Annotated in this window: 54 protein-coding genes and 1 other RNA gene (1 of these 55 running past the window's edge); 26 read left to right on the top strand and 29 right to left on the bottom strand. The window is 72.5% G+C overall.

All coding sequences use genetic code 11. The annotated features are described in order from the left end of the window. A protein-coding gene (gene npdG, locus ACWCO8_RS29810; protein WP_451034872.1) for an NADPH-dependent F420 reductase crosses the window boundary here: on the bottom strand, positions 1–97 show its 5' portion. The gene continues 602 nt to the left of window position 1, outside the view; 97 of the gene's 699 nt are visible here — the first part of the coding sequence; the start codon lies at positions 95–97; its stop codon lies off the left edge, out of view. 101 nt (positions 98–198) lie between these two features. Here npdG and ACWCO8_RS29805 point away from each other — a divergent pair, with 101 nt between their 5' ends. Beyond that, positions 199–801 carry a hypothetical protein gene (locus ACWCO8_RS29805; RefSeq protein WP_451034871.1) on the top strand — a complete coding sequence of 201 codons (603 nt, stop codon included), beginning with the start codon at positions 199–201 and terminating at the stop codon, positions 799–801. A 96-nt stretch (positions 802–897) separates the two neighbouring features. After that, positions 898–2,208: an MFS transporter gene (locus ACWCO8_RS29800; RefSeq protein ID WP_451034870.1), complete on the top strand. Its 1,311-nt coding sequence runs from the start codon at positions 898–900 to the stop codon at positions 2,206–2,208. Positions 2,209–2,229: 21 nt separating this feature from the next. Here the strand turns inward: ACWCO8_RS29800 and ACWCO8_RS29795 are convergent, their stop codons facing one another. Further along, positions 2,230–2,484: a hypothetical protein gene (locus ACWCO8_RS29795; RefSeq protein ID WP_451034869.1), complete on the bottom strand. Its 255-nt coding sequence runs from the start codon at positions 2,482–2,484 to the stop codon at positions 2,230–2,232. 58 nt (positions 2,485–2,542) lie between these two features. On the opposite strand from ACWCO8_RS29795, the gene map reads away from it, so the two are divergent. Then, on the top strand, positions 2,543–3,400 hold the full coding sequence (map, locus tag ACWCO8_RS29790) for a type I methionyl aminopeptidase (protein ID WP_451034868.1): 858 nt from the start codon (positions 2,543–2,545) through the stop codon (positions 3,398–3,400). Positions 3,401–3,514: 114 nt separating this feature from the next. Then, positions 3,515–4,165: a biliverdin-producing heme oxygenase gene (locus tag ACWCO8_RS29785; protein ID WP_362016626.1), complete on the top strand. Its 651-nt coding sequence runs from the start codon at positions 3,515–3,517 to the stop codon at positions 4,163–4,165. A gap of 9 nt (positions 4,166–4,174) precedes the next feature. On the opposite strand, the gene ACWCO8_RS29780 is transcribed toward ACWCO8_RS29785, so the two are convergent. The 4 genes from ACWCO8_RS29780 to ACWCO8_RS29765 all read right to left on the bottom strand — a co-directional run bounded on the left by ACWCO8_RS29780 (position 4,175) and on the right by ACWCO8_RS29765 (position 8,782). Beyond that, on the bottom strand, positions 4,175–4,855 hold the full coding sequence (locus tag ACWCO8_RS29780) for a PhzF family phenazine biosynthesis protein (RefSeq protein ID WP_451034867.1): 681 nt from the start codon (positions 4,853–4,855) through the stop codon (positions 4,175–4,177). Beyond that, complete coding sequence (locus ACWCO8_RS29775) at positions 4,833–5,699, bottom strand: hypothetical protein (protein ID WP_451034866.1); 867 nt, start codon at positions 5,697–5,699, stop codon at positions 4,833–4,835. The genes ACWCO8_RS29780 and ACWCO8_RS29775 overlap by 23 nt, the downstream gene beginning before the upstream one ends. A gap of 95 nt (positions 5,700–5,794) precedes the next feature. Then, a complete protein-coding gene (locus ACWCO8_RS29770) occupies positions 5,795–7,315 on the bottom strand; it encodes an HtaA domain-containing protein (RefSeq protein WP_451034865.1) in 1,521 nt (506 codons plus the stop codon). A gap of 72 nt (positions 7,316–7,387) precedes the next feature. Beyond that, complete coding sequence (locus tag ACWCO8_RS29765; protein ID WP_451034864.1) at positions 7,388–8,782, bottom strand: HtaA domain-containing protein; 1,395 nt, start codon at positions 8,780–8,782, stop codon at positions 7,388–7,390. A 131-nt stretch (positions 8,783–8,913) separates the two neighbouring features. Between ACWCO8_RS29765 and ACWCO8_RS29760 the strand changes: the two genes are divergently transcribed. The 7 genes from ACWCO8_RS29760 to ACWCO8_RS29730 all read left to right on the top strand — a co-directional run bounded on the left by ACWCO8_RS29760 (position 8,914) and on the right by ACWCO8_RS29730 (position 16,575). After that, entirely contained in the window at positions 8,914–9,915 is a 1,002-nt protein-coding gene (locus ACWCO8_RS29760; RefSeq protein WP_451035055.1) for a heme/hemin ABC transporter substrate-binding protein, read from the top strand. After that, a complete protein-coding gene (locus ACWCO8_RS29755) occupies positions 9,912–11,015 on the top strand; it encodes a FecCD family ABC transporter permease (protein ID WP_451034863.1) in 1,104 nt (367 codons plus the stop codon). The genes ACWCO8_RS29760 and ACWCO8_RS29755 overlap by 4 nt, the downstream gene beginning before the upstream one ends. Positions 11,016–11,139: 124 nt before the next feature. Next, the gene (locus ACWCO8_RS29750; RefSeq protein WP_451034862.1) at positions 11,140–12,069 is read left to right on the top strand and encodes a heme ABC transporter ATP-binding protein; all 930 of its coding nucleotides are present in this window, start codon (positions 11,140–11,142) and stop codon (positions 12,067–12,069) included. A 176-nt stretch (positions 12,070–12,245) separates the two neighbouring features. Next, positions 12,246–13,400, top strand: coding sequence for an iron uptake system protein EfeO (gene efeO, locus ACWCO8_RS29745; RefSeq protein ID WP_451034861.1), 1,155 nt, complete (start codon positions 12,246–12,248; stop codon positions 13,398–13,400). Positions 13,401–13,420: 20 nt separating this feature from the next. Further along, a complete protein-coding gene (efeB, locus tag ACWCO8_RS29740; RefSeq protein WP_451034860.1) occupies positions 13,421–14,695 on the top strand; it encodes an iron uptake transporter deferrochelatase/peroxidase subunit in 1,275 nt (424 codons plus the stop codon). Between the two features lie 16 nt (positions 14,696–14,711). After that, entirely contained in the window at positions 14,712–15,587 is an 876-nt protein-coding gene (gene efeU / locus ACWCO8_RS29735; RefSeq protein WP_451034859.1) for an iron uptake transporter permease EfeU, read from the top strand. Beyond that, on the top strand, positions 15,550–16,575 hold the full coding sequence (locus ACWCO8_RS29730) for a hypothetical protein (RefSeq protein ID WP_451034858.1): 1,026 nt from the start codon (positions 15,550–15,552) through the stop codon (positions 16,573–16,575). The genes efeU and ACWCO8_RS29730 overlap by 38 nt, the downstream gene beginning before the upstream one ends. A gap of 43 nt (positions 16,576–16,618) precedes the next feature. On the opposite strand, the gene ACWCO8_RS29725 is transcribed toward ACWCO8_RS29730, so the two are convergent. Together ACWCO8_RS29725 and ACWCO8_RS29720 are read right to left on the bottom strand one after the other, a co-directional pair. Further along, a complete protein-coding gene (locus tag ACWCO8_RS29725; RefSeq protein ID WP_451034857.1) occupies positions 16,619–17,389 on the bottom strand; it encodes a bifunctional DNA primase/polymerase in 771 nt (256 codons plus the stop codon). A 111-nt stretch (positions 17,390–17,500) separates the two neighbouring features. Beyond that, on the bottom strand, positions 17,501–18,157 hold the full coding sequence (locus ACWCO8_RS29720; RefSeq protein ID WP_451034856.1) for a TetR/AcrR family transcriptional regulator: 657 nt from the start codon (positions 18,155–18,157) through the stop codon (positions 17,501–17,503). A gap of 157 nt (positions 18,158–18,314) precedes the next feature. Between ACWCO8_RS29720 and ddaH the strand changes: the two genes are divergently transcribed. Next, complete coding sequence (gene ddaH / locus ACWCO8_RS29715; protein ID WP_362016603.1) at positions 18,315–19,139, top strand: dimethylargininase; 825 nt, start codon at positions 18,315–18,317, stop codon at positions 19,137–19,139. A gap of 31 nt (positions 19,140–19,170) precedes the next feature. Here ddaH and ACWCO8_RS29710 read toward each other — a convergent pair whose 3' ends face one another. Next, positions 19,171–20,154 (bottom strand): small ribosomal subunit Rsm22 family protein, encoded by a 984-nt coding sequence (locus ACWCO8_RS29710; RefSeq protein ID WP_451034855.1) that lies wholly within the window; start codon positions 20,152–20,154, stop codon positions 19,171–19,173. A 29-nt stretch (positions 20,155–20,183) separates the two neighbouring features. Further along, on the bottom strand, positions 20,184–21,458 hold the full coding sequence (locus tag ACWCO8_RS29705) for a Bcr/CflA family multidrug efflux MFS transporter (RefSeq protein ID WP_451034854.1): 1,275 nt from the start codon (positions 21,456–21,458) through the stop codon (positions 20,184–20,186). A gap of 113 nt (positions 21,459–21,571) precedes the next feature. On the opposite strand from ACWCO8_RS29705, the gene ACWCO8_RS29700 reads away from it, so the two are divergent. Beyond that, complete coding sequence (locus ACWCO8_RS29700) at positions 21,572–22,570, top strand: Gfo/Idh/MocA family protein (protein WP_451034853.1); 999 nt, start codon at positions 21,572–21,574, stop codon at positions 22,568–22,570. Here ACWCO8_RS29700 and ACWCO8_RS29695 read toward each other — a convergent pair. Next, positions 22,557–24,218, bottom strand: coding sequence for an alkaline phosphatase D family protein (locus tag ACWCO8_RS29695; RefSeq protein ID WP_451034852.1), 1,662 nt, complete (start codon positions 24,216–24,218; stop codon positions 22,557–22,559). The genes ACWCO8_RS29700 and ACWCO8_RS29695 overlap by 14 nt on opposite strands. Positions 24,219–24,353: 135 nt before the next feature. Here ACWCO8_RS29695 and ACWCO8_RS29690 point away from each other — a divergent pair, with 135 nt between their 5' ends. Further along, positions 24,354–25,109: an SDR family oxidoreductase gene (locus ACWCO8_RS29690; RefSeq protein ID WP_451034851.1), complete on the top strand. Its 756-nt coding sequence runs from the start codon at positions 24,354–24,356 to the stop codon at positions 25,107–25,109. 76 nt (positions 25,110–25,185) lie between these two features. Here the strand turns inward: ACWCO8_RS29690 and ACWCO8_RS29685 are convergent, their stop codons facing one another. Continuing rightward, positions 25,186–25,509, bottom strand: coding sequence for a nuclear transport factor 2 family protein (locus tag ACWCO8_RS29685; protein ID WP_451034850.1), 324 nt, complete (start codon positions 25,507–25,509; stop codon positions 25,186–25,188). Between the two features lie 111 nt (positions 25,510–25,620). Here ACWCO8_RS29685 and ACWCO8_RS29680 point away from each other — a divergent pair, with 111 nt between their 5' ends. Beyond that, positions 25,621–25,947, top strand: coding sequence for a MazG-like family protein (locus ACWCO8_RS29680; protein ID WP_362016590.1), 327 nt, complete (start codon positions 25,621–25,623; stop codon positions 25,945–25,947). Between the two features lie 96 nt (positions 25,948–26,043). Next, on the top strand, positions 26,044–26,226 hold the full coding sequence (locus ACWCO8_RS29675) for a hypothetical protein (RefSeq protein WP_451034849.1): 183 nt from the start codon (positions 26,044–26,046) through the stop codon (positions 26,224–26,226). 41 nt (positions 26,227–26,267) lie between these two features. On the opposite strand, the gene rnpB is transcribed toward ACWCO8_RS29675, so the two are convergent. Further along, positions 26,268–26,668: RNase P RNA component class A (gene rnpB / locus ACWCO8_RS29670), an RNA gene on the bottom strand. Between the two features lie 107 nt (positions 26,669–26,775). Here rnpB and ACWCO8_RS29665 point away from each other — a divergent pair. Then, positions 26,776–27,540: a MerR family transcriptional regulator gene (locus tag ACWCO8_RS29665; protein WP_451034848.1), complete on the top strand. Its 765-nt coding sequence runs from the start codon at positions 26,776–26,778 to the stop codon at positions 27,538–27,540. Further along, entirely contained in the window at positions 27,537–28,346 is an 810-nt protein-coding gene (locus ACWCO8_RS29660) for a hypothetical protein (RefSeq protein WP_451034847.1), read from the top strand. The genes ACWCO8_RS29665 and ACWCO8_RS29660 overlap by 4 nt, the downstream gene beginning before the upstream one ends. 26 nt (positions 28,347–28,372) lie before the next feature. Here ACWCO8_RS29660 and ACWCO8_RS29655 read toward each other — a convergent pair whose 3' ends face one another. Then, positions 28,373–29,821, bottom strand: coding sequence for an RNB domain-containing ribonuclease (locus tag ACWCO8_RS29655; protein WP_451034846.1), 1,449 nt, complete (start codon positions 29,819–29,821; stop codon positions 28,373–28,375). Positions 29,822–29,918: 97 nt separating this feature from the next. On the opposite strand from ACWCO8_RS29655, the gene yaaA reads away from it, so the two are divergent. Next, on the top strand, positions 29,919–30,683 hold the full coding sequence (gene yaaA, locus ACWCO8_RS29650; protein ID WP_451034845.1) for a peroxide stress protein YaaA: 765 nt from the start codon (positions 29,919–29,921) through the stop codon (positions 30,681–30,683). Between the two features lie 96 nt (positions 30,684–30,779). Continuing rightward, entirely contained in the window at positions 30,780–31,418 is a 639-nt protein-coding gene (locus tag ACWCO8_RS29645) for a bifunctional 4-hydroxy-2-oxoglutarate aldolase/2-dehydro-3-deoxy-phosphogluconate aldolase (protein WP_451034844.1), read from the top strand. Positions 31,419–31,425: 7 nt separating this feature from the next. Here ACWCO8_RS29645 and ACWCO8_RS29640 read toward each other — a convergent pair whose 3' ends face one another. The 5 genes from ACWCO8_RS29640 to ACWCO8_RS29620 form a co-directional block, all read right to left on the bottom strand. Next, positions 31,426–32,259, bottom strand: a complete 834-nt coding sequence (locus ACWCO8_RS29640; RefSeq protein ID WP_451034843.1) for a GNAT family N-acetyltransferase — start codon at positions 32,257–32,259, stop codon at positions 31,426–31,428. 64 nt (positions 32,260–32,323) lie between these two features. Then, positions 32,324–33,766 (bottom strand): bifunctional RNase H/acid phosphatase, encoded by a 1,443-nt coding sequence (locus tag ACWCO8_RS29635; RefSeq protein WP_451034842.1) that lies wholly within the window; start codon positions 33,764–33,766, stop codon positions 32,324–32,326. Next, positions 33,766–34,509 carry a zinc ribbon domain-containing protein gene (locus tag ACWCO8_RS29630; RefSeq protein WP_451035054.1) on the bottom strand — a complete coding sequence of 248 codons (744 nt, stop codon included), beginning with the start codon at positions 34,507–34,509 and terminating at the stop codon, positions 33,766–33,768. The genes ACWCO8_RS29635 and ACWCO8_RS29630 overlap by 1 nt, the downstream gene beginning before the upstream one ends. Beyond that, positions 34,506–35,330, bottom strand: a complete 825-nt coding sequence (locus ACWCO8_RS29625; RefSeq protein ID WP_362016573.1) for a Nif3-like dinuclear metal center hexameric protein — start codon at positions 35,328–35,330, stop codon at positions 34,506–34,508. Before ACWCO8_RS29625 ends, ACWCO8_RS29630 begins: the two co-directional genes overlap by 4 nt. Positions 35,331–35,440: 110 nt before the next feature. Beyond that, complete coding sequence (locus ACWCO8_RS29620; protein ID WP_451034841.1) at positions 35,441–36,481, bottom strand: ABC transporter substrate-binding protein; 1,041 nt, start codon at positions 36,479–36,481, stop codon at positions 35,441–35,443. 258 nt (positions 36,482–36,739) lie between these two features. Here ACWCO8_RS29620 and ACWCO8_RS29615 point away from each other — a divergent pair, with 258 nt between their 5' ends. Both ACWCO8_RS29615 and ACWCO8_RS29610 read left to right on the top strand, forming a co-directional pair. Further along, positions 36,740–37,852: a hypothetical protein gene (locus ACWCO8_RS29615; protein WP_451034840.1), complete on the top strand. Its 1,113-nt coding sequence runs from the start codon at positions 36,740–36,742 to the stop codon at positions 37,850–37,852. A gap of 47 nt (positions 37,853–37,899) precedes the next feature. Then, complete coding sequence (locus ACWCO8_RS29610) at positions 37,900–38,025, top strand: hypothetical protein (RefSeq protein WP_451034839.1); 126 nt, start codon at positions 37,900–37,902, stop codon at positions 38,023–38,025. 98 nt (positions 38,026–38,123) lie between these two features. Here the strand turns inward: ACWCO8_RS29610 and ACWCO8_RS29605 are convergent, their stop codons facing one another. Genes ACWCO8_RS29605 through ACWCO8_RS29595 form a run of 3 tightly spaced genes read right to left on the bottom strand, consistent with a single transcriptional unit; the run spans position 38,124 to position 41,048 of the window. Then, positions 38,124–39,065, bottom strand: a complete 942-nt coding sequence (locus tag ACWCO8_RS29605) for a 3-oxoacyl-ACP reductase (RefSeq protein WP_451034838.1) — start codon at positions 39,063–39,065, stop codon at positions 38,124–38,126. Positions 39,066–39,095: 30 nt separating this feature from the next. Continuing rightward, on the bottom strand, positions 39,096–40,172 hold the full coding sequence (locus ACWCO8_RS29600) for a Zn-dependent alcohol dehydrogenase (RefSeq protein WP_451034837.1): 1,077 nt from the start codon (positions 40,170–40,172) through the stop codon (positions 39,096–39,098). 21 nt (positions 40,173–40,193) lie between these two features. Continuing rightward, positions 40,194–41,048: a MaoC/PaaZ C-terminal domain-containing protein gene (locus ACWCO8_RS29595; RefSeq protein WP_451034836.1), complete on the bottom strand. Its 855-nt coding sequence runs from the start codon at positions 41,046–41,048 to the stop codon at positions 40,194–40,196. Positions 41,049–41,383: 335 nt separating this feature from the next. On the opposite strand from ACWCO8_RS29595, the gene ACWCO8_RS29590 reads away from it, so the two are divergent. The 3 genes from ACWCO8_RS29590 to ACWCO8_RS29580 all read left to right on the top strand — a co-directional run bounded on the left by ACWCO8_RS29590 (position 41,384) and on the right by ACWCO8_RS29580 (position 44,203). After that, positions 41,384–42,289 (top strand): ABC transporter ATP-binding protein, encoded by a 906-nt coding sequence (locus ACWCO8_RS29590; protein ID WP_451034835.1) that lies wholly within the window; start codon positions 41,384–41,386, stop codon positions 42,287–42,289. Beyond that, a complete protein-coding gene (locus tag ACWCO8_RS29585) occupies positions 42,289–43,005 on the top strand; it encodes an ABC transporter permease (protein WP_451035053.1) in 717 nt (238 codons plus the stop codon). Before ACWCO8_RS29590 ends, ACWCO8_RS29585 begins: the two co-directional genes overlap by 1 nt. A 64-nt stretch (positions 43,006–43,069) precedes the next feature. After that, a complete protein-coding gene (locus tag ACWCO8_RS29580; protein ID WP_451034834.1) occupies positions 43,070–44,203 on the top strand; it encodes a sensor histidine kinase in 1,134 nt (377 codons plus the stop codon). On the opposite strand, the gene ACWCO8_RS29575 is transcribed toward ACWCO8_RS29580, so the two are convergent. Further along, positions 44,200–45,684 carry an oxidoreductase gene (locus ACWCO8_RS29575; protein WP_451034833.1) on the bottom strand — a complete coding sequence of 495 codons (1,485 nt, stop codon included), beginning with the start codon at positions 45,682–45,684 and terminating at the stop codon, positions 44,200–44,202. The genes ACWCO8_RS29580 and ACWCO8_RS29575 overlap by 4 nt on opposite strands. A 101-nt stretch (positions 45,685–45,785) precedes the next feature. Between ACWCO8_RS29575 and ACWCO8_RS29570 the strand changes: the two genes are divergently transcribed. Then, complete coding sequence (locus ACWCO8_RS29570) at positions 45,786–46,427, top strand: response regulator (RefSeq protein WP_451034832.1); 642 nt, start codon at positions 45,786–45,788, stop codon at positions 46,425–46,427. Between the two features lie 20 nt (positions 46,428–46,447). Here ACWCO8_RS29570 and ACWCO8_RS29565 read toward each other — a convergent pair whose 3' ends face one another. From ACWCO8_RS29565 to ACWCO8_RS29540, 6 genes are all read right to left on the bottom strand, one after another. Continuing rightward, complete coding sequence (locus ACWCO8_RS29565; protein ID WP_451034831.1) at positions 46,448–47,887, bottom strand: MFS transporter; 1,440 nt, start codon at positions 47,885–47,887, stop codon at positions 46,448–46,450. Between the two features lie 108 nt (positions 47,888–47,995). Next, positions 47,996–49,189 carry a lipid-transfer protein gene (locus ACWCO8_RS29560; protein ID WP_451034830.1) on the bottom strand — a complete coding sequence of 398 codons (1,194 nt, stop codon included), beginning with the start codon at positions 49,187–49,189 and terminating at the stop codon, positions 47,996–47,998. Between the two features lie 46 nt (positions 49,190–49,235). Next, positions 49,236–51,401: an acyl-CoA dehydrogenase gene (locus tag ACWCO8_RS29555; RefSeq protein ID WP_451034829.1), complete on the bottom strand. Its 2,166-nt coding sequence runs from the start codon at positions 51,399–51,401 to the stop codon at positions 49,236–49,238. An 87-nt stretch (positions 51,402–51,488) separates the two neighbouring features. Beyond that, positions 51,489–51,929, bottom strand: coding sequence for a hypothetical protein (locus ACWCO8_RS29550; RefSeq protein WP_451034828.1), 441 nt, complete (start codon positions 51,927–51,929; stop codon positions 51,489–51,491). 119 nt (positions 51,930–52,048) lie between these two features. Continuing rightward, positions 52,049–53,293: a DUF7224 domain-containing protein gene (locus ACWCO8_RS29545; protein ID WP_451034827.1), complete on the bottom strand. Its 1,245-nt coding sequence runs from the start codon at positions 53,291–53,293 to the stop codon at positions 52,049–52,051. Further along, a partial coding sequence (locus ACWCO8_RS29540; protein WP_451034826.1) for an ABC transporter ATP-binding protein occupies positions 53,290–54,155 on the bottom strand: 866 nt, incomplete at its 5' end. The genes ACWCO8_RS29545 and ACWCO8_RS29540, both read right to left, overlap by 4 nt.

The raw sequence follows: 54,155 nt of genomic DNA, 5'->3' as shown, positions 1-54,155 counted from the left end.
GGTCGCCGGTGCCGCCGAGGACGCCGACGACGAGGCCGGACACGTCCGGGAGGTCCCAGGGGTCCTTGGGGGCGGGCTTGCTGTCAGTCGTAGTCATGGCCTCGACATTACTGGCCGGTCGCCCCATCCGATCCCGTACGGGTGGAACCTCGGCGACCGCCTCACGCGCGCGGCCCGGCTGCGGCAGGATGCGGCGCCATGGATGCCGTACGGGTCGCGCTGCTGCGCGAGGTGCTCGCGGGAACGGAGTGGCCGAGGGAGGCCCGCCGGTTCGCGGCGGCGCTCCGCTCCTCCGTCGTCCCGCACGGGGGCGGGCTGCTCCTGGTGGGGACGGACGGGTACGAGCCCTGGCACCTGTGCGCGCACCTCGTGGACGAGGCCGCCTGGTCGGGCCAGCCGGAGCTGGCGCCGACGCTGGTACGGCACCGGGTGCGGCCGGGCGACCCGGCGCACCTGGCCGTCGGCCTCGGGCGCCTGGAGGCGGCGCGCGGCGGGGCGACCCTGCTGCTGGTGGCGCCGGAGCGGCCCGACGCGGGGCTCCTGGAGCGGGTCCACGACGCGCGCCGGGCGGGGGCGACGGTGCTCTCGCTCGACGGCGGCGACCCGGAGGTGCACGGCCTGGCGCACGAGGCGCTGACGGTGCGGGCGGGCGCGGAGGTGGACCTGGACACGGTCCAGCACCTGGTGAGCGCGGCGGCCGGGGAGAACAGCCTGCCGCCGCCGCGCGGCCGGCGCCGCTTCCGCGACCGCCTGTCGCTCCTGGCGGACCACCTGACGTCACCGCCGCCGACGGGCTGGTGAGCCACCGCTTTGTGAACACGGAGCCCCATGTGACCTGGCCCGTCGCCCCGTAATTCGGTTGCCCGGCGCCGCGCGGCCGTCGGAGCATGGTGCCTCGTGACGTCGAAGCTCTCCGCCGTGCTGCCCGATCTCGCGCCGTGGCGCTCCTCCCGTGACTTCCGGCTGCTGTGGGTCCAGGGCCTGGTGACCGTCTTCGCGAGCTTCATGGCCCTGATCGCGCTGCCGCTGCAGATCATGGAGCTGACGGGCTCACCGTTCGCCGTCGGTCTCATGGGCGCCGTCGAACTGGTCCCGCTGGTCGTGTTCGGGCTCTACGGCGGCGCGCTCGCGGATGCCGTGGACCGGCGGAAGGTGATCGTCGCGACGGAGGCGGGGCTCGGTCTTCTCGCCCTGATCCTGCTGCTCAACTCGCTCCTGTCGGAGCCGCTGCTCTGGCCGCTCTACGTCGTCGCGGCCCTGGTCTCCGCGCTGTCCGGGCTCCAACGGCCCGCGCTCGACTCGCTCCTGGCCCGGATCGTCCCGCACGACCAGATGACGGCCGCCGCCGCGCTCAACGGGCTGCGCTGGCAAATGGGCGCCATCGCGGGCCCCGCGCTCGCGGGCCTGGTCGTGGCGTACGCGGGGCAGGCGACGGCGTACGGCGTGACCCTCGCCGGCTTCGCGCTCTCCGTCCTGCTCTGCCGCCGCCTCTCCCCCGCGCCGCCCGCGCACGACGCCGAGAAGCCCTCGCTGCGCGGCATCGCGGAGGGCGCGCGGTACGCGTGGTCGCGGCCGGTGCTCCTCGGTACGTACGCGATCGACCTGGCCGCGATGTTCTTCGCCTTCCCGAACGCGATCTTCCCGTTCCTGGCGGCGGAGCTGGACGCGGAGTGGTCGCTCGGCCTGATGTACGCGGCGGGCTCGGTCGGCTCGCTCGTCCTCGGCATGACCAGCGGCTGGACGGCGAAGATCCGCCGGCACGGGCTGCTCGTGGTGTTCGGTGCGGCGGGCTGGGGGCTCGCGATCGCGGCGGCCGGCTGGTTCGGGAACGTGTGGCTGGTGCTGCTCTGCCTGGCCTTCGCGGGCGCGGGCGACATGCTGAGCGGCCTGGGCCGTTCGACGATCTGGAACCAGACGATCCCGGAGGAGCTGCGGGGCCGCCTCGCCGGGATCGAGGTCCTCTCCTACAGCGTCGGCCCGCAGCTCGGCCAGGTCAGGGCGGGCGCCATGGCGGGCTGGACGGGCACGCGGGCGGCGGTCTGGAGCGGCGGTGTGGCCTGTGTGGCCGCGGTGGGGCTGCTCTGTCTGACGCTGCCGAAGCTGCTCACCTACGACTCCGACACGGACGAGGACGCGCGGCGCCACAAGGCGGCGCAGGAGCAGCGGGAAGCAGAGGAGAAGGCCGGGGCCGCCGGGGCCCCGGCCTGAGGGTCGGCAGGGCAGTCGCCTCTACTCGGGCGTCCCGTCCGCCTTCGGAGCGTCCGTCGAGGAGTCCTTGGAGCCGTCGTGCCACTTGGGGTCGTTCTCCCACTCCAGGTTGCGCTCGCGCGCGGTCTCCATCGCGTGGGCGGCCTCTTCCCGGCTGGCGTACGGGCCGAAGCGATTCTTCGCGGGGCAGTCGGGCCCCTCCTCGACCGTCTTGTGCTCCAGGCAGTAGTACCACTCGCCCGGCTTGCCCACCGTGCGCTTCTTGAACAGGGCCATCATCGGCTCCTTCCTCTGGGGCCATGCTGCCCCAGACGCGGTCGTTAGACTCGCTGACATGTCTGGCCAGTCGCTGCTCGTACCGGGGGAGCTCTCTCCCCACCGCTCCGTTCCGGGAGCCATCCGCCGTCCCGAGTATGTCGGGAAGCCCTCGCCCACTCCGTACACGGGGCCCGAGGTGCAGGACTCCGACACCGTCGAGCGGATGCGGATCGCCGGCCGCATCGCCGCGCAGGCGATGGCGGAGGCCGCCAAGCACATCGCTCCGGGTGTCACCACGGACGAGCTGGACCGGGTCGCGCACGAGTTCATGTGCGACCACGGGGCGTACCCCTCGACCCTCGGCTACCGCGGCTTCCCGAAGTCGCTCTGCTCCTCGGTCAACGAGGTCATCTGCCACGGGATCCCCGACTCGACCGTCCTCCAGGACGGCGACATCGTGAACCTGGACGTCACGGCGTTCATCAACGGGGTCCACGGCGACAACAACGCCACCTACCTCTGCGGCGACGTGGACGAGGAGTCCCGGCTGCTCGTCGAGCGCACCCGTGAGTCCCTGAACCGGGCGATCAAGGCCGTCAAGCCGGGCCGGCAGATCAACATCATCGGCCGGGTCATCGAGTCGTACGCCAAGCGCTTCGGCTACGGCGTCGTGCGCGACTTCACCGGACACGGCATCAACTCGTCGTTCCATTCCGGGCTGATCATCCCCCACTACGACTCCCCGCACGCCACCACGGTCATCCAGCCGGGCATGACGTTCACGATCGAGCCGATGCTGACGCTGGGCACGCACGAGTACGACATGTGGGAGGACGGCTGGACGGTCGTGACCAAGGACCGCAAGCGGACGGCTCAGTTCGAGCACACGCTGGTGGTGACGGAGACCGGGGCCGAGATTCTCACGTTGCCCTGACGTCTTCCCGGGGTAGTTTTTTACCGACAGGACGTCGGGAACCAGTTGACTTAGGTAAGCCTAAGTAGCAGTATCTCAGCAGGTTCCCGTCCCCATCGGCCTCGGAGGCACGCCTTGGACACGCCCTTCTCGACGCTCATCCGTACGGCCTCTCACGAGCAGCACACCGAGGCCGAGACGTCGACCTTCATGAGCGACCTCATGGGTGGCCGGCTCGCCGTCGAGGCGTACACGCGGTACACGGAGCAGCTCTGGTTCGTGTACCGCGCCCTGGAGGACGGTGCCGAGGCGCTGCGGAACGACCCGGTGGCCGGGCCCTTCATACAGCCGGAGCTGTTCCGCACGGCCGCCCTGGAGCAGGACCTCGCCCACCTGCGGGGCCCTGACTGGCGCGAGGGCCTCTCCCCGCTGCCCGCCACCGCCGCGTACGCCGAGCGGGTGGCCGAGTGCGCGCGCGAGTGGCCGGCCGGCTATGTGGCGCACCACTACACGCGCTACCTCGGCGACCTCTCGGGCGGCCAGATCATCCGCGACAAGGCGGAGCGCACGTGGGGCTTCGCGCGCAAGGGCGACGGCGTCCGCTTCTACGTCTTCGACGAGATCACGAACCCGGCGGCCTTCAAGCGGGGCTACCGGGAGCTGCTCGACGGGGTGAACGCGGACGACCTGGAGAAGCAGCGGATCATCGACGAGTGCAAGCGCGCGTTCGACTTCAACGGCGCGGTGTTCCGGGAGCTGGGCAGCGAGTTCCCGCTGAGCGCGTGAGTTCGGGACTCAGGCGGTGAGGGTCCGCTCCAGGCGGACCCGGCCGCCGAGTTCGATGACTCCGTCGGGGCCGGGGGCGGTCAGGATCTGCGACCCCCGGCCCTGAGTGATGTTCAGGGCCCGGCCCAGCTCCGCCGTGAGCAGCAGGGCCGCCGCGCCCGTCGCCTCGTCCTCGTCGATGCCGTCCCCGCGCCCGGGGAAGCCGCGCGCCCGGATCCGCCCGGCGGCCTCGTCCTCCCAGGCCCAGGCGTAGATCCACTCCCCCGGCTCGGGCACGGCGAGCGCGTCGACCTCGGCGGCCGAGCCGTACCGCCGCAGGGTCCGCGCCGGGGCCCACTCGGCGCGGGCCTCTATCCAGGTGAACTCCCCGTCCCCGCGCACCCACACCTCACCGGCGGGCGGCCGGACGAGCTCCAGGTCGAGCAGCCAGGCGGTCCCGACGAGCGGGTGCCCGGCGAACGGCAGCCGCACACCGGGCGTGTAGATGTCGACGTTCCCCCGCTCGGGATCGTCGACGAACACGGTCTCGCTGAACCCGAGCTCCTTGGCGAGCGCCTGCCGGGCCGCCTCGTCGGGATACGCGCGCCCGTCCCGTACGACCCCCAGCGCGTTGCCGTACCGCCCGTCGCCGGCGCAGAAGACACGCAGGACGTCGATGTCGGCGGCGCTACTCGTCACGGTCGTGTGCATGGCCGAATTCAAGCATCCAGCCGTCCCACTCGGCGGCCCCACCCGGAATCTGCCAGGCGTGCGTACGCGCTTCGCCGTACGGGGCTCCGGCGGCGGCATGCGAGAGGCCTCTCACCCAGGCCGCCCGCTGCCGCTCGGGGTCGGGGCCGGCGAACTCGCGGGTGAGCACCTTCTCGTACTCCTCGGCCACGGAACCGAGGAGTGCCGTCACCTTCTCCTCGTCCTCCGCGCGGGACAGGACGACCGTGCGCGGCGTCCCGCCCTCGGCGAGGGCCGCCACCGCCCGGTCGTGGCCGTCGAGGAGGACCCAGCCGTCGAGGGCCGTCACCGACCAGAGCAGTACGGGTGCGAGGCTGCCCTCCCTGGCCTGCCTGCGGTACGCCTTGACGCGCGGGGCGTCCGGGGCGGACAGCTTCCGCAGGGGCAGGACGCCGTTCCAGCCGTCGCCCCAGTCCAGGTGGCCGTCCGGCCATGCCGTCAGGAAGTCCTCGCCCCAGACGTACGGGGGGAACACCTCACGCGGCCCGAAGATCCATCGGCCCGCGTGCAGGGGCCCCTCGTCGGCGACGTCCAGCCGACCCGCGTACCGGCGCGTCCAGTCGGGCCGCTGTCCGGCTTCGTCGGCGCGTATCGGTGGGACGGGCGAGCGGTAGCCGGGGCGGCGGTGGACACGGATCCCGCCACGGTCCTCGTCGACGCGGGCGAGGAGGACGGGGCGGCCCGACTGGCGGAGCAGCATCCGGCGGCCTTCCGTCATCTCCCAGCGCAGGGGCGGCGGTTCGGGCGGGCCGTCGAGGCGGAACACGGCACCGGGGAGGTTCTCGCGGCGCAGGCGGGTGGGCATGGGCCGCACGCTAGTCGGGCAGGCGGCAGGGCCGCACCGCCGTTTCCGGGGGTGCGGCCCTGCCTGTGGGGGGTGGCGGTATGGGGTGCCGTCGGTCAGGACTCCGTCGTCGTGCGGCGGCGGACCGCGATGACCACGGCCGCGCCCGCGGCGGCGATGGCGCCGGCCGCGCCGAGGAGGGTGCCGGTCGGCACGTCGGAGCCGGTCGCGGCAAGGGAGCCGGAGCCGCCGACCGTACCGCCGCCGGTGGTCGAGCCACCGCCTGCGGTCGAGCCGCCTCCCGTGGTCGAGGTCCCGCCGGTCGTGGACGGCAGTGTGGCGTCCTTGTCGACGGTGAGGGCGACCGTGACCGGGTCGATCGCGGTGCCGGGCTTGTAGAAGGCCTCGCCGTTCGGGCCCGCGAACTGGGCCGCGCCGTCCTTGGTCAGCTTGGCCGGGGCGTTCTTGAGCGTGACGACACCGTTCTTCGCGGAGTAGTCCGCCTTCGACAGGTCGAGGTCGGCGAAGGTGACGTCGTTCTTCGTGCCCTTGGCGGTGGTGACGTCCACGACGACGGTGCCGGAGGAGCCCTTCGCCTTGACCTTCACGTCGCTGATCGCGAGGTCGATCGTGTGCGCCGCGCACGCGAAGCGGACGGTGCCCTTGAAGACCGCGTCGGCCTTGCGGGCCTTCGCGTCCCACGTGGCCGAGCCGAAGCCGAAGTCGTACACGGAGCCGTTGTTCGTGGCGCCGCCGGTCGTGGTGGCCTTGCCGCCGCAGGTGCCGACGACGTACGAGCGCCAGGACTCCTTCACGCCCCAGGTGAGCTTGCCGTTCAGGACCGACGGCGTGCCGGTGGTCGGCGCGGTCGTGGGCGCGGTCGTGGTGGGGGCGGTGGTCGGCGGGGCCGTGGTCTTCGTCGGGGTCGGGGTCGGGGTGGGCGTGGTCTGCGTCGGGGTGGGCGTCGGGGTCGGCTTCGTGCCGCCGGCCTTCACGGTCAGAGTGGCGGCGTCGAGCGCGTCGCCCTCCTTGTAGAAGCCCGCGAAGGCCTCCGCGCCGCCCTTGGTCAGCTTCGCCGGTATGTCCTTGAAGACCATCGCGCCGCCCGCGCCCTGACCGGGCCGCACCTTGCTCATGTCGAGCGCGGCGATCGCGACGTCGTCACGCGTGACGAACTTCCCGTCGTTGCCCTTGGTGACCACGTCGGCGGTGATCTCGCCGGTCGGCGCGGCCGTGCCCTTGGTGGAGAGCTTCACGTCCGAGAGCGTGATGTCGAGGACGCCGTGGTGGGCCTCGAAGTGGACGCTGCCCTTGAAGGAGTTGGCCGTGGCGTGCGTCCCGGTGTCGTACGTACCGGTGCCGTCGACGAAGGTGAACACCCCGTTGTCCGCGGCCTGCTTCGCGCCGCCCGCCACCGTGGTCCTGCCCGCCGCCATCGGAGAGGCGAGGTACTTGCGGAAGGACTCCTTGAAGCCCCAGTCCAGCGTGCCCTCCTTCAGCTCCATGACGGGGGCGCCGGCCGCCTTGTCCGGCCCGTCCGCGGCGAGGGCGGGCAGGGCGAGGACGCTCGCCCCGAGGGCGGCGGCGGTGGCGACGGCCGCCGCGAGGGCGACGGGTCGGCGGGTGGTCGTGGCCATGGTGGGTGGTCTCCTACAGGGATCGGGGGTGAGGGAGAGGTTGGGGGCTTACGGGGCCCGGAAGGGGCGGGGTCAGGCCGAAGGGGGCGTCGTGCGGCGGCGCCTGACGGCGACGTACACCGCGATCGCCGCGGCGAGGAGCACACCCGCGCCGAGCGCGAGGTACGTGGCCGTCGCCGAGGAGTCCTCGGAGGCCGCCGCCTTCGCCGGAGCGGCCGGCGCCGAGGCCGAAGGCGAAGAGGACGCGGCGGCCGAGGGCTTGGTGTCGCTGCCCAGGTCGGGCAGGGCCGGCAGCTGGGCCTTCGCGTCGACCGCGACGGCCAGCGAGACGGGGTCCATCTCCGTACCGGCCTTGTACATCCCGCCGAACGCCTTCGCGCCGCCCTCCGTGAGGGTCGCGGGCGCCTCGGTCAGGACCGCGAGGCCGTTCTTCGGGGCGAAGTCCTTGGCCGTGAAGGTGACCAGGGGGACGGCCTTCTCGGTCTTGCCGGCGCTGGTGACATCGGCGCTGAGCGTGCCCTTGCCGCCGGTCACCGTGACCGAGACCTGGCCGAGGGCGAGATCGATGTGGGTGCCGGTGAAGCGGACGGAGCCCGCGAAGTCGGCGTCGAGGGTCTGCTTCTGAGAGTCGTACGTGCCCTTTCCGCTCGGGAAGCGGAACAGCGCGCCGCCGTCCTGGGCACCGGCGGAGAGGGTCCACTTGCCCTGGGCGATGGAGCCGGTGACGTACTCGCGGAAGGTGCGGCGGACGCCCCAGTCGACGGCTCCGTCCCGGAATCCGCCGGGGGCGGCGGAGGTCGTCGCGGAAGGCTCGGGGGACTTCGTCGCGGTCGGTTCGGCGGCCGTCTTCACGTCGACGGTGAGGCTGATCGGGTCGAGCGGCGTACCGGCCGTGTAGTAGCCGGCGAAGGCGCGGGCGCCCTGCGCGGTCAGCGTGGCGGGCACGTTGGTCAGCGAGATCGGGCTGCCGCCGCCGCGCATGTCGATGCCGGACAGGTCGAGCGAGGCCAGCGGCACCTGCGAGGAGGTGGTGACCTGTCCCGAGCCCTTGGCCTTGCTCGCCATGTCGGCGTGGAGGGTGCCGCGCCCGCCCTCGATCCGGACCCGGGGCCGGCTGATCGTCAGATCCAGCTCGTGGGTGCCGTCGCTCTTGCGGTGACCGAGGAAGCGGACCCCGCCCGAGAAGCCGGCCGTGAGAGCGCCGGTCGCGGGGTCGTACGAGCCCTGGGCGGAGTGGAAGCGGAATTGGCTGCCGCCGACGGTGGCGGCGCCGCCCGTGAGGTTCCAATTGCCCTGGGCGATGGGGCCCGTGACGTAGCTCTGGAAGGAGGACTTGATTCCCCAGTCGAGCCTGCCCCCCTGCACCGTTCGGCCCGCGGCCTGGGCGGCGGTGGCCGGGAGCAGGGACCCGAGGATCGCCGCGAAGAGCAGGACGGTGAACGCCCGGGCGGGTCTGGACAGCAGCATGGAACCCCTCCGAGGGCTAGCAAGTGAGGTAAGGCTAACCTAAGGTACCCGGAGGCAAAACGACAGACTGCTGCCCAGAACGAACAGGACGGTGCTTCCCCGTGCAGAGAACTCGCCTCGCGGGTGCGCTGATGTCCGCACTCGCGCTCGCGCTCCTGGCGACCGGCTGCGGCGACGGAAGCGCCCCGCGGCAGGCCGCCCCCTCGGCGAACTCCCCGCAGGCGAAGGCCGCCCCCGACCGGGTCGAACCCCTGCCCGGCGCCCCGAAGTCCACGCTCCCCGCGACCGTGGACTCGGCGGACGGCCGGAAGGTCACCGTCACCTCCACCGAGCGGATCGTCCCGCTCACCGGCTCCCTCAACGAGATCGTCTTCACCCTCGGCCTCGGCGACCGGGTCGTCGCCCGGGACATCACGGCCACCTTCGAACAGGCCGCGAAACTCCCGGTGGTGACCCGCGCCCACGACGTCTCCGCCGAGAGCGTGCTCTCGCTGCGGCCGACGCTCGTCCTCGCCGACACCTCCACCGGACCGGCCGAGGCGATCGCCCAGATCCGCGACGCCGGCATCCCGCTCGTCGTGGTGAAGCCCGCGAAGGAGCTGGCGGACGTGTCCACCCGGATCGACACGGTCGCCGCCGCGCTCGGCGCACCGGAGGCGGGGACCGCGCTGAAGCAGCGCACACAGGACCGGATCGACGCCGTCCGCAAGGACATTCCCGGCCAGAACTCCCAGAGCGGCACGAAGAGCAAGCCCCGGGTGGCCTTCCTGTACGTCCGCGGCTCGGCGGCCGTCTACCTCCTCGGCGGCGCCGAGTCCGGGGCCGCGTCGCTCCTGGAGGCGGCGGGCGCCGTCGACGCGGGCAAGGAGTCCGGCCTGAGGAAGGACTTCACGCCCATCACCAGCGAGGCCCTCGCGGCCGCCGCGCCCGACGCGATCCTCGTCATGACCAAGGGCCTCCAGTCGGTCGGCGGCGTCGACGGCCTGGTGAAGGTCCCGGGCGTCGCGGAGACCCCGGCCGGGATGGACCGCCGGGTCGTCTCCATCGACGACGGCGTCCTCCTCAACTACGGCCCGCGCACGGACGAGGTACTGCGGTCGCTGGTCGACCAGCTGTACGGGGAGACGAAGTGACGGCGGTCGACGACAGGGAGGCTCCGGCGACCCCGGCGGCCTCGAAGGCCCCGGCGCCCTCCGCCCGCAAGCCGCGCGGTACCGCCACCACCCTCACCCTCGTCCTCCTCGCCGTCCTGCTGCTCCTCGCGCTGCTGTCCGCCGGCATCGGGGCGTACGAGATCCCGCTCGGGGACGTCCTCGCCTCCGTGCAGCACCGCATCGGCCTCGGCGGCCACGCGCTGGAACGGTCGGCGGAGAGCGTTCTGTGGAACATCCGGCTCCCCCGGGTGGTCCTCGCAATCCTCGTCGGCGCCTCGCTCGGCTGCGCGGGCGCCCTGATGCAGGGCGTGTTCGGCAACCCGCTCGCCGAGCCCGGGGTGATCGGCATCTCGGCGGGCGCGGCCGTGGGCGCGGTCGGCGCGATCGCGCTCGGGCTCAGCTTCTTCGGCAACTGGACGGTGACGGTCTGCGCGTTCGTGGCCGGGCTCGCGACCGTGTTCCTCGTGTACGCGATGTCCCGCGCGGGCGGCCGTACGGAGGTGGTGACGCTGATCCTCACCGGTATCGCGGTGAACGCCTTCGCGGGCGCCCTGATCGGCCTGTTCATCTTCTTCGCCGACAACGCGCAGATCACCCAGATCACGTTCTGGCAGCTCGGCTCGCTCGCCCAGGCCACCTGGCCGAAGGTGCTCGCCGTCCTGCCGTGCGCACTGGTCGGTCTCGCCGTCGCCCCGTTCTACGCCCGCAAGTTGGACCTCCTCGCGCTCGGCGAGCGGCCCGCGCGGCACCTGGGCGTGGACGTGGAGCGGCTGCGGATCGTCCTCATCCTGGTCGTGGCGCTGCTCACGGCCGCCGCGGTCGCGGTGGCGGGCATCATCACCTTCGTGGGCCTGCTCGTTCCGCACCTGCTGCGGATGGCGAACGGCCCCGGCCACCGCTTCCTGGTCCCGGGCAGCGCGCTCGGCGGCGCGGTCGTCCTCGCGGCCGGCGACCTGGCGGCCCGTACGATCGCGGCCCCCGCCGAACTCCCCCTGGGCGTCCTCACCGCCCTCTTCGGCAGCCCGTTCTTCTTCTGGCTGCTGCGCAGGACTCGTCGTAGGCAGGGGGGCTGGGCATGATCCGCGGTTCCTCTCCGGCAGCGGACACCCCGAGCGCCTCCCCCTGCCGGGGGTCCGGGGGTTGTCCCCCGGGCAAGCACAGTTGGCTGCTGCGCAGGACTCGTCGTAGGCAAGGTGGTTGGGCATGATCAGCGGTCTTCTCCGTCTCGCGGGCCGTACGCGCGAACTGCCCGTGCCGCCGGCGCCCGGTGACGTCGTCGCCGAGGCTCGGGGGCTCCGGGTCGGGCTCGGTGGGCGGGAGGTGCTCGGCGGGGTGGACGCGCGCGTACGGGCGGGTGAGGTGCTGGCCCTGGTGGGGCCCAACGGGGCCGGGAAGTCGACGCTGCTCGGTGCGCTGGCCGCCGATCTCGCGCCGGCCGGCGGCGAAGTACGGATCTGCGGCCGGCCCGCCACCGGCTGGTCCGCGCCCGAACTGGCCCTGCGCCGTGCCGTGCTGCCGCAGGCGGCCGCGCTCGCCTTCCCCTTCCCGGTCGCCGAGGTGGTCCGAATGGGCCGCGCCCCCTGGGCCGGGACCGGCTACGAGGAGGAGGACGAGGCCGCCGTCGCCGAGGCCATGGCGGCCACGGAGGTGGCGGAGTTCGCCGACCGCCCCTTCTCCGCGCTCTCCGGCGGTGAACGCGCCCGGGTCGCCCTGGCCCGCGTCCTCGCCCAGCGCACCGCGCTGCTGCTGCTCGACGAGCCGACCGCCGCGCTCGACCTGCGCCACCAGGAACTCGTGCTCCAGGTCTGCCGCGAACGCGCCGCCGCCGGGGTCGCGGTGGTCGTCGTCCTGCACGACCTCGGCCTCGCCGCCGCGCACGCGGACCGGGTCGCGGTGCTGCACGCCGGGCGGATCGCCGCCGACGGACCCCCGGCCGAGGTCTTCGACGAGGAGCTCCTGAGCCGGGTGTACCGACAGCCGGTCGAGGTCCTCGCGCACCCGCGGACCGGCGTCCCCCTCGTCGTCCCGCGCCGCGCCGCACCCGGATCCGAGGACGAACCGCGACCCGTACCCGGAGCCGGAACCGGACCCGCGCCCGAAACCGGCAAATCCGGCGCCTTGACCGGCCCTTGACCGTGTCATGGTGCGCCGCAGAGCGTGCCGTGACCGCGTCGCGATCGGACCGGGAACGTGAGAGCGGAATCACTGGACGGCCCGGTATGACTGAGGTAAGCCTCGGTTAAGTTAGGCCCGCCTCACCCCGTCCCACCCCGCCTCACCCCCGTCACGATCCCCTCTGGAGCACCCGTATGCGAGCCGTCCGTCTCTCCGTCGTCACCGCCGCGGTCACCGCCGCGGCACTGACCGCCGTCACCGGCTGCACCCAGAAGAGCGACGCCAAGGGCGACGACGGCGCCGTCACGGTCGTCGCCAAGGACGACTCCTGCGAGGTCTCGAAGAAGGAGTTCCCGGCCGGGCACGTGGAGCTCGCCGTCGAGAACCGGGGCACGAAGGTCACCGAGGTCTACATCCTGTACCCGGACGACCGGATCGTGACCGAGCGCGAGAACATCGGCCCGGGCACCAAGGCCACCGTCACCGCCGAGGTCAAGGCCGGTGCGTACGAGATCGCGTGCAAGCCCGGCATGAAGGGCGACGGCATCCGCCAGAAGGTCACCGTCACCGGTGGCGCGGCGGTCGCCAAGCGCTCCCCCGAGATGGACGCCGCCGTGGCCGCCTACCGCCAGTACGTCCAGGCGCAGGCGGACGAGACCCTGCCCAAGGTGAAGGTCTTCACCGACGCCGTCCGCGCCGGTGACGTCGAGGCCGCGAAGAAGGCGTACGCCGACTCCCGTATCGGCTGGGAGCGCACCGAGCCGGTCGCCGAGTCCTTCGGCGACATCGACCCGAAGGTCGACGTCCGCGAGGACGGCCTGGAGGCCGGCCAGGACCCGGCGAAGGACTGGACCGGCTGGCACCGCCTGGAGAAGGCGCTCTGGCAGGACAAGAAGATCGGCGACCGCGAGAAGGAGCTCGCCGACACCCTCGACAAGGACCTCGCGGACTGGGTGAAGCGGGTCGGCAAGGCCGACATCACCCCGACCTCGATGGCCAACGGCGCCAAGGAGCTCCTCGACGAGGTCGCCACCGGCAAGGTGACGGGCGAGGAGGAGCGTTACTCCCACACCGACCTCGTCGACTTCAAGGCGAACGTCGAGGGCGCGCAGAAGTCCTTCGACCTGCTCAAGCCGGTCGCCTCGAAGAACGACCCGACGCTCGTCGCCGAACTCGACAAGCAGTTCGCGGCGCTGAACACGCTCCTCGACAAGTACCGCACGGACAAGACCGGTTACGTCTTCACCTCGTACGACAAGGTCGGCAAGGCGGAGCGCAAGGAGCTGTCGGACGGCGTCAACGCGCTGGCCGAGCCGCTCTCCAAGCTCGCCGCCGCGGTCGTGAAGTAGAAGGAGCGGAGGACACGGACATGTCCGAAACGAACGAGGCCATAGAGGCGGCGGGCGACGGTCCCGCGACCTCACGGCGCACCGTCCTCGGCTGGGGCGGTGCCGGGCTCGCGCTCGGCGCCGCCGCGGCCGGCGGGGCCGTCGCCCTCGGCCGGCCCGGGGACACCCCCGTGCCCGCCTCCGACAGCGGCTCGGCCGTCCCCTTCCACGGGGCCCACCAGGCCGGTATCGCCACGGCCGTCCAGGACCGGCTGCACTTCGCCGCGTTCGACGTGAAGACGACGGACCGTGCCGAGCTCGTCCAGCTCCTGAAGGACTGGACTCGCGCCGCCGAGCGGATGACGGCCGGTCGCGAGGTCGGCGAGGGCGCGTACGGCGGTTTGCCGGAGGCCCCGCCGGACGACACGGGCGAGGCCCTCGGCCTCAAGCCGTCCCGGCTCACGCTCACCATCGGCTTCGGGCCCTCCCTGTTCGACGGCCGCTTCGGCCTCGCGGACCGGCGGCCGGGGGCCCTGGTCGACCTGCCCAAGTTCCCCGGCGACAACCTGGACCCGGCGCGCAGCGGCGGCGACCTCTGCGTGCAGGCCTGCGCGGACGATCCGCAGGTGGCCGTGCACGCGATCCGCAACCTGGCCAGGATCGGCTTCGGCAAGGTCGCGGTCCGCTGGTCGCAGCTCGGCTTCGGCAAGACGTCCTCCACCACGCCCGACGCGCAGACCCCGCGCAACCTGTTCGGCTTCAAGGACGGCACCCGCAACATCGCGGGCACCGACACCGCGGGCCTGGACAAGCACGTGTGGGTCCCCGCCAAGGACGCCCCGGCCGGGGCCGCCTGGATGACGGGCGGCTCGTACCTGGTCGCCCGCCGGATCCGGATGAACGTCGAGACCTGGGACCGCACTCCGCTGGCCGAGCAGGAGGACATCTTCGGCCGCGACAAGAAGGAGGGCGCGCCGGTCGGCAAGGCCAAGGAGCACGACGAGCCGTTCCTGAAGGCGATGAAGCCGGAGGCCCATGTGCGGCTCGCGCACCCGGACTCCAACAACGGGGCGACGATCCTGCGCCGCGGCTACTCCTTCACGGACGGCACCGACGGCCTGGGCCGTCTGGAGGCGGGCCTGTTCTTCCTCGCGTACCAGCGGGACGTCCGTACCGGCTTCATCCCGGTGCAGACCTCGCTGGCCCGCGCGGACGTCCTCAACGAGTACATCCAGCACGTGGGTTCGGCGCTCTTCGCCGTCCCGCCGGGCGTCCGGGACACGGGCGACTGGTGGGGCCGGGCGCTGTTCTCCTGAACGGGAAGGGACCGACGTGTTCGGCAATTATCTGATCGGGCTGCGCGAGGGCCTCGAAGCCAGTCTGGTCGTCTGCATCCTCATCGCGTACCTGGTGAAGACCGGGCGCCGCGACGCCCTGCGGCCGATCTGGATCGGCATCGGGGTGGCGGTCGGGATCGCGCTCGCCTTCGGCGCCGGGCTCGAGTTCGGCTCGCAGGAGCTGACGTTCGAGGCGCAGGAGCTGCTGGGCGGCTCGCTCTCCATCCTGGCGGTGGCCCTGGTCACCTGGATGGTGTTCTGGATGCGGCGCACGGCCCGGCATCTGAAGGCGGAGCTGCACGGCAAGTTGGACCAGGCGCTCCGGATGGGCACCGGCGCCCTGGTCGCGACCGCGTTCCTGGCGGTGGGCCGCGAGGGCCTGGAGACGGCGCTCTTCGTCTGGGCGTCGGTTCGGGCCTCGTCGGACGGCACGTCGGCGCCGCTGATCGGGGTGCTGCTCGGCATCGCCACGGCGGTGCTCCTCGGCTGGCTGTTCTACCGCGGCGCGCTGCGGATCAACCTGGCGAAGTTCTTCACCTGGACCGGCGGCATGCTGGTCGTGGTGGCGGCCGGTGTCCTCGCGTACGGCGTGCACGACCTCCAGGAGGCCCGTTTCCTGGACGGTCTGGCCGACAAGGCCTTCGACATCTCGGCGACGATCCCGCCGGACAGCTGGTACGGGACGCTCCTCAAGGGCGTCTTCAACTTCCAGCCGGACCCGACGGTTCTTCAGGTCACGGTGTGGGCGCTCTATCTGATCCCGACGCTCGCGCTCTTCCTGGCCCCGGTAGGGTCGGGTCCGTCCGTGCCCGTGGAGAAGCAGAAGGCGACCGATGAGAAGGCCGAGGCGCCCGTCGAGGGCACGCACTGAGCTGGGGCGACCGTCGAGGGTTCTCGTGGCGACGGCGTTGGCGGGCGCGCTGGCGCTGACGGCGAGCGGCTGCGTGACGGTGCACGGCGAGCGTGAGGTCGTACCGGCCGCGACGCAGACCGAGGCCGCGCAGGCCCTCAAGGACTTCATCGCGGCGTACAACAAGGCCGACAAGGAACACGATCCGAAGCTCGACGCGGACCGGGTCACCGGTGCGTTCGGCGCGATCAACCAGGCCGCGATGAAGGCCCGTTCGGTCACCCAGCCCGACGGCAACCCGGAGCACCAGCCGCTGGAGCTCACCGACGCGAAGTTCGTCGTGCCGAAGAAGGCGGGCTGGCCGCGCTGGTTCGTCGCGGACGCCGACTCCAACCGGGACACCGGTACGGACAACAGCGGCAACCGCTGGCTCGTCGCCTTCGTGCGCAACGGCCCCGACCAGCTGTGGGAAGCCGCCTATCTGACGATCCTGACCCCGGACGAGCGCCCCGTGTTCAAGACGGACGGCGGGTTCGCGGTCCCGGTCGCCCCGGACGCGACCGGCCTCGCGCTGGCGCCCAAGGACCTGGGCCGGAGCTACGCCACGTTCCTCGGGGGCGGGGAGCAGGGCCCGTTCGCGGCCGGTCCGTACACCACGGGCTGGCGGGAGCAGCGGCAGAAGGAGGCGAAGCGGGTCGGCATGGCGACGCAGTACGTCGACCAGCCCACGGACACCGGCGACTTCACGCCGCTGGCTCTCGCGACCGAGGACGGCGGGGCGCTCGTCTTCTTCGCGACGCGCTACTTCGAGCGGCAGACGGCGGCCCAGGGGTACCGGCCGAAGGTCGGCGACGAGGTGAAGGCGCTGATGACGGGCGAGGTGAAGAACACCGTCACGAAGGAGTGGGTGTCGAGCCAGTCGGTCCTGGTGAAGCCCGCGGGCACGACCGACGGCGCGGTCACGATCACGAACCGGCTCCAGGGCGTCACGGCGGCGAAGGGCTCGTAACCCCGGCCCCGCCCCGTCGGCTCCGTCCCTCAGCGGTCCGGCGTCAGCGGCGGCCCAGCGGCCAGGCGACCGCGGGTTCGGCGTGCTGGTCGCCGCGCTCGGCCGCGTGGCGGGCGCAGGCGTCGGTCAGGGTCTCCAGGAGGTTCAGCGGGTCCGGCAGGGCGTGCTCGGGGCCGCGGACCCAGGCGACCGACGGCTGCTCGTCCTCGTCACCGATGAGCCGGGCCGGCGGTACGAGGACATAGCTGCCGCGACAGTGCCAGCGGAGCCCCGGGTGCTCGTCCATGGTCTCCGGATGGCAGTCCAGCTCGCAGGGCCACCACTCGTCCTCGTCCTCGGGGGTGCCGCGGGTGGCGGTGAAGAAGAGCATCCGGCCGCCGTCGCCCGCGCTCTCGGCGGACTCGGCGACGGGCCCGACCTCCACGCCCTGGTCGAGGAGCCGCTCCAGGGCGGCCCGGCCGGCGGCGAGCGGTACGTCGAGGACGTCGTGGACCATGCCGGTGGCCGTGACGAAGTTCGCCTCGGGCTCGTTGCGGGCCCAGCGCTCGATCTGGGCACGGTCGGTGGTCGACTGCGTCTGCCAGGCGAAGGAGACGGGGTGCCGGGCGGGGGTGGGACAGCCGATGCGCTCGCAGGAGCAGCGGTATCCGACGGGGTACGCGGCGGGGGCGAGGGGCAGTCCGGCAGCGGCGACGTCCAGGAGCAGGGTCTCGCGGCGGTTCTCGTCCTCGGCCGCGGTGCGTTTCGGGCGCCTGCGCAGCCACTGCGCGAATCTGCTCTCCGTGCCGCGGTAGCGGCCGATACCGTCGCCCATCTATCCCCTCACACCTGCGCTCGCCTGTTACTCGCCCGTTCGGCTCTGCCCATCGTCGCATCTTCCCGTGCTTCAGGTGACCGGAGTCCCCAACCGGGGTACGTAACGGGGTTACGCCCTGGGCGCGATCCCGCGCAGCGCGTAGTCGACGAGGGTGTCGGCGTAGGCGTGGGTGAGCGGCAGGGTGCGGTGGAGCCAGCGGTGGTTCAGGGGCCCGACGAGGAGTTCGAGGGCGACGCGGGGGTCGACGTCCGGGTCGATGTCCCCGGCGGCCTGGGCGGCCTGGAGGCGGCGTACGTAGTACTGGAGCTGGGGTTCCAGGAGTTTCTCGACGAACTGGGCGCCGAGCTCGGGGTTCACGACGCCCTCGGCGGCGAGGGCGCGGGAGGGGGCGTCGTAGGTGGGGTTGTTCAGCTCGTCGACGGTGGCGCGGAGCACGTACTTCAGGTCGGCGGCGAGGTCGCCGGTGTCGGGGATCTCACTGTCGGCGTCTCCGCCGAGGGCCTCGTTCGCCTGGGCGGCGAGGTCCAGGAAGGCGTCGAGGAGGACGGCGGCCTTGGAGGGCCACCAGCGGTAGATGGTCTGCTTGCCGACGCCGGCGCGGGCGGCGATGCCCTCGACGGTCGTCTTGGCGTAGCCCGTCTCGGAGACGAGGGCGAGGGCGGCGTCGAAGATGGCGCGGCGGGAGCGCTCACTGCGCCGTGAGGCGTCGGGGGCCTTGCTCTTGGTCTCGGTGCTCTTGGAGTCGGTGCTCTTGGAGTCGGGCATGGCTCCAACCTACCAGCCGACGAGACGATGCGTCTCGCCCAACTGTTCCCCCCTGATATTCGGCGGAACCACCCGATCGGTTCACTGCGCCCAGCCGGGTCGAGGGCGGACCATAAGCTCGTCCGACGACTGATTCTCCGTCCGTGAGGAGCTCTCATTGCGCCAGACCCCGCGCGAGGCCTCGCCCCGCCGCTACCTCATGTGCCCACCCACGCACTTCGAGGTGACGTACTCCATCAACCCCTGGATGGACCCCACGAAACCGGTCGACCTGCCGCTCGCCCTCGCCCAGTGGGAGGACCTGACGGCCCGCTACCGCGCCCTCGGCCACACCGTGGAACTGCTCGACCCGCTCCCCGGCCTGCCGGACATGGTCTTCACCGCCAACGGCGCGACCGTCGTGGACGGCCGGGTGCTCGGCGCCCGGTTCGCCCACGCGCAGCGTACGGAGGAGGAGGCCGCGCACCTGGACTGGTTCCGCGCCAACGGCTACACCGAGGTGCGGGTACCGGAGCACGTGAACGAGGCCGAGGGCGACTTCGCGGTCACCTCGTCGTGGATCCTGGCCGGCCGGGGCTTCCGCTCCACGCCGCTCTCGCACCTGGAGGCGCAGGAGTTCTTCGGGCGCCCGGTGGTCGGCCTGGAGCTCGTGGACCCGCGCTACTACCACCTGGACACGGCCCTGTGCGTCCTGGACGCGGAGGCCGACGAGGTCATGTACTACCCCGGCGCCTTCTCCCCCGGCAGCCAGGAGGTGCTGTCCCGGCTCTACCCGGACGCCCTGCTCGCGACCGAGCGGGACGCGGCGGTGCTCGGCCTGAACGCGGTGAGCGACGGCCACCACGTGCTGCTGCCCCAGGCGGCGGTGGGGCTCTTCGAACCGCTCCGTGACCGCGGCTTCGAGCCCCTGGGCATGGACCTGTCGGAGCTGCTCAAGGGCGGCGGCAGCGTGAAGTGCTGCACCCAGGAGCTGCGCCCCTGAGCCGCCGGGCGACCCCTCGGCCCCTCGCCCGCTACTCCGGGGGCCAGGGGTCGCCCCACTCGACGTCCCGGGCGGCCTTGTAGAGCGTCCCGTGGCGCTTCGTGACCGTCTCGCGGGTCAGCCCGGTCTCCTCGGGGCCGCAGAGCTCGAGCAGCACCTGGCCCTTGCGGATCTGCGGCCTCCGGGTCACCCGCGAGGCCACCGGGGCGACGGGGAACCGGGTCGCCGCCACGTAGGCGAACTTCTCGTCCTCGTACGGCAGCGAACCGCCCTTCACCTTCCGGTGCAGCGAGGACCTGCTCACCCGGGCCGCGAAGTGGCACCAGTCCTTGCCCGGCTCGATCGGGCAGGCCCCGCTGTGCGGGCACGGCGCGGCGACGGTGAACCCCGCCTCCACGAGGAGGGAGCGCGCGGCGATGATCCGCTCGTAGCCGTCGGGGGTGCCGGGCTCGACGATCACGACCGCCTGCGCGACCCGCGCGGCCTCGGTCACGAGCGCCGTCCGGTCGGCCTCGGTCAGCTCCTTCAGGACGTACGAGACGGTCACCAGGTCCGTCGCGTCGAGCCGCAGGGCCCCGCCGATCCGGGCGCGGCGCCACTCGGCGTCGAAGACCCCGCCGGCCAGCTCCTCGCCGAGGGCGAGGGCGGGCTCCGCCCAGTCGAGGACGGTGGTGCGCGGGGCGCCGTCCCAGGCCTCCGCGACCGCCCAGCTCGCCGCTCCGGTGCCGCCGCCGACGTCGGTGTGCGTGGCCGGCTCCCACGCGGGCGCCGCGCCCCGCAGGGCGTCGAGGGTCGCGCGTACCGCCTCGAACGTCGCCGGCATCCGGTACGCGGCGTACGCGGCGACGTCGGAGCGGTCGCGGAGGACCGGGGCATCGGTCGGGGTGGTCCCCCGGTAGTTGGCGATCAGCCGGTCGACGGCCTGGGTCGCCTGGCGCGGCGGCAGCCCGTCGAGCAGCCCGGCGAGCGCGGCACGCAGCGCGTCACCGGAAGCGAGGGAGGGGGAGGCGTTCACCTCCACATTTTAGGCGGTCGGTGGGAGCGCTAGGCCGTCGGCTGGGAGCGCCAGGGCCGGCACAGGCCGAGGAAGCAGGCGAGCGCTCCGGCCGCGCAGACCAGCTGGACGACGGCCATCGGCACGGCCGTCGCCTCGCCGGCGATGCCGACGAGCGGGGAGGCGATCGCGCCGATCAGGAAGGACGAGGTGCCGAGGAGCGCGGAGGCCGAGCCCGCCGCGTACGGGGTGCGCATCAGCGCCTGCGCGTTGGTGTTGGGCAGGACGAGACCCATCGCCGACATCAGGACGAACAGACCGGCGGCGACGGCGCCGAGCGAGGGCTTCCCGAAGACCCCGCTCGTCATGACGAGCAGCGCCGCCGCGGCGAGCACGATCACACCGAGCCCCCAGCCCAGGGCCTTGTCCAGACTGACCCGGCCGACGAGCAGCTTGCCGTTGATCTGGCCGACGGCGACGAGACCGATGGAGTTGAGGCCGAAGAGCAGGCTGAAGGTCTGGGGTGAGGCGCCGTAGATCTCCTGGACCACGAACGGCGAAGCGCTGATGTACGCGAAGAGCGCGGCGAAGCCGAGGCCGCCGGCCAGCATGTAGCCGGTGAAGACCCGGTCCGCGAGCAGCCCGCGCATGGTGCGCAGCGCCTCGCCCACGCCGCCTTCGTGGCGCCGCTCGGGCGGCAGCGTCTCGCCCAGCCACTTCCAGACCACCAGGGTCAGCAGGACGCCGATGACGGCGAGGACGTAGAAGACGCCCCGCCAGTCGGTGATCCGCAGGATCTGGCCGCCGATGAGCGGGGCGATGATCGGGGCGACGCCGGAGATCAGCATCAGGGTGGAGAAGAACCGGGCCATCTCGACGCCGTCGTACAGATCGCGGACGACGGCCCGGGCGATGACGATGCCCGCCGCGCCCGCCAGGCCCTGGAGCAGCCGGAAGCCGATGAGCAGCTCGACGGTGGGCGCGAAGGCGCAGACCGCGGTGGCGGCGACGTACACGAGCATGCCGATGAGCAGCGGACGGCGGCGCCCCCACTTGTCGCTCATCGGGCCGACGACGAGCTGGCCGAGCGCCATGCCGGCGAGGCAGGCGGTCAGGGTCAGCTGGACGGTCGCGGCGGGCGAGCGGAGCATCTGGGTGACCTCCGGCAGCGCCGGCAGGTACATGTCCATGGAGAGCGGCGGGAGCGCGGTGAGACCGCCGAGCACGAGCGTGACGAGCAGGCTCGCGCGCCGCGCGGGGGCGGCGGAACCGGCGGATATGTGTCCTTGCGTGGCTTGCTTCGTGGGCTGGCCGCTCTCCGGCATCGACTGCTCCATTTCGTTGAAACTTTCCCTATGCTCTCAGCTCGTCGGGACAGGTCGAGACCTTTCTGAGGTGGGGCATGGGGTCGGGCATGGGGTCGGGCATGGGGTCGGGCATGGAAAAGACCGTGCGGTGGGGCGTCCTCGCGACGGGCGGGATCGCGGCGAAGTTCGCCGACGAGCTGCGCGCGACGGACGGCGCGGAGGTGGTGGCCGTGGCCTCCCGTACGGAGGCGTCGGCGCGGGCCTTCGCGGACCGGTTCGGGATACCGAAGGCGTACGGGGAGTGGTCCGCGCTCGCCGCCGACCCGGACGTCGACGTGGTGTACGTGGCGACCCCGCACCACGCGCACCGGGAGGCCGCCGGGCTCGCCCTGGAGGCGGGCAAGGCGGTCCTCTGCGAGAAGGCTCTCACCCTGAACGCCGGCGAGGCAGAGGAGTTGGTCGCGCTCGCCCGGGACCGTGGTCTCTTCCTGATGGAGGCCATGTGGATGTACTGCAACCCGCTGATCCGGCGGATCGCGGAGCTGGTACGGGACGGGGCGATCGGTGAGGTGAGGACCGTCCAGGCGGACTTCGGTCTGGCCGGCCCGTTCGCCGCCGACCACCGGCTGCGCGACCCGGCGGTCGGCGGCGGGGCGCTCCTGGACCTCGGCGTCTACCCGGTCTCCTTCGCCCAGCTGCTGCTCGGCGAGCCCGACACGGTCCAGGCGCACGCGCTCCTTTCGCCCGAGGGCGTGGACCTGAACACGGGGATGCTCCTCGGCTGGTCGTCCGGGGCCTCGGCCCTGCTGTCGTGCTCGGTGGTGGCGGACACCCCGATGACGGCGTCCGTGACGGGCTCGGCGGGCCGGATCGACCTCCCGCACGGCTTCTTCTTCCCGGACCGCTTCACGCTGCGGCGGCCCGGCCGGGAGCCGGAGGAGTTCGTGCTCGACGGCGACCGGCAGTCCCTCCGCCCGGAGGCGGAGGAGGTCGTGCGCTGCCTGCGCGAGGGCCTGACGGAGTCCCCGCTCGTACCGCTGGACGGATCGCTGGCGGTGATGCGGACGCTCGACGCGGTACGGGCCCGCGTCGGCGTCCGCTACCCCCAGGAGCTCGCTATGCGGGCTTGAGCCCGGGGTTCCCCGCCTCCGTGACGAAGGAGCCGGCCGTGGTGACCGGGGCGCCCGGGGTCGTCACGGCCGAGACCGTACGGAAGTCGGCGCGGGCGCTGTCCTGCCCGAGCGCGACCGTCACATAGCCGCGCCGCCCGTTGTAGAACTTCAGGTGCGGGTTGGCGGCCGTGAGGTTGTCGTAGTTGGCGGGCCGGTCGGCGCCGTCCTTGCCGCTGGCGATCGAGGTGGCGACGATCTCGGTGCCGAGGGTGCGGGAGGCGGGGTCGCGGTGGTCGGCCTTGATGTCGAGGCCGTAGCCGACGTGGACGTCGCCGGTGAGGACCATCAGGTTCTCGACGCCGGCCGCCGTCGCGCCGTCCAGGATGCGCTGCCGGGAGGCCGGGTAGCCGTCCCAGGAGTCCATGGAGAGCTTGAAGGCGTCGGTCGGCACGTCGCGCCGCTCGGCGAAGACGACCTGCTGCGGGACGACGTTCCAGAGCGCGCGCGAGGCGCGCCAGCCGTCGAGCAGCCAGCGTTCCTGCGTGGCGCCGGTCATGGTGCGGCTCGGGTCCTCGGACTCGGGCCCCGGAACCCGCCAGCCGTCGCCGTACGCCTGGTCGGAGCGGTACTGGCGGGTGTCGAGGATGTCGAACTGGGCGAGCCGCCCGAAGCGGAGCCGCCGGTAGAGCCGCATGTCGGCCCCCTGGGGCTGCTGGGGCCTGCGGAGCGGCTGGTTCTCCCAGTAGGCGCGGTAGGCGGCGGCGCGGCGGATCAGGAACTCCTCCGGCGGCACGTCGTTCTCGGGGGTGCCGCCCGCGTAGTTGTTCTCGGTCTCGTGGTCGTCCCAGGTGACGGCGAAGGGATGCGCGGCGTGGGCGGCCATGAGGTCGGGGTCCGACTTGTAGAGGGCGTACCGCAGCCGGTAGTCCTCCAGGGTGATCGTCTCCCGGTTGAAGACGGCGGGGAGCCGGCGGTCGGTGTAGGCGCGGGCGCCGCCGGTGGCGTTGACGGCGTACTCGTAGAGGTAGTCGCCGAGGTGGAAGACGACGTCGACGTCCTCCTGGGCGAGGTGCCGGTAGGCGGTGAAGTAGCCGTCGTGGTACGCCTGGCAGGAGACGGCGGCGATCTTGAGCTCGGTTATTCGGGTGCTGGGCGCGGGCGCGGTACGGGTGCGGCCGACGGGGCTGGCCCAGTCGCCGACGAGGAACCGGTAGTAGTACACGCGGTCCGCGCCGAGGCGGTCGACGGGGACGTGGACGCTGTGCTGGAACTCGGGGTGGGCGGTGACGCTGCCGCGCCGTACGACCCGGGTGAAGCGCTCGTCGTGGGCGAGCTCCCAGCGGACGGCGACCCGGGTGCGGGGCAGTCCGGCGTCGGGCTCGAAGGGGCGGGGCGCGAGCCGGGTCCACAGGAGCACGGAGCCGGGGAGCGGGTCACCGGACGCCACTCCCAGGGTGAACGGGTTCTCGGTGATCCGGCGCGGGTTCAGCTCGGCGGCGCTCGCGGCGCCGGCGGCCGGCAGCTGGACGGCGAAGGCGAGCGCGGCGGCGGCGCCGGTGGCGGTGAGGAAACGGCGGCGGGTGGCGCCCTCGAAGTGGCGGGCGGCGGCGCGGAGTTCGTCGGTGTGGGCGGACCGGTCGGCTGCGGATTCCTGCGGGTACGTCATGTGCCCCTCCCCTGACGGATGTTGTCCGTGAGGCATTGGAGTGGCGCGGGACGTCCCTGGGTTGTCGGGTACAGAACATCCGCGTGTCGGACGGATGAGTTCCCTGTGCACCGATCTCCCGTACGCTGCGCGCCCATGAGCACTGAGTCGCGGGTCGCGGTGGTGACGGGAGCGGGTTCGGGCATCGGCCGGGGTGTGGCCCTTGCCCTGGCCGGGGCGGGCTGGCAGGTGGCGCTTGCGGGCCGCAGGCGGGAGCCCCTGGAGGAGACGGCAGCGCTGTCCCCCTCCCCGGACGTCGTCTGCGTCCCGACGGACGTGACGTCCCCGGAGGCGGTGGGGGCGCTCTTCGACTCGGTACGGGAGCGGTGGGGCCGGGTCGACCTGCTGTTCAACAACGCGGGCACGTTCGCGGGCGGCGGGACCCCGGTGGAGGAGCTGGCCTACGAGACCTGGCGCTCGGTCGTCGACGTCAACCTGACGGGCGCGTTCCTGTGCGCGCAGGCGGCCTTCCGGACGATGAAGGAGCAGTCGCCGCAGGGCGGCCGGATCATCAACAACGGCTCGATCTCGGCGCACGTACCGCGCCCGCACTCGATCGCGTACACGGCGACGAAGCACGCGATGACGGGCCTGACGAAGTCCCTGTCGCTGGACGGCCGCCCGTACCGGATCGCCTGCGGCCAGATCGACATCGGGAACGCGGCGACGGACATGACGGCCCGGATGCAGACGGGCATCCTGCAGGCGAACGGCCAACTGGCCCCGGAACCGGTGATGGACGCGGCGGACGTGGCGGCGACGGTCGTCCACATGGCGGCCCTGCCGCTGGAGGCGAACATCCAGTTCGCGACGGTGATGGCGACGACGATGCCGTACATCGGCCGGGGGTAGGGGCTTCCGCCCCCCACCCGGCCGGGGGTAGGGGGCTTCCGCCCCCACCCCCGACGGCGGCTTAGGCCTGCCCGGCCTAGGCCTGCCCGGTCTCGAAGCGGGCGACCTTCCCGCCCTCGACCGAGAAGTGCCACTTGGTCCGCATCTCACCCCAGGTGTCATTGCGGAACCGGGCGACGAGGGAACGCCCACCGTCCTTCTCGGACTCGATCTCCATGTGACCGCGCGAGGAGAAGATCTCCTTCTCGGTCCACTCGTCGAGGTCCCGGTCGGACCCGTCGTCGGACATGGTGGCTCCAGGCGTGAGGGCCGCCTGGAAGGCCTGCTGGTCATTGGCGTTGAGGGCAGCGACGAAGGCACGCACGGCGGGGTCGCTGATCTTGTCGACAGGAATCGTCATGCGCCTACCGGTACACCGCCCACCCCCGCCCACCACGGACCCGGGCCGGAGGTGTGACGCGCGTCGGTACGGGGACTCGGCCACCTGGCGGAGCTGGCAGGCTTCGGTCCCATGACCGACCTCATGGACGACCCCTGGCGCACGATCGCCCGCCTCGCCTCCTGGATCTCGGACCACCACACCCTGCCGCCGGAACAGGACGTCCTGATGCGCGTTCTGAAGCTCTCCGAGGAGGTCGGGGAGGTGGCGGAGGCGGTGATCGGGGCTACGGGGCAGAATCCGCGCAAGGGCACGAGCCACACCTGGCAGGACGTCGAGTCGGAGCTGTGCGACGTGATCATCACGGCGATGGTGGCCCTGCGCACCCTGAACCCGGACGCACCGGAGGTCTTCGCGGGGCATGTGCGCAGGGTGGCGGCCCGCTCGTTGGAGGAGTGACGGCCGGCGTTGTCAGTCCCGTACGCCATCCTTGGGCGCATGCCCATGCCGATGCCCCGAGCCGCCTGCCCCGTCTGCGGCCGTACCGTCGCCCTGATGCCAACGAAGAGGCTGGGCCACGGCGCGGTCGTCGACCACAAGCGGGAACGCAAGTCCCTGCTCCTGTGCACCGGTTCGGCCACCCACCTCCCCCTCGCCCACGCGACGGCCTGGCAGCTGGAGCTGGGGGCGAGGGACACGGCGGGCTCCACGCCGGACGAGACCATGCCGCTCTTCTGAGGCCGGCGTCGGGAAGCGCCACCGCCCGTGGTGGGAAGAGGCAGACGAGTCGGGCTGTACGCCGGGTTCTGTTCCCCGGGACCTCGCGGTCGTCGGGGTGACGGCCATCCATCTAGGGCCGACGTTGCCGCCGGCCTCGTGCGGTCTACCCGCGAACTCGGGCGAGCAGCCCTCGGTCGTTCGCGCAGAGTCGTCCGAGGACGACCCCTCTTGACCTTGCTCCGGGTGGGGTTTACCTAGCCGCCTGAGTCACCTCAGGCGCTGGTGGTCTCTTACACCACCGTTTCACCCTTACCGAGGACCGAGGTCCCCGGCGGTCTGTTTTCTGTGGCACTGTCCCGCGGGTCACCCCGGGTGGCCGTTAGCCACCACCCTGCCCTGTGGAGCCCGGACGTTCCTCGGGAGGATCCGAGGATCCCCACGCGGCCGCCCGCCCGGCTCGTCTGCCGTGCCGACCATGCTACCCGCCGCGTCCCGCCCGCTTGACCCGCGGGGACCCGCGCCGCGTCCGCTTGACCTTGTCGCAGCGTCAGGGTTTGTACTGGGCTCATGCGAATCGGCGAGATCGCCGCCCTCGTCGGGATCACCCCGCGGGCCGTGCGGCACTACCACCACCTCGGACTGCTGCCCGAGCCCGTACGGCGGGCCAACGGCTACCGCGAGTACGGCATCCGGGACGCCGTTCTGCTCGCCCGGATCCGACGCCTCGCCGAGCTCGGGCTCGGGCTCGACGAGGTGCGGGACGTGCTCGCCGACGACGAGGGGCGCGAGCTCGTGGAGGTGCTCGAGGAGCTCGACGCCGATCTCAGGCGGCAGGAGGCCGTGATCCGGGCCCGCCGGGAGCGGCTCACCGAGCTGCTCGGGGAGGCGCGGGCCGGGCGGCTGACCGCCGAGGGGCCCGTCTCCCCGGAGCTGGCCGGGCTGTTCTCGGGCCTCGGCGAGGTCCCGGAGTCCCCGATGGCCGCCAAGGACCGGGAGATCCTCGCCCTGCTCGACTCCGTCGCGCCCGACGAGGAGCGCTCGCGGCTCATCGGCGCGATGCGCTCCATGACCGAGGACCCGGAGGCCGTCGCCCGCGCCCACGACGTGTACGTGCGGCTCGACGCCCTCGCCGACGCCGCCGCCGACGACCCGCGCGTGGCGGAGGCCGGGGAGGCCCTCGCCGCCTGTCTGCCGGACTCGCTGATCGCGGACATCGGCGAGCACGATCTGCCCGGGGGCCGGCTCGCCGAGGCCTTCTTCGGCGACTTCTCCGCCGCCCAGGCCGCCGCCGTCCACCACGCCTTCCACGTCCTCAGGGAGCGCAACCGATGACCGCCCTCATCCGCCTCATGCGCGCCGTCGCCTACGTCTTCCTCCCCGCCGAGGTCGTCCTCCTCGTCCTGCTCGTGTCGGGGGTACGGATACCTCCGGCCGCCCTCGCCGCCGCCGAGCTCACCGGCCTGGTCCTGTTCGTGGTCGGCGCCGCTGTCTTCGTACGGCTCTGGCGACGCGAGCGCTCCGCCCGCCGGGCCCTCGGGGAGCTGGTGCCCGAGCCCGTGCTCCGGATCATCGGGCACGAGCTGCGCCTGATGGCGAGCCTCGCCCTGTGGGTGGGCCGGCGGCGCGTCGGCGTACGCCCCGGCGACCAGGCGTTCGGGCACGCCCGCGACCAGGCGGCCCTGATGTACGGCTTCGCGTTCGTCTGCCTCGTCGAGACCGTCGGCATGTCGTACCTGCTGGCCGACTGGCCCGTCGTCCACGCGATCGTGCTCGTCCTGGACGTGTACACGGTCCTGTTCGTCCTCGGCCTGCACGGCGCCTCCGCCGTCCGCCCGCACGTCCTCACCGCCGACACGCTCCACCTGCGGCAGGCCGCGCACGTCGACCTCCGCATCCCGCTGGACCGGATCGCCTCCGTACGGCACGAGCTGGTCTTCACGCACGAGAAGAAGAAGGAGGGCGAGCTGAACCTCGCCGTCGCCTCCCAGACCTCCCTCACCATCGAGCTGACCGAGCCCTTCGACGCGCCCAAGTTCTTCGGCGGGACCCGGCCGGTACGCATCGTGCGCTGCCACGCCGACGACGCGCGGGCGCTCTACCGGGCGCTGACGCACTCGGTCGCGGCTACCGCCGCCTGACTCAGCCCGGGCTCAGGCCTCGTGACTCACTCCGGCACGTGCTCGAAGAGGACCTTGTCCCTGTCCGGGTCCGCCGGGTCGGCCTTCGTCAGCTTCGCCTTCACCGGCGTCCCCTCCTTCAGCCTCTGCTGACTCTTCACCGTGCCCACCACGGCCGGGTCCTTCAGATGCACGACACCCTTCCGGCCCGCGCTGTCTCTCACGTCGATCACGAACCCGTCGAAGACCTGGCCGATCCGGTCCTTCAGCAGCGCCGCCTCGACGACGTCCATGCTCTGCCGGTCGGCATCCTTGCCGCGCCCCCGCTCCATGTCGGCCGGCAGCGTCGCCAGCGCGTCCGTGACCCACGCGGGTGGTGCCTGGCCCGCGACGGCCGCCAGACAGAGCTCGCCCACATAGCGGTCGACCAGGCGACGCAGGGGCGCGGTGCAGTGGGTGTACTCGTCCGCGATGGCGGAATGGACCATGGAGTCCGGCAGATGGCCGCCCTCGAAGTGGAGGTAGGCGGACTTCTCGAACAGGCCGGTGGCGGCGTCCATGAGGAAGGCGGCGTGCCGGGGGTTGTCCGCCGGATCGAGCGAGCGGATGAGCTCCGCGTACGAGAGGTGGTGCGGCCAGTCGATCTCCAGCGCCTGTGCGGAGCGGCGCAGCCTCTCGACCCCGTCCGGAGCGGCCCCGAGGGTGCGCAGGACCCCGGTGCCCGCGCCGATCATCAGATCGGCCGCGGCCATGCCGGTGAGCAGGGAGATCTGCTCGTTCCAGCCGTCGACCGGGCGCGGGGCGCGGTAGACGAGGGTGTACGAGTTGCCCGCCTCGACGACCTCCTGTTCCGGGAGTTCGAGGGAGACCCCGCCGCGTTCGACCTCCAGGGCCTCGCGGAGCGTGCCCACCGTCTTGAGCAGGGCGAGCGGTTCCTCGGCCGTACCCGCCTCGATCTGCTGCTGGGCGCCGGCGTAGTCGAGCCTGAGGATGCTGCGGACGCGCGCGCGGCGCACGTCGACATCGACCTGGTAGCCGTCGGCGTCCAGGTCGAAGCGCCAGAGCAGGGCGGGCGCGGTCTGGTCGGGCAGCAGGCTGGCGGCGCCCTCGGAGAGGACCGGGGGGTGCAGCGGGATCTTCTCGTCGGGGAAGTAGAGGGTCTCGACGCGCCGGTGGGCCTCCTTGTCGAGCGCGCCGCCGGCGGTGACGAACGCGGCGACGTCGGCGATGGCGTAGTGGACGCGGTAGCCGCCGCCCGGCCGACGGGCGAGGTGCATGGCCTGGTCGAGGTCGCGGGAGCCCGGCGGGTCGATGGTGAAGAAGGGGATGTCGGTGGCGTCGTACTCCGGCAGCCGCGGGGCGGCCGCGGCCGCCTCCGCCTCGGCGAGGACGGCCGGAGGGAAGCTCACCGGGACCTGCATCCGGGTCCTCAGTTCGCGCAGCGCGGCCCGCAGGTCCTCGGCTGCGCCGGTCACGTGGATGTGGCGGCGTGGCATGGACCGAGCGTATGGCGGAGGGCGGGGCCCGGCACTTTGTAGGCTGAACGTCCTGGGGCCGCACCCCCAGCCCCTGGTCGTACGAAGGAGAACCACCGTGCTCGTGCTGTTGCCGCCGTCGGAGGGTAAGGCCGCGTCGGGGCGCGGGGCGCCGCTCAAGCCGGAGTCCCTGTCGCTGCCGGGCCTTGCCGGGGCACGGGCGGCGGTCCTCGACGAGCTGGTCGAGCTGTGCGTCGCCGACGAGGAGAAGGCCCGCGAGGTGCTCGGGCTGAGCGAGGGGCTGCGCGGCGAGATCGCCAAGAACACGGAGCTGCGGACGGCCGGCGCCCGGCCGGCGGGTGAGATCTACACGGGCGTGCTGTACGACGCGCTCGGCCTGGCCACGCTCGACCCGGCGGCCCGGAAGCGGGCCCGGAACTCGCTCCTGGTGTTCTCGGGGCTGTGGGGCGCGGTCCGGGTGGACGACCGGATCCCCTCGTACCGCTGCTCGATGGGCGTGAAGCTGCCGGGGCTCGGCGCGCTGGTGGCGCACTGGCGGCACGCGATGGCGACGGTCATGCCGGAGGCCGCCGGGGACGGGCTCGTCCTGGACCTGCGGTCCTCGGCGTACGTCTCGGCGTGGAAGCCGAAGGGCGAGGTGGCGGCGCGGACGGCGACGGTACGGGTCCTGCACGCGCCGACGCGGAAGGTGGTCAGCCACTTCAACAAGGCGACGAAGGGCCGGATCGTGCGCAGCCTCCTGGAGGCGGGCGCGGCCCCGAAGAACCCGGCGGAGCTGGTGGAGGCGCTGCGGGACCTGAAGTACGTGGTGGAGGAGGGCAAGGCGGGGGCGCTGGACGTACTGGTGGACGAGATCCACTAGGGGACGAAAGGGTAAGGAAGGAGCGAAAGGGCAGGGGCGTTGCACTCCATGCAACGCTCGTTGCGCAGGATGGCATCGCCCGGCAGGATGGGCGCCATGACCTCCGCGCTGCCCTCCGCCTCCGTTCTCGACCTCGCCCCCGTCGTCCCGGTCGTGGTGATCGAGGACGCCGCCGACGCCGTACCGCTGGCCCGGGCGCTGGTCGCGGGTGGTCTGCCCGCGATCGAGGTGACCCTGCGGACGCCCGCCGCGCTCGACGCGATCCGGGCCATCGCCGCCGAGGTCCCGGACGCCGTCGTCGGCGCGGGCACCGTCATCTCCCCGGCGGGCGTCGCGGACGCGGTCGACGCGGGGGCCCGCTTCCTGGTCAGCCCCGGCTGGACGGACGGCCTGCTGGACGCCATGAAGGCCTCCGACGTGCCGTTCCTGCCGGGCGTCTCGACCACCTCGGAGGTCGTGGCCCTCCTCGAACGCGGGGTGGGCGAGATGAAGTTCTTCCCGGCCGAGGCCGCGGGTGGAGTCCCCTACCTGAAGTCCCTCTCGGGCCCCCTCCCCCAGGCCCGCTTCTGCCCGACCGGCGGCATCTCCCTGACCTCGGCCCCGTCCTACCTCTCCCTGCCCAACGTCGGCTGCGTCGGCGGCACGTGGATGCTCCCCGCCGACGCCCTCGCGGCCCGCGACTGGGCGCGGGTCGAGACCCTGGCCCGCGAGGCGGCGGGGCTGCGCGCCCACTGACCGGCCGTCAGGTGATCGTCAGGCCTACGTGGTCCGTCACCGGCCGGTACCCCAGCCGCCGGTAAAGGGCGTTGCTCGTGGGGTTGGCCACGTCCGTGAAGAGGAGGACCTGGGCCGCGCCCGCGTCCAGGGCGGCTCGGGTGATCGCCGTGGTGACGGCGGCCGCGTAGCCGTGGCCGCGCTGGGCGGCCGGGGTGAAGACCGGTGAGACGCGGGCCTGGCCTGCGACGGTGCGCGAGACGCTCGCCATCGAGACCGGTCCGGCTTCGTCCGTCTCCCAGAGGTGGAGGCGGCCGTCGGCGACGCGGGGCTCGATGTTCGGGGTGTAGTCGACGTCGGCGTCCTCCCCGATGTCGCGGGCGAAGTGCCGCATCCACTCCACCGCGAGGGGGATGTCCTCCGCGCCCGCCGGCCTCGCCCGGCCCGGCGGCGCCGGGTCCGGTGGGGTGAGGTCGCCGAGGCGGTGCAGCCGCATGCGGCGCGCGGTCGTCCACGTCCGGCCCGACACCCGGCACAGCTCCCGCGCGAACGCCTCCGCCGTCTCCTCCTCGCCCCGTACGCCCGTCAACTCGGCCGCGTCCGGCAGGACATGGGCGAGGGCGCGAGCGGCCACGGCGGGCATCGGCCCGAGCGCCGGCTCGTGGGGCAGGGTGAACAGGAAGGCGCCGGTGACCCGGCCGTCCGGCTCGGTCCACCAGCCGTACCGGCCGGATGCGAGGGGGCGTCTGCGGGCGCCCTCGCTGACGGTCAGCAAGACGGTGTTGCGGGCGGGGTCGGCCGCGAAGTGGTCCACGGCCGCGGCCCGGAAGGCTTCGGCGTCCTCGGTGATGTGCCACGTCATGGCGACGATGGTGCTACGGGAGGAGGGGGCGGGCCATCGATTTCCATGACCCGCCCCCTCCTGATCACCGCAGGTGGCTGGTGTCGTTCAGGAGCCGTACCGACGCGTTGCCGTCCGCGTAGTACGCCACCGCCGACAGCGAGGCCGCCGACAGCTCCATCCGGAACAGCGACTCCGGCGGGGCGCCGAGGGCCAGCCGGACCAGGGTCTTGATGGGCGTGACGTGCGTGACGAGCAGGACCGTACGGCCCGCGTACGCGGTGGTCAGCCGGTCCCGGGTCGCCGAGACGCGGCGGGCGACCGTCGCGAAGCTCTCGCCTCCGCCGGTCGGGGCGGCCTTGGGCGAGGCGAGCCAGGCGTCGAGGTCCTCGGCGTACCGCTCGCGCACCTCGCCGAAGGTCAGGCCCTCCCAGGCGCCGAAGTCGGTCTCGCGCAGCCCGTCCTCGACGCGTACGTCGAGTCCCAGGCGGGCGGCGACCGCCTCGGCGGTCTGGCGGCACCGCTTCAGCGGCGAGCTGACGATCTCCTGGATCGTGCCGCGCGCGGCGAGCGCGGTGGCGACGGCGTCGGCCTGCCGCAGCCCGGCGGCGGACAGCTCGGGGTCGGTGCCCCCGCTCCCCGAGAACCGCTTCTCGGGCGTGAGCGCCGTCTCCCCGTGCCGCAGCAGCACGAAGGTCGCGGGCGCCCCCATGTCGGCGGACCCCCAACCGGGAGCGGCGGCGGCAGGCGCGGAGGCCTGCGCCGAGGCCTCCGCCTCGAAGTCGCCGCTCGACACGGACGCGCGCTCCGCCGCCCCGGCCGCCGCCAGGGCGGCACGGGCCTGCGCCGCGACGGTCTCGTCGGCGGGGAAGAGGCCCTCGTCCGAGCGGACGGCAGCGGCGGCGGAGCCCGTACCGGCAGCTGAGCCCGTACGCGTAACACCACCACTGCCCGATCCCGCCAGCGCCGCCCTGGCTCGCGCCGCGCCGGCGGTCGCGTCGCCCGGCGGGCCCGCGGGGGCGGCGGACGCCGCGTTGCGGGCCGCCGAGGTGTCGAGCGCGGCCGTGGACGCCGACGGCTCCCACTGCTTGCCGCGCTTGCCCGCGTCCATCGCCTCGTTGGCGAGCCGGTCCGCGTGCTTGTTCTTCTCGCGCGGGATCCACTCGTACCGGACCTGGCTCGCCGGGAAGACCCGGGACGCCTCGGCCGCCAGCGGCTTCATGTCCGGGTGCTTGATCTTCCAGCGGCCCGACATCTGCTCGACGACCAGCTTGGAGTCCATCCGGACGTGCACCTTGGCGTCCGGGAACAGCTCGCGCGCCGCCTTGAGGCCGGCCACCAGGCCCTTGTACTCGGCCACGTTGTTCGTCGCGACGCCGATGTACTCGGCCCGCTCGGCGAGCGTCTCGCCGCTGACCGGGTCGAGGACCACGGCGCCGTAGCCGGCGGGGCCCGGGTTGCCCCGGGAGCCTCCGTCGGCCTCGACGACGACCTCGCCGACCCCGGCCCCTCCGCTCCTGGCCGTCATTACAGGCCGGACTCCGACGTGCGGACCAGGATCCGACGGCAGTTCTCGCAGCGCACCACCGTGTCCGTCGCGGCCGCGCGGACCTCGTTCAGCTCGGTGATGTTCAGCTCGATGTGGCAGCCCTCGCACTTGCGCTGGTACAGCCGGGCCGCGCCGACGCCGCCCTGCTGCTCGCGCAGCTTCTCGTAGAGCTTCATCAGGTCGGCCGGGACGGAGCCGGCCACGAGCTCGCGCTCCTTGCCGACCGAGGCGGCCTCGCTGTCGAGCTCGCCCTGCGCCGCGTCGCGGCGGGCGGTCGCGTCGTCGGTCTTGGCCTGGACGGCGGAGGACCGCTCGGTCAGCTCCGCGACCCGCTCGGCGGCCGACTCACGGCGCTCCATGACCTCCAGGACGATGTCCTCCAGGTCGCCCTGGCGCTTGGCGAGCGAGGTGATCTCGCGCTGGAGGTTCTCCAGGTCCTTCGGGGAGGAGACGGCGCCCGAGTCGAGACGCTGCTGGTCCCGGACGGCGCGCTGGCGCACCTGGTCGACGTCCTGCTCGGCCTTGGTCTGCTCGCGGGCGCAGTCGCTCTCCTCGGTCTGCGCGGCGACGAGCAGGTCGCGCACCTGCGTGAGGTCCTTGGTCAGCGACTCGATCTCGGCGTGCTCGGGAAGGGACTTGCGCTTGTGGGCGAGCTGCTGGAGACGGACGTCCAGGGCCTGGACGTCGAGGAGTCGGATCTGGTCGGCGGGCGCGGCGTTCAGTTGGGGGCTCCAGGGGAGGTGTGATGGGAGGACCAAGGGTCGGTGACCGTCTTCGAGACGTGGACGCGCAGGTCCCAGCCGTGGCGGTCGGAAATCTCGTCGAGCTGGGCGGCCGCCTGCTCGCACCAGGGCCATTCGGTGGCCCAGTGGGCGGCGTCGACCAGGCCGATCGGCGCGTGTTGGGTGGCCTCGGAGACCGGGTGGTGGCGCAGGTCGGCGGTGAGGAACGCGTCCACACCCGCGGCCCGTACGGCGTCGAAGAGGCTGTCGCCGGAGCCGCCGCTGACGGCGACCCGGCGCACGGTCATCCCCGGGTCGCCGGCGACCCGGATGCCCTGCGCGGTGGCGGGCAGCCGCTTCGCGGCGCGGGCCGCGAACTCGGCCAGCGTCTCGGGGTGGTCCAGCTCGCAGATCCTGCCGAGGTTGTTCTCGGGGACCAGGGGGCCGGTGATCCGCAGGTCGAGGGCGCCGGCGAGGGCGTCGGAGACGCCGGGCTCCGCGGTGTCGGCGTTGGTGTGCGCCACGTGCAGGGCGATGTCGTGCTTGATCAGGGTGTGCACGACGCGGCCCTTGAAGTGGGAGGCCGCGACCGTCGTCGTACCGCGCAGATAGAGCGGGTGGTGCGTGACGATCAGGTCGGCGCCGAGCGCGATCGCCTCGTCCGCGATCTCCTGGACGGGGTCGACCGCGAAGAGGACGCGGCCGATCTCGGCGTCGGGATCGCCGCAGACCGTGCCGACGGCGTCCCACTGCTCGGCCCGCTCGGGCGGCCAGAGGGCGTCGAGCGCGGCGATGACTTCGGACAGACGGGGACGAGACACGAGGGAAAGGCTACCTGGCCCCCGCGCCCCGCCGTCCTGCCTGTGGACAACCGCGGAGAGCGCCGCTCTCCGCCGGTCGTCCCCTCGGTCTCCTTCTTCTGCTTCTTCTTCTACTTCTTCACGAGGTCCGCGCGCAGGTCGTCCAGGACGCTGTTCGCCGCGGTCACGCCGAGGCCCAGGTACCAGGTCTCGTCCGGGACGTCCTTGGCCTGGCCGGCCTTGACCGCCTTCAGGTTCTTCCACAGCGGGTTGGCCTGGGCGGTGTCGCGCTTGGTGGCCTTCGGGTCGCCGTAGACGCCGGTGAAGATCCAGTCGGCGTCGGCCTGGTCGATCTTCTCGGGGCTGACCTCGGCGGCGAGCTCGTTCACCTGCTGGTTCTTGGGCCGGGGCAGGCCGGTGTCCTCGAGGATCGTGCCGATGAAGGAGGCCTTGGCGTAGAGCCGGATCTTGCCCGGGAGGTAGCGGACCATCGAGATGGACGGCTTGTTCGGGCCGATGTCCGTGCCGAGCTGCTTGGCCTTCGTCTCGTACGTCGCGAGCTTCGCCTTCGCGTCGGCGGTCCTGTCCAGGGCCGCCGCGTTGAGGAGGTAGTTCTCCTTCCAGGTGAAGCCGGGGCGGATGGAGAAGACGGTGGGGGCGATCTTCGAGAGCTCGTCGTACTTGTCGGCGGCGCGCAGCTGGCTGCCGAGGATCAGGTCGGGCTCCAGATTGGCGATCGCCTCGAGGTTGAGATTGTTGATCGTTCCGACGGACTTGGGGGCGCCCGCGTCCTTCTGCAGATAGGTGGGGATGCCATCGTCACCCTCGGCGGGGGCGTACCCGACGGGCTTGATCCCGAGCGAGACGACGTTGTCGAGCTCGCCGACGTCGAGGACGACGACCCGCTTCGGGGCGGCGGTGATCTCCGTCCTGCCGAGCGCGTGGGTGAGCGTGCGCGGGAACTGGCCGGGCTTGGCGTCGGTCCCCATGGCCGCGGTCTTGGCCGCCGCGTCGCCGAAGTCCTTGCCGCCCGTGGCGACGTCCTTCTTGGCGGCGCCGTCCTTCTTTTCCGAGGTGGCGGCCGGTGCGTCGGCGCCGCCTCCGCAGGCCGCGAGGGAGAGCGCGGCGGCGAGGGCGACGGCTGCGGCGGTGCCGCGGCGGCGGAGGGACATAGGGGCGACTCCTGTACGGATACGAGGGCGGTGCGGCTCGGAAGCCGTGCGCGGCCGGCGCGGGGCGGGCCCACACCCGGAGTCACAGGCTCCACTTAGGATCGCCTTACCTTATGCACCCCTCATCTCGCCAGCACACCCGGCCCCCTCGCCTCAGCAGAATCGATTCACGGCCACCCTTATGTGTGAAGTGACCGGGCTCGTGTTGTTCGGCAGGAAGTGCGAAAACTAGCTTCGGTGGCCGGAGGTGACGAGTCGATGACAGCCTGTGCCATCGAGACAACGACGGACGACGGCGGCGCGGTGCGGCCGGCGCGCTTCACGATCACGGCGAACGGCGCGTACGCGGCGCGGCTCGCCGGCACCGGGGACGCCCTGTACGCGGAGCGGTGGACCCTGGACGGACCGGAGCCGTACGCCGTACCGCTCCCGCTCGACCAGCCCGAGGAGGCCCACGCCCAGCTGCTGCCGCTCGCGGACGGGCGGGTGCTGATCGGCCGCCGCGTGGACGGCCTGCGGCACACGTTCTCCCTGCTCTACCCGACAGGCCCGGGGACGGGCCAACTCCCCCTGGGCGCCGTCGAGTCCGAGGAGCTCGTCCTCCTGCCGCCCTCCCCGGACGGCATCTGCGGCTACGCGATGTGCGTCGGCGCGGCCACCACCACGATCTGGCTGGTGGCGGGCGGCGCGTTCGGCCCCGAGCAGGTCGCGGAGGTCAAGGGCCGCTGCACGGGCGGCGTCTGGCTGGACCGTACGGGACGGATACTGGCCCTCGACCGGTGCCTGGACGGCGGCCCGGTGAAGGCGGTCGCGGTCGACCTGGAGCGCGGGGGCGAGGTGACACCGCTCCTCCAGATCACCGAGGAGAGCCACGACCGGCTGCTGCTCGCCGACCCGGACAGCGGGCTGCTCCTGATCCGCTCCGACGCCCCCTCCCCGGGCCACGAGCGGCTCGGCTGGGGCGTCCTCGGCAGCCTGCTGCCGGTCCGCTTCCCGGAGTGCCTGCGGCTCGACGACGCGGCGGTGACCCCCTTCGCCGTACAGCCGGGTCAGGTGCTCCTTCCGGAGAGCTGCTCGGTGGCGCTGCGTATCGACGCGGCGGCCGGGAGCTGGGTCGGCATGTGGCAGCCGACCGGCCGCCGGATGCACCAACTGGCCGCGCCGGCGGGGTGGATGCCCGGTTCGGGCCTCTGGACGCCGGAGGGCGTGCTGCGACTGCCGTACGCTACGGAGGACACGACCTGCGGCCTCGCGGGACTCACGGTCCCGCCGGACCCGGAGCCCGTCGCGGTCACGGTCGAACCGCGCGTCTGCCGCCCCGTACCGCTCCAGCAGGCTCCCCTCGCCGACCGTAAAGCCGCCGCTGGCTAGACTCGCGGCCGCACGACAACAGCGATCAATACGGGGTGAGTTCCACCATGTCGGAAGCGCGTACGGACGGCTCGGAGCCGCAGGGCTCCGGAAAGCATCGCGGCGAGGCGGCGCCGTCGGAGGACTCCACGTCCTCCCCCCACGGCCGCCACCGCCGCGACGAGGAGCAGTAGCAAGAGCAGTACCAGTAACAAAAGCCGCCAGTACCTACGGAACGGCCCCGGGGGATCCCGGGGCCGTTCCCGTCGTTTCCCAGGGCCCCGCCCCGGCCCTACCCCCGCTTCAGCCCCAGCACCTCCGCCGCCGCGAACGTCTCGCCCGCCGGGCGGCCCGCGTAGTGCGGGGACAGCAGCCCGTCGAGCTCCTCGTACGTGAACGCGTCCTTCGCCGTGTCGAACTTCGCCGACACCTTCGGCCGGTCCACGATCGCGACCATCCCGCCGTGGACGACGAGGAGTTGGCCGTTGACGGCCGCGGCCGCCGGGGACGCGAGGTAGCCCACGAGCGGCGCCACGTGCTCCGGCGCCAGCGCGTCCAGCTCGCCGTCCCCCGGCTCCGCGAAGCCCGCGAAGACGTCCTCCGTCATCCGGGTCCGCGCCCGCGGGCAGATCGCGTTCGCGGTGACGCCGTACTTCGCGAGGGCGAGCGCCGTCGAGGTCGTGAGCCCCACGATCCCGCCCTTGGCCGCCGCGTAGTTGGGCTGGCCCGCCGAGCCCGCCAGGAACGCCTCGGACGAGGTGTTGACGATCCGGCCGTACACGCCGGTCTCCCCCGCCTTCGCCCGTCCCCGCCAGTGCACCGCCGCGAAGTGCGTGGTGTTGAAGTGGCCCTTCAGATGGACCCGGATCACCGAGTCCCACTCCTCCTCGCTCATCGAGAAGACCATCCGGTCCCGCAGGATGCCCGCGTTGTTGACCAGGATGTCCAGCTTCCCGAACTCGCCCACCGCCAGGTCCACCAGGGCCCGCGCGGTCTCGAAGTCGGCGACGTCGCCCAGGTGCGCGACCGCCCGGCCGCCCGCCGCCCGGATCTCCTCGGCGACCTCCTCGGCGGGGGCCGCCGACGCCTCGCCGGAGCCGTCGCGCCCCGGCTGGCCGTAGTCGTTGACGACCACGGCCGCGCCCAGGCGGGCGAGTTCCAGCGCCTCGGCCCGGCCGAGGCCCCGGCCGGCGCCGGTGACGATCGCGGACAGCCCCTCAAGAGGGAGTGACATCGATTCGCGTCCTCTCAGATTCGGATCGGTTCAGATCTCGATGCAGGTGCGCAGCGCGACGCCGGTACGCATCTGCTCCAGCGCCTCGTTGATCCCGGCCAGCGGCACCCGGTGGGTGATCAGGGACTCCAGGTCGATCCGGCCGGCCCGCCAGAGCGCGATGGCCCGCTCGTACGAGCGCATGACGTCACCGCCGCCGTACATCGACGGCAGGATCCGCTTCTCGTCGAAGAACAGCTCGAACATGTTGAGCTGGAGGTGGTCGTCGAGCGCGCCCGCGCCGACGACGCAGAGGGTGCCGCCGCGCCGGGTCGTCTCGTACGCGGTACGGGCGGTGGCGGACTTGCCGACGACCTCGAAGACGTAGTCGAAGCCCTCGCCGGCGGTGATCCGCTGCTTGGCGTCCGCGAGCGCGTCGGGGGCGACGGCCTCGGTCGCGCCGAAGCGGAGGGCGGCCTCGCGCCGGGACTCGACCGGGTCGACGGCGACGATCTGGGCGGCTCCCTGGAGCTTGGCGCCCTGGATCGCGGAGATGCCGACGCCGCCGCAGCCGATCACGGCGACCGAGGAACCTGCTTCCACCTTCGCGGTGTTGATGGCCGCGCCGAGCCCGGTGGTCACGCCGCAGCCTATGAGCGCGGCGATGTCGAAGGGCACGTCGTCGGGGATCGGGACGGCGCAGCCGGCGTCGACGACGACCTCTTCGGTGAAGGTGCCGGTCCCCGCGAAGCCGAAGACCTCCCCTCCGGGCCTACGGAAGTTGGGGGTACCGGCGTTCATGAAGCCGGCCAGGCAGAGCTGGGTCTGGCCGCGCTTGCAGGCGGGACATGCGCCGCACGCGGGCAGCCAGCACAGCAGCACCCGCTGCCCCTCGCTGAGCCCGGTGACCCCGTCGCCGATGTCGAGGATCTCGCCCGCGCCCTCGTGGCCGGGGATGAACGGGGCGGGCTGCGGGAGCACGCCGCTCATCGCGGAGACGTCGGAGTGGCACAGTCCGGTCGCCCTGACCCGGATCTTGACCTTGCCTGGGCCGAATCCCACGGCCTCGACGTCGTCGAGGACCTCCAGTTTGTCCTGGCCGATCTCGTGCAGTACGGCTGCGCGCATGGTGCGGCTCCAATCGCCCGATCAGGAATACTCGACGAGGGTGTCGGCGAGCACGGGAGCGTCGTCGCGCTCCACGGCCGTGACCGACACCTGGACGCGGCCGTCCCCGGTCCACATCCGGATACGCAGGGTCTCGCCGGGGAAGACGATCCCGGCGAAGCGGGTGCGGTACGAGCGGACCCGGGCGACGTCCCCGCCGAGCACCGTGTCCACCACCGCCTTGAGGGTCATTCCGTAGGTGCAGAGTCCGTGCAGGATCGGCCGGTCGAAGCCGGCGAGCGCGGCGAACTCGGGGTCGGCGTGGAGCGGGTTCCAGTCGCCGGAGAGCCGGTAGAGGAGCGCCTGGTCCTCGCGTACGGGACGCTCGACGGTCTTCTCGGGCTCGCGGTCCGGGAGTTCGAGCCGCTCGGAGGGGCCGCGGTCGCCGCCCCAGCCGCCCTCTCCGCGGACGAAGATCTGCGCGTCGCTGGTCCACAGCGGGCCCTCGTCGTCGGCGACCTCGGAACGCAGCACGAGGACGGCCGCCTTGCCCTTGTCGTACACGGCGGCGACGCGGGAGGTGGTGACGGCCCGGCCCTTCACGGGGACCGGCCGGTGGAGCGTGATCGTCTGGCCGCCGTGCAGGACGGCGGCCAGGTCGATGTCGAGGCCGGGCGCGGAGAGCCCGCCGACGACCCCCATGCCGGCGCCGGCGACGGTGGCGAAGCTGGGCAGGACGTGCAGCCTGGATTCGAGGGTGTAGCGGAGCTCGCCGGGGTCGGTCGCCGGGGTTCCGGCGCCAAGGCCCAGGTGGTAGAGCTGGACGTCCTTGTGGTCCCAGCCGATCTCGGCGCTGCGGGGCTCGGCGGCGACGGCCTTGGCGGCATCAATGGGCATGGGGATGCTGCTCCTTGGAGATCCGTGAGGGTCGGGAGGACGTAGAGGTTCGTGAGGCGTGTGGAAGACCTCGGTGCGACCGTCCGCACCGTCGGCCGCACCGAGGCCGTGCGGGGACCGTCCCGTACGCGCTCGCTCTCCGTTCTAGAACGCGTTCTAGGTCGGTGATCCTCATGTATAGCCGAGCGGGGATGAGTTGAGAAGCCCTCGGGCAACGACACCTGACGATACGTCAGCTAACTGAGGGGCCGGCCCGGTGGCAGGACATTTGTCACTGCCGACTCCGCACATCCACGCCTGCCGCGCTCCCCGGCCGGATCCGTAGTTTCGACGGCATGACGAACGAGCCCGCGTCCGTGGTCTTCGAGGCCACGACGAAGAGATACGGCGCAGTCCGCGCCGTGGACGGCATCGACCTGACCGTCCGCCGTGGCGAGACGGTGGCCCTGCTGGGCCGCAACGGCGCCGGCAAGTCCACCACGATCGCCCTGCTCCTCGGCCTCACCGAGCCCGACGAGGGCCGGGTCTCGCTCTTCGGCGCGGCGCCCGGCCGCGCGGTCGCGGCGGGCCGGGTCGGTGCGATGCTCCAGGAGGGCCGGCCGGTCCCCCGGGTCACCGTCCGCGAGCTCGTCACGTTCGTCGCACGCACCTACCCGGCCCCGCTGCCGGTGGCCGAGGCCCTGGAGCTCGCGGGCCTCACGGAGCTGGCGGGCCGCCGCGCCGACCGGCTCTCCGGCGGGCAGGCGCAGCGAGTCCGGTTCGCCCTGGCGCTCGTCGGGAACCCCGAACTGATCGTGCTCGACGAGCCGACCGTCGCTCTGGACGTGGAGGCCCGCGAGGCGTTCTGGGACGCGATGCGCGGGTACGCCCGCCGGGGGAACACGGTCCTCTTCTCCACCCACTATCTGGAGGAGGCCGACGCCCATGCCGACCGGATCGTCGTCCTCGACGGCGGCCGCGTCCTGGCCGACGGCACGGGCGAGGAGCTCAGGCGCACGGGAGGCGGCAGCCTCGTCTCCTTCGACCTCGCGGGCGGGTCGAGCGAGGGGCTCGCCCACCTCCCCGGCGTGACCTCGGTGGAGATACGGGGAGACCGTGCCCGGCTGCGCACGGACGACTCCGACGCGACCGTCGTCGCTCTCGCGGCGCGGAACGCGATCCGCGGCCTGGAGGTCGCCCCGGTGTCGATGAACGACGCCTTCCTGTCCCTGACCCGACGCACCCTGGAGACCGCCTCGTGATCACCGCGTACGTACGACTCGAAGTCCGCCGGTCCCTGCGCGACGTCGGCTTCGCGATCGGCAGCGTCGGCGTGCCGGTGATGATGTACCTCCTGTTCACCAACCTCGGCACGGACGAGGCGGTGTGGAAGACCGCCTCGATGGTCGGCATGGCGGCTTACGGAGCGGTCAACGCGGCGCTGTCCGTGGGGACGGGGATCGCCGAGGACCGGTCCGTGGGCTGGCTGCGGCAGCTGCGGATCACACCGATGACGCCCCGCCAGGTCGTCATCGGGCGCGCGCTCACGGGGTCGGTGATCGTCCTGCCCGCGCTCACGGCCGTCCTCCTCGCCGGCGCCGTCGTCAACGGCGTCCGGATGCCCGCCTGGCAGTGGGCCGCGCTCGCCGTGGCCCTCTGGCTCGGTTCGCTCCCCTTCACCCTGCTCGGCCTCGGCAACGGATACCGCCTCTCCGCCCAGACCACCGGCGTCGTCAACGTGGCCTGCAATCTGGGGCTCGCCGTCGTCGGTGGCCTCTGGTTTCCCGTGGAGCTCTTCCCCGACTGGCTGCGTGTGATCTCCTCGTACACTCCGACGAACCGCTTCGCGGAGCTCGGCCGGGCGCTGACGGAGGGCTCCGCACCGGGCCTCGCGGCGATCGCCGTGATCACCGTGTGGGCCCTGCTGTTCGGCCTGTACGCGACGGATTCGTACCGCCGCTCGGGCAGACCGACGTGAGACGGACATGAGGACGGGCACGACGACGGCCATGAGGACGGGCACGATGCGCGGGAGGGGCACCATGCGCGGGTGGGGACGTACGCGGCGAGGCGGCCGGGAGTGGGCGCCGGAGGGGATGACGCCGCCCAACGGGTACTCGATGCTGCCCTGGCTGCTCATGGGCATGGGGGCGGTCTCCCACCTCTTCCAGGGCAAGTCGTCCAACCCCTGGCTCACCGGTCTTGGCCTGCTCGTCTTCAACTCTCTCTACATAGCGGTCGTCTTCCGTGCCTTCAGCGGCCCCAAGCGCGACGCGCCCACCACCTGGTGGCTGCTGGCGGGGATGGCGGCCGTCACCCTGGGCCTGAGCATCGCCTACGGCGGCCCGTACCTGCTGTACTTCCCGCTGCTCGGCCTCGCCGCGGGGTCTGTCACCCGCGGCCGGCGGCTGCCCCGCGTGGTGTTCCCGCTCTGTGTCACGGCTGCCGTGGTCGCGGGGGTACGGGACGGCTGGGGAGCGATCAACGTGGCCTACGGGACGTTCATCTCGGCGATGGTGACGGCGGCCATCTTCGCCCTCTCCGAAACCGTCCGCGAGCTGCGCGCCACCCGGCAGGAACTGGCCCGGGCGGCGGTGGAGAAGGAGCGGCTCCGCTTCTCCCGGGACCTCCACGACCTGCTCGGGCACACCCTGTCCGTCATCGTCGTCAAGTCGGAGGCGGCACGGCGGCTCGCCCCGCGCGATGTCGAGGCCGCGCTCGCGCAGGTGGCGGACATCGAGTCGGTCGGTCGCCAGGCGCTCGCGGAGATCCGCGAGGCGGTGACCGGCTACCGCGAGGGCAACCTCGCCACCGAACTGGACGGCGCCCGCGACGCCCTGTCCTCGGCGGGCATAGACCCGGTGGTCCGCCAGTCCGGCCCACCCCTTCCGCCCGCCACCGAGGCGCTGCTGTGCTGGGTCGTACGGGAGTCGGTGACGAACGCGGTCCGCCACAGCGAGGCGACCCGCTGCACCATCGACCTGGGCGGCACCCTGACCCACGTCCGCCTGACGATCACGGACAACGGCAAGGGCACGGCCGCCCCACCCGGCACCGGCCTCAAGGGCCTTCACGAACGCATAACAACCGCGGGCGGCTCCCTCACCACGGGCCCGACCCCACAGGGCGGCTTCCGCGTCACCGCGGAACTCCCCGTGGGGGTCGTGACCCGCTAGTTCTTCTGCAGGGTGCGGGTGACGCCCGCGATGACGGCGGTCGTCAGCACCCACCCCACCGCCATGAGCAGGTAGGCCAGCCACTGGAGGACGCCGTCGGGCCAGTACCAGGCCGTGCGCTGCCCCAGACCCCCGATGGGGATCAGGAGGTCGAGCGTGTAGACGAGCGGCTGGAACGGGGCTCCTTCGCCGGGCTTGCTCGCCCTGGGGGTGTCCGTCGCGAACGACAGCGTGCCCAGCAGGGCCAGTACGAGCAGCCAGACCCCGGCCAGCCAGGGGCGGTAGCCGTAGCCGACGGTCACGTCGAGCAGGTGCCCCCACAGGCGTGCGGCCGGGCGCAGGGTCCGGCGGCGGTGGCGCTGTTTGGCCAGGAGCACGCGGCGGGCGTCGTCGTCGTGGCCGATCCGCCGGCACCAGGCCGCCAACTGCTCGTACGGCTGCGGGGCGTAGCCGGGATGGAGCCGGATCCACGCCAGGCGGCGGGCCACGTCGCCCCTGGGGGGAGTTCCGCCTTCGGCCGCCCCGTGCGACGCGGTGTCCCCGAAGTGGAGGGAGTCGTAGGTGAATCCGTCCAGCAGTACGGTCTGCGGCCAGCTCTCCTCGCTGTCCCGGTACCGCGTGGCTCGTGCGGAGCGGAGGTCCATCGTTCCCTCGGGTGGTGCGGCGGTGGTGCAGTCGAACTCCTCCACCTGCATCGCCGCACAGTCGAGGGCGACGCCGGTGCCGTGCAGACGGGCCCCCGCGAGAGTCAGCGGACCGTCGATCCGGGCCCTGCGCAGCCGCACTTCGCCGTGCGCGGTGAAGCCCTCGGAGCAGTCCACCGTCGAGGTGGCCACCCCGCCCGCGGCGAGTGCGACACCACCGACGTTCTCCAGCCGGGCGGCCTGCAGGAACAGGCCGCTGCGGAGCTGTGCGCCGGGCAGCCGGAGCCCGCCCCGGGTGCTGAGCCGTTGGCCGAAGAGGCAGCCCTCCACGGAGAGGCCGCCGGCGAGCACGGCCCACTCCGCCGTGCCGGAGACCGTGGCGTCCGTGAGGAGCAGGTTGCCGGCTATGTGCGCGCCGACGAGTATCAGAGAGCCGCCCTCGACAGCGGACCGCCTCAGGTCCAGGTCCCCTCCGATGCGGGCCTGCTCGGCGTCGATCCCGGGAAGCCGACTGTCCGTGATCTCGATCGTCCGAGCCGTCGCACCGCGCAGGCTCACGACCTCGTCGAGTCGGCAGTGTGCGAGCGAGACCGTGTGACCGACCTCTGTCCCGGACAGGTCGAGTCGGCCGGTGATAAGCGCCCCGGCGAGCCGCACGGCGGCGACCGCCCCGACCCGTTGTTCACCGTTCGCCCCGAGCAGCAGCGTCGCCACGACAGCCGCACGGACCGTGCGTTCGGGTTCAGGGCCACCCGTGCGCAGATCGACCCGGCGCCCCTCGGGGAACGCGTCCCACAGCTCGCGCTCGGGTGAGGTCAACTCGTCATAGGAGAACACCCGTGCAGAGTAGTGATCTTCCCCGGACCCGTCTCGTCCTGCCCCGACGTTCCGAGCTCGCACGACGCGCCCCAACAGCCCTCCCGCCCTACCCTTTTCCCATGAGCGAGATGCCGCAGGACCACCGCCCGCTGTCGCGTACGAGAGTTCTCCTCGCCGAGGACCAGGGCATGATGCGGGGCGCGCTCGCGCTGCTGCTCGGGATGGAGCCGGACATCGAGGTCGTCGCTCAGGTGGGGCGGGGGGACGAGATCGTGGACACGGCGCTCGTCAGTCGGCCCGAGGTGGCGCTGCTCGACATCGAGCTGCCGGGGCGGTCCGGGCTCGACGCCGCCGCCGATCTGCGCGACGAGGTGCCCGACTGCCGGGTCCTGATCCTGACCACCTTCGGCCGGCCCGGCTACCTCCGGCGGGCGATGGAGGCGGGGGCGGCCGGGTTCCTGGTGAAGGACGGGCCGGTGGAGGAACTCGCCTCGGCGATCCGGCAGGTCCTGCGGGGCGAGACGGTCATCGACCCGGCCCTTGCGGCGGCGGCCCTCAGCGCGGGGCCGAACCCGCTGTCCGCCCGCGAGCGGGAGGCCCTGGGCGCGGCGGTGGACGGCGCGACGATCGCCGACATCGCGGAGCGGCTGCACCTGTCCGAGTCGACCGTACGGAACTACCTCTCCTCCGCCATCGGCAAGACCGGCACCCGCAACCGCATGGAGGCGGTCCGGGAGGCCCGTCAGCAGGGCTGGCTCTAGAGTCTGTCCCCCGGTCCGGCTCAGTCCTGGCGCGTCGGCCTCGGCAGCCACAGCAGCATCAGGAGCGCCGCCGCGAGGAGGACGCCCGTCGCCGTGCGGAAGGCCAGGGCGTAGCCCTCCGTCAGGGCCTCGGGGCTCGTGCCGCCGGCCGTGCGGGCGGCGGCCACGGTGGACAGGACGGCGAGGCCGAGCGCGCCGCCCATCGTGCGGGAGGTGTTGACGAGGCCGGAGACCAGCCCCGCGTCACCGGGCGCGGCGCTGGAGGTGGCCAGGGTGGCCAGGGGGGTGGTGAGGAGGCCGATGCCGGCCATCATCAGGATGCCGGGGCCCAGGATGATGGTCAGGAACGTGCCGTTCGCCGTCATCGTCGACTGCCAGGCGAAGCCGGCCGCGGCGACCAGGGCTCCGATGACCGCGAGGTTGCGCGCGCCCGTCGTCGGCATCAGGCGGGGGGCCAGCTTGGAGCCCACGATGACGCTGACCGAGCTGGGGACCAGGGCCAGGCCCGCCTGGATCGGGGTGTAGCCGAGGACGTTCTGGGCGTACACCGTCATGAAGAACCACATGCCGAACGACGTCGAACCCGCGAGCAGGATCGACACGTTGGCCGCCGAGACCGCCCGCGAGCGGAAGAGCTTCAGCGGCATCAGCGGGGCCGCCGTCCGGGCCTCGACGGCGACGAAGACCCCGAGCAGGGCCAGTCCGCCGAGCAGCGGGACCAGGGTGGCCGGGGCGCCCCAACCGCCCTCCTCCGTCTGCACGATGCCGTACGCGACGGAGGCGAGGCCGCCGGTGACGAGCACCGCGCCCGGCAGGTCGAGCCGTCGCCCGCCGGTGGTACGGCTCTCGCTCAGCCACAGCGCCGCCCCGGCCAGGACCAGGACGCCGACCGGCACGTTGATCAGGAGCACCCAGCGCCAGGAGAGCAGGTCGACGAGGACCCCGCCCACGAAGCCGCCCGCCGCGCCACCGGCCGCCCCGACCGCCGTCCACGTCCCGATGGCCCGGGTCCGCGCCGGCCCTGCCGGTACGGCAGCGGTCACGATCGTGAGCGTCGCGGGCGCGAGGACCGCGGCGCCGAGTCCCTGCACGGCCCGCGCGGCGACCAGCTGCCAGCCCTCCTGCGCGAGCCCGCCCGCGACGGAGGCCGCGGTGAAGAGCCCGAGCCCGAGCAGGAACATCCGCTTCCGGCCGAAGAGGTCCGCCGCCCGTCCGCCGAGCAGCATGAACCCGGCGAAGGCGATCGAGTAGGCGTTGAGGACCCACTGCAGCCCGATCGCCGAGAGACCGAGGTCGGCCCGCATCGACGGCAGCGCGACGTTCACCACCGAGACGTCGAGGACCACGAGGAACTGCCCCGCGCACGCGGCCAGCACGACGAGCCAGGTGCGCGGGGTGGGGCGTACGGAGGTGGACGACGGTGCGGCCGACTCGGCGGCGGAGGACTCGGTTCGGGCCATGCGTGTGATGGTCGCAGACGGTCCGTGCCCCGTACATCGGGAATCGGTCCTAGGAAGGGTCCCAGGAATTGGTCCTACGACCTCCGGACCCCCGGCCCACGCCCCGTCCTACCCCCTCCGCAGCATCGTCACCACCGCCGCCCCGCCGAGCCCGATGTTGTGCGCGAGCCCCACCCGCGCCCCCGCCACCTGCCTCGGCCCCGCCTCGCCCCGCAGCTGCCAGACCAGCTCGGCGGCCTGGGCGAGCCCGGTGGCCCCCAGCGGATGCCCCTTGGAGATCAGCCCGCCCGACGGGTTCACCACCCACCGCCCGCCGTACGTCGTCGCCCCCGACTCGACGAGCTTCCCCGAAGCACCGTCCTCGCACATGCCGAGCGCCTCGTAGGTCAGCAGCTCGTTGATGGAGAAGCAGTCGTGGAGTTCCACGACGTCCACGTCCTCGATCCCGAGCCCGGACTTCTCGTAGACCTGCCGGGCCGCGGCACGCGACATCGGCCGGCCGACCGCGTCGATGCAGGACCCGGACGCGAAGGAGTCCTCGGTGTCCGTGGTCATGGCCTGCGCCGCGATCTCGACCGCCTTGTCGTGCAGCCCGTGCTCGACCACGAACCGCTCGGACACCACCACAGCCGCCGCCGAACCGTCGGAGGTGGGCGAGCACTGGAGCTTCGTCAGCGGCCGGTGGATGGTCTTGGCGGCGAGGATCTCGTCGACCGAGTACACGTCCTGGAACTGGGCGTTGGGGTTGTTCGCCGAGTGCTGGTGGTTCTTGGCGCCGACGGCCGCGAGCTGCACCTCCGTCGTCCCGTACCGCTCCATGTGTTCACGCGCCGCGTTGCCGAAGATCTGCGCGGTCGGCGGGGACATCTCGAAGCCGTGGGCGGCGGCCATGATCCCGTAGTGCCGGGCGACCGGCGAGGTCTTGAAGTCGCCGCCGTCGGATCCGCCGCCCAGCGCCCCGCGCGCCATCTTCTCGAAGCCCAGCGCGAGGACGCAGTCGCCGATCCCGCCCTCCACGAACTGCCGGGCCATCATCAGCGCGGTCGACGCCGTCGCGCAGTTGTTGTTGACGTTGTAGACCGGCACACCGGTCAGACCGAGTTCGTACGCGGCACGCTGCCCGGCCGTGGAGGCCTGGAAGCAGTAGCCGACCGGGACCTGCTGGACCTGCTCGTACGAGACGCCGGCGTCGGCGAGCGCCGCCGTGCCCGCCTCACGTGCCATGTCCCAGTAGTTCCAGTCGCGCGTCTCGGGCTTCTCGAACTTCGTCATCCCGACGCCGACGATGTACGCCTTCCCCATCTCCGCTTCCCCTCAGTCAGTTCAGTCGGTCTCTGGTCTCGGGTCTCTAGTCCCTCGGCAGTCCGAGCAGGCGCTCGGCCACGACGTTGAGCTGGACCTGCGTGGTGCCGCCCGCGATGGTCAGGCAGCGGGACATCAGCAGCCCGTGGACGGCCCGCTCCCCCGCGCCCTCCCGCACGGCGCCCTCGGGGCCGAGCAGTTCGAGCGTGAGCTCGGCGACCTTCTGCTGGTGGACGGTCTGGACGAGCTTGCGGACGCTGGCACCCGCGCCCGGTTCGAGGCCGGAGACCTGGAGCGTGGTGGTCCGCAGCCCGATGCAGGCGAGCGCGTGCGCCTCGGCGACCAGGGCTCCGATCCGTACGCGTACGGAGGTGTCGACCCCGGTCGCCCGCTCGATCAGCGCTTCGAGCCCGGAGTCGAAGGCGACCTGGTCGGCCATGTGGACGCGTTCGTTGCCGAGGGTGTTGCGGGCGACGCGCCAGCCGTCGTTGACCTCGCCGACGACGGCGTCGGCCGGGAGCACCGCGCCGTCGAAGAAGACCTCGTTGAAGAGCGACTCGCCGGTGATCTCCTTCAGCGGCCGGATGTCGATCCCGGGGGTGTTCTTCATGTCGACGAGGAAGTACGTAAGCCCCTTGTGCTTGGGCGCGTCGGGGTCGGTCCGGGCGAGCAGGATGCCGTGGTCGGCCCACTGGGCCGCGCTCGTCCACACCTTCTGCCCGGTGATCCGCCAGCCGCCGTCCTCGGTCCGTTCCGCCTTCGTACGGAGCGAGGCGAGGTCGGACCCCGCGCCGGGCTCGGAGAAGAGCTGGCACCAGAGCAGCTCGCCGCGCAGAGTGGGCCCGAGGTACCGCTCCTGCTGCGTGCCCGTCCCGTACGCGAGGAGAGACGGGACCACCCAGGTGGCGATCCCGAGGCCGGCGATCCGGACCCCGGCCGTGTCCAGCTCCCGTTGCACGGCGAGCTGCTGGAGCGGCCCGGCGCCGAGGCCGTACGGCTCCGGCAGGTGCGGGGCGGCGTACCCGGTGACGGCGAGGGCACGCCGCGCGGCGCCCGGGTCGAGGCCGACGGCGGGCGCGAGCGCCTCGCGCGCGGCGGCGCGGAACGCGTCGGCCTCCGGCGGCAGTTCGAGCCGCAGCTCACGCCGTACACCCTCGGCGGCGAGCCGGACGGCCTGCGCGCGATGGGCGTCGCCCGAGCCGAGCAGCTGGCGGGCGACGAGGGCGCGGCGCAGGGCGAGGTGGGCGTCGTGCTCCCAGGTGAAGCCGATCCCGCCGAGGATCTGGATGCAGTCCTTGGCGCAGCTGTACGCGGCGTCGAGGGCGGTGGCGGCGGCGAGGGCCGCGACGAGCGAGCGCGCGGTCGAGTCGGTGGCCCTGGCGGCGTCCCAGGCGAGCGCGCGGGCCTGCTCGACGCGTACGAGCATGTCGGCGCAGAGGTGCTTGACCCCCTGGAACTGCCCGATGGGCCGCCCGAACTGCTCGCGCGTCCTGGCGTACTCGGCGGCCGTCTCCAGGGCCCGGGCGGCGGTCCCGCAGGCGTCGGCGGCGTACAGCACGGCGGCCAGGTCGGTTACGAGAGTGGGGTCGAGGTCCAGGATCCGCTCGGCGGGCACGTGGGTGCCGTCGGCGGTGACCTCGGCGGTCGGCCGCGTCGGGTCGGCGCTCTCGTGCGGCCGGACGGCCAGGGTCTCGGCGTCCACGGCGGCCCAGACGACACCCCGCGCGGTGCTCGCGGCCAGGATCAGCAGGTCGGCCTGGGCGCCCCCGAGGACGGGCGGCGCGACCCCGTCGAACACGACCCCGCCCTCGACCTCGACCCCGGTCATCCCCCCGGCCCCGAGCGCGACGGCCCCCACCCTGACGCCGCGCACGAGATCGCCGACGAGCTCACCCGCTCCCGGAACCCGACTCAGGACCTCTCCGGCGAGCACACAGGGCAAGTACGGCCCCGGCACGAGCGCCCGCGCGGCCTCTTCGAGCACGACGGCCAGATCGACAAGATCGCCGCCCCCACCCCCGTACGACTCGGGCAGATGCACCCCGAGCAGCCCCTGCTCGACAAGCCCGTCCCAGTACCCGGGCCGCCCGACCCCACTCTCCGCGGGCGCGTCAAGAAGCTTCCGCACGTCCTCGCCCGGCACGGCCCGAGCGAACCACCCGCGCACGGACCGAGCCAACTCCCGCTGCTCTTGCGTGATTCCGATGCCCATGGGGCGCAGACTAGAACACGTTCCAATCTGACGGAAGGTCAGATAACGAGAGAGTTCGCACCGCGGGGGCCCGCCCCGATGGTCTTGCTAGCGGCGAGGGAGAGCGAGGGGCAGCGCGAGAGCGAAAACGATCGCGGCGGTCAGCCACGCGCCGAGACTGTGGTCGGGGTAAAGGGTTACGGCCCACCAGGTGTGACCGACGAAGCCGTCGGGGTTGTACGCGCGGCCTGCGACGAGGTTGAGGACGAGGAACATGAGTCCGGCTGCGGTCGCTGCTGCTTCGTTGATCAGCCGCCGAACGAGGAGGGCGATGGCCAGCAACAGGACGGTGTTCCTGGCGATGTCCATTCCGACCAGCAGCCCGGTCAAGTGGGCAAGGACGGCTGTACCGGTGACGATTCCCCGGTCCAGCGTGCTGATGGGCCGCACCGCCGTGGTCTCCGTCCGGTCGAGGTTGCGGTCCAGGCAGTACATGACGGCGACGACGACCAGTACGGGCGTGAAGTAGGCCAGCTGCGCACTTCCCATGCCGCTGGTGATACTGGGGATGGGGACCTCGCTCGCGCCTGCGAGGAGACACACGGCGGTGAGCAGAGCGAGTGCCGCTGGGACTGCCAACCACTGGCGGACTTTCGTCGCGTAGAGGGTCATGACAGGGCCCTGCAGTGCCGTTGAGCGGTCACAGTGCGGCTGAACCAGGTGGCTTGCTCCTTGGCGGGGCGGTTGCGGACCTTCTGAACCGCCGCCCAGTCCCCCGGCGAGAGTGCTGCCTGAACGCCTTGTTCGGGAACACCGGCTGCAAGGGCCGCCCAGGCGGCGGCCGGAGAACCGGGCTGGCGACAGTCCCGTACTCCGTTCCGTGCAGCGGTTCCTGTGACCGCTGATTCGGCTATGTCCGCCGCGATCTTGGCCGGTTCCGTGCTGTCGCCGGCCGGGGACCAGTACAGGGGCCAGACCCCTGACTCAAGGGGAGCCTTGTCGGAGCTGATCCGTAGCTCCCGAGGCGCGGGGACACCCGCTTCCTGCAGCTTGCCGATGGGGGCAGTGAGGTCCTCCCGCAACTGAGCGGCGTACGGGGCGTACTCCGGCGGGACACACACGCGGGGCTTGTCGCCGACGCAGTTCATGGCGACCGAACGAGGGCTCGTCGGATGGTGGAAGCCCCAGTCGGACACCAGAGCTCGACCGGCGAGCAGCGTGAGGGTGATGGTCGTGAGAGCAACGGCTGCGCCCCAGGTGCGCCGGGGGATGCCGGCGAGTGCCCAGAACGCGAGCGCGAGAGCGGCGGTGACGCCCCAGGGGACGAAGTAGACGGACGGTGAGCGCGTGTCGGTGACGCTCGAGAGCCCGTCGACGAAGCCGCCCAGGTGTCGGAGCCACGGATTGGCAGTCGCGTGGGGCCACGACAGCCAAACCCAGCAGCCGATCGCCACCGCAGGTGCGGCTATCGACTTGGGCAGGACGAGCCCGATGGACCATCCGACGACGAGCCAGCCGAAGGACAGCACGATCAGGTGGACCACAGCGAGCAACCCGGCACCCCGCGGCAGCACCTGGGCGGCGTTGTAGCCCATGACGACAGCGCCGATGGCAAGCACGAGCAGGAGGAGGAGAACGGGGGCGACTGCACGCGAGAGCTGTCGTGCGGCGCTGCGACAGGCAGTTGCGCGCAGTGCTCCCAGCATGCGGTGGCGTCCCGCTTCCCAGGCCGCGGCTCCCGCGATGGCCGGGACGACGACCGCGACCGCGTATGCGGCGAGCTCGCCGGATTCGACTCCGTAGTGGGACGGGACCGGGGAGGCCGCGTCGCCCACGTAGAGGGAGGCATATACGAGGACGGGCAGCATCAGCCAGAGGGCGGCGGATGCACGGAGGTTGGCCCAGGTGATCACTCAGCCGCCTCCAGGAGAGAGGCATAGGCGCTCTCGAGACGTCGTGCCGGTGCGCAGGCGGGATCCGCGTGCTCAGCGAATTCGCGCACGGTGCCCCGGAAGCGCGCCTTTCCCGATTCGAGGACCACGACTTCGTCGAATGACTCGTCGAGGTCGCCGATGTCGTGGGTGGAGACGATGACGTGGACGGACCCGCGCAAGGAGACAAGCAGGTCGAGGAACCGGCGTCGCTGGTGGGGGTCGAGGCCGACAGTGGGTTCGTCGAGGAGGAGGAGTCCCGCGTCGTGGACGAGCGCTTGCGCGATGGCTATGCGCTGCTGCTGCCCACCGGACAGTGTCTTGATCTTGTCGTCGAGTTTGGCGCTGAGGCCCACGCGTTCAATGGCCGAGGGCGCGGAACGCCAGGCGTCGCGTTCACTCATACCCTTGAGCCATCCGACATAGGCAACGTGTTCACGACACGTGAGCCCGGGAATGAAGCCCGGGCGTTGAGGCAGCCACGAGACCTTCTCCCGATAGGCGCGCAGATGCCGGCGGACGCCGGAGTCGAGTCTCCCGTAGCCGACGGTTCCCGACTGAGGTTTCTGGGCGCTTGCCCCCAGGGAGAGAAGCGTGCTCTTCCCGGCTCCGTTGGGGCCGAGGAGGACCGTGTGGCCGGGTGAGAACTGCAACGTGAGGCGGTCCAGGACCGGGCGAGAACGTGACCTGTATCGGAAGGTGCAGGCCTGATAGTGCAGGGGCATGGGCGGTCGTACCTTGTCCGCTGAGAAAAGGGAGCCCTCGGCCTCCGCGGCTTCCGCGTCGCCCGACTCGATCGCCGCGACCAGCGCCTCGTGCGCGTCGATGTCGACCGGCGGCATCT

It is taken from the genome of Streptomyces sp. NPDC001927, from assembly GCF_053594455.1.
This window is presented reverse-complemented; position numbering and strand designations above follow the sequence as displayed.

What these genes read in the sequence shown, in the direction of transcription:
- ACWCO8_RS29550 (WP_451034828.1), bottom strand. Translation starts at nt 51,929, where the DNA reads ATGGGAAGTGCGCAGCTGGCCTACTTCACGCCCGTACTGGTCGTCGTC.
- ACWCO8_RS29660 (WP_451034847.1), top strand. Translation starts at nt 27,537, where the DNA reads ATGACCGCCCTCATCCGCCTCATGCGCGCCGTCGCCTACGTCTTCCTC.
- ACWCO8_RS29675 (WP_451034849.1), top strand. Translation starts at nt 26,044, where the DNA reads ATGCCAACGAAGAGGCTGGGCCACGGCGCGGTCGTCGACCACAAGCGG.
- ACWCO8_RS29795 (WP_451034869.1), bottom strand. Translation starts at nt 2,484, where the DNA reads ATGGCCCTGTTCAAGAAGCGCACGGTGGGCAAGCCGGGCGAGTGGTAC.
- ACWCO8_RS29690 (WP_451034851.1), top strand. Translation starts at nt 24,354, where the DNA reads ATGAGCACTGAGTCGCGGGTCGCGGTGGTGACGGGAGCGGGTTCGGGC.
- ACWCO8_RS29635 (WP_451034842.1), bottom strand. Translation starts at nt 33,766, where the DNA reads ATGACGGCCAGGAGCGGAGGGGCCGGGGTCGGCGAGGTCGTCGTCGAG.
- efeB (WP_451034860.1), top strand. Translation starts at nt 13,421, where the DNA reads ATGTCCGAAACGAACGAGGCCATAGAGGCGGCGGGCGACGGTCCCGCG.
- ACWCO8_RS29720 (WP_451034856.1), bottom strand. Translation starts at nt 18,157, where the DNA reads ATGCCCGACTCCAAGAGCACCGACTCCAAGAGCACCGAGACCAAGAGC.
- ACWCO8_RS29760 (WP_451035055.1), top strand. Translation starts at nt 8,914, where the DNA reads ATGTCCGCACTCGCGCTCGCGCTCCTGGCGACCGGCTGCGGCGACGGA.
- ACWCO8_RS29765 (WP_451034864.1), bottom strand. Translation starts at nt 8,782, where the DNA reads ATGCTGCTGTCCAGACCCGCCCGGGCGTTCACCGTCCTGCTCTTCGCG.
- ACWCO8_RS29750 (WP_451034862.1), top strand. Translation starts at nt 11,140, where the DNA reads ATGATCAGCGGTCTTCTCCGTCTCGCGGGCCGTACGCGCGAACTGCCC.
- ACWCO8_RS29640 (WP_451034843.1), bottom strand. Translation starts at nt 32,259, where the DNA reads ATGACGTGGCACATCACCGAGGACGCCGAAGCCTTCCGGGCCGCGGCC.
- ACWCO8_RS29570 (WP_451034832.1), top strand. Translation starts at nt 45,786, where the DNA reads ATGAGCGAGATGCCGCAGGACCACCGCCCGCTGTCGCGTACGAGAGTT.
- ACWCO8_RS29705 (WP_451034854.1), bottom strand. Translation starts at nt 21,458, where the DNA reads ATGCCGGAGAGCGGCCAGCCCACGAAGCAAGCCACGCAAGGACACATA.
- ACWCO8_RS29615 (WP_451034840.1), top strand. Translation starts at nt 36,740, where the DNA reads ATGACAGCCTGTGCCATCGAGACAACGACGGACGACGGCGGCGCGGTG.
- ACWCO8_RS29560 (WP_451034830.1), bottom strand. Translation starts at nt 49,189, where the DNA reads ATGGGGAAGGCGTACATCGTCGGCGTCGGGATGACGAAGTTCGAGAAG.
- ACWCO8_RS29695 (WP_451034852.1), bottom strand. Translation starts at nt 24,218, where the DNA reads ATGACGTACCCGCAGGAATCCGCAGCCGACCGGTCCGCCCACACCGAC.
- ACWCO8_RS29665 (WP_451034848.1), top strand. Translation starts at nt 26,776, where the DNA reads ATGCGAATCGGCGAGATCGCCGCCCTCGTCGGGATCACCCCGCGGGCC.
- ACWCO8_RS29610 (WP_451034839.1), top strand. Translation starts at nt 37,900, where the DNA reads ATGTCGGAAGCGCGTACGGACGGCTCGGAGCCGCAGGGCTCCGGAAAG.
- ACWCO8_RS29555 (WP_451034829.1), bottom strand. Translation starts at nt 51,401, where the DNA reads ATGGGCATCGGAATCACGCAAGAGCAGCGGGAGTTGGCTCGGTCCGTG.
- map (WP_451034868.1), top strand. Translation starts at nt 2,543, where the DNA reads ATGTCTGGCCAGTCGCTGCTCGTACCGGGGGAGCTCTCTCCCCACCGC.
- ACWCO8_RS29805 (WP_451034871.1), top strand. Translation starts at nt 199, where the DNA reads ATGGATGCCGTACGGGTCGCGCTGCTGCGCGAGGTGCTCGCGGGAACG.
- ACWCO8_RS29620 (WP_451034841.1), bottom strand. Translation starts at nt 36,481, where the DNA reads ATGTCCCTCCGCCGCCGCGGCACCGCCGCAGCCGTCGCCCTCGCCGCC.
- ACWCO8_RS29730 (WP_451034858.1), top strand. Translation starts at nt 15,550, where the DNA reads ATGAGAAGGCCGAGGCGCCCGTCGAGGGCACGCACTGAGCTGGGGCGA.
- ACWCO8_RS29700 (WP_451034853.1), top strand. Translation starts at nt 21,572, where the DNA reads ATGGAAAAGACCGTGCGGTGGGGCGTCCTCGCGACGGGCGGGATCGCG.
- ACWCO8_RS29770 (WP_451034865.1), bottom strand. Translation starts at nt 7,315, where the DNA reads ATGGCCACGACCACCCGCCGACCCGTCGCCCTCGCGGCGGCCGTCGCC.
- ACWCO8_RS29645 (WP_451034844.1), top strand. Translation starts at nt 30,780, where the DNA reads ATGACCTCCGCGCTGCCCTCCGCCTCCGTTCTCGACCTCGCCCCCGTC.
- ACWCO8_RS29605 (WP_451034838.1), bottom strand. Translation starts at nt 39,065, where the DNA reads ATGTCACTCCCTCTTGAGGGGCTGTCCGCGATCGTCACCGGCGCCGGC.
- efeO (WP_451034861.1), top strand. Translation starts at nt 12,246, where the DNA reads ATGCGAGCCGTCCGTCTCTCCGTCGTCACCGCCGCGGTCACCGCCGCG.
- ACWCO8_RS29565 (WP_451034831.1), bottom strand. Translation starts at nt 47,887, where the DNA reads ATGGCCCGAACCGAGTCCTCCGCCGCCGAGTCGGCCGCACCGTCGTCC.
- ACWCO8_RS29685 (WP_451034850.1), bottom strand. Translation starts at nt 25,509, where the DNA reads ATGACGATTCCTGTCGACAAGATCAGCGACCCCGCCGTGCGTGCCTTC.
- ACWCO8_RS29775 (WP_451034866.1), bottom strand. Translation starts at nt 5,699, where the DNA reads ATGCCCACCCGCCTGCGCCGCGAGAACCTCCCCGGTGCCGTGTTCCGC.
- ACWCO8_RS29725 (WP_451034857.1), bottom strand. Translation starts at nt 17,389, where the DNA reads ATGGGCGACGGTATCGGCCGCTACCGCGGCACGGAGAGCAGATTCGCG.
- ACWCO8_RS29780 (WP_451034867.1), bottom strand. Translation starts at nt 4,855, where the DNA reads ATGCACACGACCGTGACGAGTAGCGCCGCCGACATCGACGTCCTGCGT.
- ACWCO8_RS29655 (WP_451034846.1), bottom strand. Translation starts at nt 29,821, where the DNA reads ATGCCACGCCGCCACATCCACGTGACCGGCGCAGCCGAGGACCTGCGG.
- ACWCO8_RS29590 (WP_451034835.1), top strand. Translation starts at nt 41,384, where the DNA reads ATGACGAACGAGCCCGCGTCCGTGGTCTTCGAGGCCACGACGAAGAGA.
- ACWCO8_RS29680 (WP_362016590.1), top strand. Translation starts at nt 25,621, where the DNA reads ATGACCGACCTCATGGACGACCCCTGGCGCACGATCGCCCGCCTCGCC.
- ACWCO8_RS29595 (WP_451034836.1), bottom strand. Translation starts at nt 41,048, where the DNA reads ATGCCCATTGATGCCGCCAAGGCCGTCGCCGCCGAGCCCCGCAGCGCC.
- ACWCO8_RS29600 (WP_451034837.1), bottom strand. Translation starts at nt 40,172, where the DNA reads ATGCGCGCAGCCGTACTGCACGAGATCGGCCAGGACAAACTGGAGGTC.
- ACWCO8_RS29580 (WP_451034834.1), top strand. Translation starts at nt 43,070, where the DNA reads ATGCGCGGGTGGGGACGTACGCGGCGAGGCGGCCGGGAGTGGGCGCCG.